At 72.3% G+C, this 57,671-nt stretch carries 48 protein-coding genes, 1 pseudogene and 1 riboswitch (2 of these 50 cut by a window edge); of the genes and pseudogenes, 26 read left to right on the top strand and 23 right to left on the bottom strand.

All coding sequences use genetic code 11. The features are described from left to right. Together arcC and bar are read left to right on the top strand one after the other, a co-directional pair. Nucleotides 1-463, top strand: the final stretch of a protein-coding gene (arcC, locus tag IEY30_RS12950) for a carbamate kinase (RefSeq protein ID WP_030196855.1). The gene continues 485 nt to the left of window position 1, outside the view; the window shows 463 of its 948 coding nt (coding positions 486-948); its start codon lies beyond the left edge, outside the window; the stop codon is at nucleotides 461-463. Between the two features lie 5 nt (nucleotides 464-468). Then, complete coding sequence (gene bar, locus IEY30_RS12945) at nucleotides 469-1,605, top strand: barbiturase (RefSeq protein ID WP_030196850.1); 1,137 nt, start codon at nucleotides 469-471, stop codon at nucleotides 1,603-1,605. A gap of 146 nt (nucleotides 1,606-1,751) precedes the next feature. Here the strand turns inward: bar and IEY30_RS12940 are convergent, their stop codons facing one another. The 3 genes from IEY30_RS12940 to purN form a co-directional block, all read right to left on the bottom strand. Next, nucleotides 1,752-2,180 (bottom strand): OsmC family protein, encoded by a 429-nt coding sequence (locus IEY30_RS12940; RefSeq protein ID WP_052358445.1) that lies wholly within the window; start codon nucleotides 2,178-2,180, stop codon nucleotides 1,752-1,754. Nucleotides 2,181-2,354: 174 nt separating this feature from the next. After that, complete coding sequence (gene purH, locus IEY30_RS12935) at nucleotides 2,355-3,980, bottom strand: bifunctional phosphoribosylaminoimidazolecarboxamide formyltransferase/IMP cyclohydrolase (RefSeq protein ID WP_030196840.1); 1,626 nt, start codon at nucleotides 3,978-3,980, stop codon at nucleotides 2,355-2,357. Between the two features lie 80 nt (nucleotides 3,981-4,060). Next, nucleotides 4,061-4,137, bottom strand: a riboswitch (ZMP/ZTP riboswitch). 8 nt (nucleotides 4,138-4,145) lie between these two features. Next, nucleotides 4,146-4,778, bottom strand: coding sequence for a phosphoribosylglycinamide formyltransferase (purN, locus tag IEY30_RS12930; protein WP_030196834.1), 633 nt, complete (start codon nucleotides 4,776-4,778; stop codon nucleotides 4,146-4,148). 76 nt (nucleotides 4,779-4,854) lie between these two features. Between purN and IEY30_RS12925 the strand changes: the two genes are divergently transcribed. Next, nucleotides 4,855-5,247, top strand: a complete 393-nt coding sequence (locus IEY30_RS12925; RefSeq protein WP_030196831.1) for a hypothetical protein — start codon at nucleotides 4,855-4,857, stop codon at nucleotides 5,245-5,247. 103 nt (nucleotides 5,248-5,350) lie between these two features. Here the strand turns inward: IEY30_RS12925 and IEY30_RS12920 are convergent, their stop codons facing one another. Then, nucleotides 5,351-6,607, bottom strand: a complete 1,257-nt coding sequence (locus tag IEY30_RS12920; protein ID WP_229674979.1) for a cell division protein PerM — start codon at nucleotides 6,605-6,607, stop codon at nucleotides 5,351-5,353. A gap of 244 nt (nucleotides 6,608-6,851) precedes the next feature. On the opposite strand from IEY30_RS12920, the gene IEY30_RS12915 reads away from it, so the two are divergent. After that, entirely contained in the window at nucleotides 6,852-7,565 is a 714-nt protein-coding gene (locus tag IEY30_RS12915; RefSeq protein ID WP_030196824.1) for a polysaccharide deacetylase family protein, read from the top strand. 141 nt (nucleotides 7,566-7,706) lie between these two features. Here IEY30_RS12915 and sucD read toward each other — a convergent pair whose 3' ends face one another. The 3 genes from sucD to IEY30_RS12900 all read right to left on the bottom strand — a co-directional run bounded on the left by sucD (nucleotide 7,707) and on the right by IEY30_RS12900 (nucleotide 10,776). Continuing rightward, nucleotides 7,707-8,600: a succinate--CoA ligase subunit alpha gene (gene sucD / locus IEY30_RS12910; RefSeq protein ID WP_030196821.1), complete on the bottom strand. Its 894-nt coding sequence runs from the start codon at nucleotides 8,598-8,600 to the stop codon at nucleotides 7,707-7,709. A 31-nt stretch (nucleotides 8,601-8,631) separates the two neighbouring features. Beyond that, the gene (sucC, locus tag IEY30_RS12905; RefSeq protein WP_030196818.1) at nucleotides 8,632-9,816 is read right to left on the bottom strand and encodes an ADP-forming succinate--CoA ligase subunit beta; all 1,185 of its coding nucleotides are present in this window, start codon (nucleotides 9,814-9,816) and stop codon (nucleotides 8,632-8,634) included. 489 nt (nucleotides 9,817-10,305) lie between these two features. After that, a complete protein-coding gene (locus IEY30_RS12900) occupies nucleotides 10,306-10,776 on the bottom strand; it encodes a cobalamin B12-binding domain-containing protein (protein ID WP_373286709.1) in 471 nt (156 codons plus the stop codon). Nucleotides 10,777-10,855: 79 nt separating this feature from the next. Here IEY30_RS12900 and IEY30_RS12895 point away from each other — a divergent pair, with 79 nt between their 5' ends. Beyond that, nucleotides 10,856-11,851 carry an esterase/lipase family protein gene (locus IEY30_RS12895; protein WP_229674978.1) on the top strand — a complete coding sequence of 332 codons (996 nt, stop codon included), beginning with the start codon at nucleotides 10,856-10,858 and terminating at the stop codon, nucleotides 11,849-11,851. Between the two features lie 216 nt (nucleotides 11,852-12,067). Further along, nucleotides 12,068-12,904, top strand: a complete 837-nt coding sequence (locus IEY30_RS12890; RefSeq protein ID WP_030196809.1) for a M23 family metallopeptidase — start codon at nucleotides 12,068-12,070, stop codon at nucleotides 12,902-12,904. 203 nt (nucleotides 12,905-13,107) lie between these two features. Here IEY30_RS12890 and pcrA read toward each other — a convergent pair whose 3' ends face one another. Next, complete coding sequence (gene pcrA, locus IEY30_RS12885) at nucleotides 13,108-15,597, bottom strand: DNA helicase PcrA (RefSeq protein WP_030196804.1); 2,490 nt, start codon at nucleotides 15,595-15,597, stop codon at nucleotides 13,108-13,110. Nucleotides 15,598-15,676: 79 nt separating this feature from the next. Here pcrA and IEY30_RS12880 point away from each other — a divergent pair, with 79 nt between their 5' ends. Genes IEY30_RS12880 through IEY30_RS12865 form a run of 4 tightly spaced genes read left to right on the top strand, consistent with a single transcriptional unit; the run spans nucleotide 15,677 to nucleotide 20,191 of the window. Then, the gene (locus IEY30_RS12880; protein ID WP_030196802.1) at nucleotides 15,677-16,165 is read left to right on the top strand and encodes a GNAT family N-acetyltransferase; all 489 of its coding nucleotides are present in this window, start codon (nucleotides 15,677-15,679) and stop codon (nucleotides 16,163-16,165) included. Further along, nucleotides 16,166-17,614: a WS/DGAT domain-containing protein gene (locus IEY30_RS12875; RefSeq protein WP_052358444.1), complete on the top strand. Its 1,449-nt coding sequence runs from the start codon at nucleotides 16,166-16,168 to the stop codon at nucleotides 17,612-17,614. A 10-nt stretch (nucleotides 17,615-17,624) separates the two neighbouring features. Further along, complete coding sequence (locus IEY30_RS12870; RefSeq protein WP_030196796.1) at nucleotides 17,625-18,608, top strand: quinone oxidoreductase family protein; 984 nt, start codon at nucleotides 17,625-17,627, stop codon at nucleotides 18,606-18,608. Next, complete coding sequence (locus IEY30_RS12865) at nucleotides 18,605-20,191, top strand: amidohydrolase (protein WP_030196794.1); 1,587 nt, start codon at nucleotides 18,605-18,607, stop codon at nucleotides 20,189-20,191. Before IEY30_RS12870 ends, IEY30_RS12865 begins: the two co-directional genes overlap by 4 nt. A gap of 100 nt (nucleotides 20,192-20,291) precedes the next feature. Here IEY30_RS12865 and IEY30_RS12860 read toward each other — a convergent pair whose 3' ends face one another. The 5 genes from IEY30_RS12860 to IEY30_RS12840 form a co-directional block, all read right to left on the bottom strand. Then, nucleotides 20,292-21,221, bottom strand: a complete 930-nt coding sequence (locus IEY30_RS12860) for a PDDEXK family nuclease (RefSeq protein ID WP_188960138.1) — start codon at nucleotides 21,219-21,221, stop codon at nucleotides 20,292-20,294. A 171-nt stretch (nucleotides 21,222-21,392) separates the two neighbouring features. Beyond that, nucleotides 21,393-21,602: a hypothetical protein gene (locus IEY30_RS12855; protein ID WP_030196787.1), complete on the bottom strand. Its 210-nt coding sequence runs from the start codon at nucleotides 21,600-21,602 to the stop codon at nucleotides 21,393-21,395. Between the two features lie 30 nt (nucleotides 21,603-21,632). Then, complete coding sequence (locus IEY30_RS12850; protein ID WP_030196785.1) at nucleotides 21,633-21,986, bottom strand: hypothetical protein; 354 nt, start codon at nucleotides 21,984-21,986, stop codon at nucleotides 21,633-21,635. Between the two features lie 52 nt (nucleotides 21,987-22,038). Next, on the bottom strand, nucleotides 22,039-22,749 hold the full coding sequence (locus IEY30_RS12845) for an NUDIX hydrolase (protein WP_030196782.1): 711 nt from the start codon (nucleotides 22,747-22,749) through the stop codon (nucleotides 22,039-22,041). Further along, the gene (locus IEY30_RS12840) at nucleotides 22,746-23,870 is read right to left on the bottom strand and encodes a glycosyltransferase family 4 protein (protein ID WP_030196779.1); all 1,125 of its coding nucleotides are present in this window, start codon (nucleotides 23,868-23,870) and stop codon (nucleotides 22,746-22,748) included. The genes IEY30_RS12845 and IEY30_RS12840 overlap by 4 nt, the downstream gene beginning before the upstream one ends. 35 nt (nucleotides 23,871-23,905) lie before the next feature. Here IEY30_RS12840 and IEY30_RS12835 point away from each other — a divergent pair, with 35 nt between their 5' ends. The 3 genes from IEY30_RS12835 (at nucleotide 23,906) to IEY30_RS12825 (ending at nucleotide 29,034) form a co-directional block, all read left to right on the top strand. After that, nucleotides 23,906-24,727: a PIG-L deacetylase family protein gene (locus tag IEY30_RS12835; RefSeq protein WP_030196777.1), complete on the top strand. Its 822-nt coding sequence runs from the start codon at nucleotides 23,906-23,908 to the stop codon at nucleotides 24,725-24,727. Nucleotides 24,728-24,906: 179 nt separating this feature from the next. Continuing rightward, on the top strand, nucleotides 24,907-27,237 hold the full coding sequence (locus tag IEY30_RS12830) for a heavy metal translocating P-type ATPase (protein WP_030196774.1): 2,331 nt from the start codon (nucleotides 24,907-24,909) through the stop codon (nucleotides 27,235-27,237). A 120-nt stretch (nucleotides 27,238-27,357) separates the two neighbouring features. Further along, nucleotides 27,358-29,034: a long-chain-fatty-acid--CoA ligase gene (locus tag IEY30_RS12825; protein WP_030196771.1), complete on the top strand. Its 1,677-nt coding sequence runs from the start codon at nucleotides 27,358-27,360 to the stop codon at nucleotides 29,032-29,034. A gap of 68 nt (nucleotides 29,035-29,102) precedes the next feature. Here IEY30_RS12825 and IEY30_RS12820 read toward each other — a convergent pair whose 3' ends face one another. Together IEY30_RS12820 and IEY30_RS12815 are read right to left on the bottom strand one after the other, a co-directional pair. Beyond that, nucleotides 29,103-31,817, bottom strand: coding sequence for an asparagine synthase-related protein (locus IEY30_RS12820; protein WP_030196769.1), 2,715 nt, complete (start codon nucleotides 31,815-31,817; stop codon nucleotides 29,103-29,105). A 10-nt stretch (nucleotides 31,818-31,827) separates the two neighbouring features. Beyond that, on the bottom strand, nucleotides 31,828-32,664 hold the full coding sequence (locus IEY30_RS12815; RefSeq protein WP_081920417.1) for a phosphatase PAP2 family protein: 837 nt from the start codon (nucleotides 32,662-32,664) through the stop codon (nucleotides 31,828-31,830). 140 nt (nucleotides 32,665-32,804) lie between these two features. Here IEY30_RS12815 and IEY30_RS12810 point away from each other — a divergent pair, with 140 nt between their 5' ends. Further along, entirely contained in the window at nucleotides 32,805-33,281 is a 477-nt protein-coding gene (locus IEY30_RS12810; RefSeq protein ID WP_030196765.1) for a hypothetical protein, read from the top strand. Between the two features lie 195 nt (nucleotides 33,282-33,476). On the opposite strand, the gene guaA is transcribed toward IEY30_RS12810, so the two are convergent. The 3 genes from guaA to IEY30_RS12795 are packed head-to-tail and all read right to left on the bottom strand — an operon-like array spanning nucleotide 33,477 to nucleotide 36,215. Continuing rightward, nucleotides 33,477-35,066, bottom strand: coding sequence for a glutamine-hydrolyzing GMP synthase (guaA, locus tag IEY30_RS12805; RefSeq protein WP_030196762.1), 1,590 nt, complete (start codon nucleotides 35,064-35,066; stop codon nucleotides 33,477-33,479). 10 nt (nucleotides 35,067-35,076) lie between these two features. Beyond that, entirely contained in the window at nucleotides 35,077-35,472 is a 396-nt protein-coding gene (locus IEY30_RS12800; RefSeq protein ID WP_030196760.1) for a DUF3817 domain-containing protein, read from the bottom strand. Continuing rightward, on the bottom strand, nucleotides 35,469-36,215 hold the full coding sequence (locus IEY30_RS12795; RefSeq protein WP_043416657.1) for an SURF1 family protein: 747 nt from the start codon (nucleotides 36,213-36,215) through the stop codon (nucleotides 35,469-35,471). Before IEY30_RS12795 ends, IEY30_RS12800 begins: the two co-directional genes overlap by 4 nt. A gap of 110 nt (nucleotides 36,216-36,325) precedes the next feature. On the opposite strand from IEY30_RS12795, the gene IEY30_RS12790 reads away from it, so the two are divergent. The 10 genes from IEY30_RS12790 to IEY30_RS12745 all read left to right on the top strand — a co-directional run bounded on the left by IEY30_RS12790 (nucleotide 36,326) and on the right by IEY30_RS12745 (nucleotide 49,824). Then, complete coding sequence (locus IEY30_RS12790) at nucleotides 36,326-36,961, top strand: DUF6636 domain-containing protein (protein ID WP_043416516.1); 636 nt, start codon at nucleotides 36,326-36,328, stop codon at nucleotides 36,959-36,961. A 210-nt stretch (nucleotides 36,962-37,171) separates the two neighbouring features. Then, on the top strand, nucleotides 37,172-39,628 hold the full coding sequence (locus IEY30_RS12785) for an immune inhibitor A domain-containing protein (RefSeq protein WP_030196752.1): 2,457 nt from the start codon (nucleotides 37,172-37,174) through the stop codon (nucleotides 39,626-39,628). 131 nt (nucleotides 39,629-39,759) lie between these two features. Then, nucleotides 39,760-42,678 (top strand): Na+/H+ antiporter subunit A, encoded by a 2,919-nt coding sequence (locus IEY30_RS12780; protein WP_229674977.1) that lies wholly within the window; start codon nucleotides 39,760-39,762, stop codon nucleotides 42,676-42,678. Continuing rightward, on the top strand, nucleotides 42,675-43,160 hold the full coding sequence (locus IEY30_RS12775; protein ID WP_030196747.1) for an NADH-quinone oxidoreductase subunit K: 486 nt from the start codon (nucleotides 42,675-42,677) through the stop codon (nucleotides 43,158-43,160). The genes IEY30_RS12780 and IEY30_RS12775 overlap by 4 nt, the downstream gene beginning before the upstream one ends. After that, the gene (locus IEY30_RS12770; protein WP_030196745.1) at nucleotides 43,157-44,818 is read left to right on the top strand and encodes a Na+/H+ antiporter subunit D; all 1,662 of its coding nucleotides are present in this window, start codon (nucleotides 43,157-43,159) and stop codon (nucleotides 44,816-44,818) included. The genes IEY30_RS12775 and IEY30_RS12770 overlap by 4 nt, the downstream gene beginning before the upstream one ends. After that, nucleotides 44,815-45,462, top strand: coding sequence for a Na+/H+ antiporter subunit E (locus tag IEY30_RS12765; RefSeq protein WP_229674976.1), 648 nt, complete (start codon nucleotides 44,815-44,817; stop codon nucleotides 45,460-45,462). The genes IEY30_RS12770 and IEY30_RS12765 overlap by 4 nt, the downstream gene beginning before the upstream one ends. After that, nucleotides 45,459-45,836 carry an MrpF/PhaF family protein gene (locus tag IEY30_RS12760; RefSeq protein WP_052358441.1) on the top strand — a complete coding sequence of 126 codons (378 nt, stop codon included), beginning with the start codon at nucleotides 45,459-45,461 and terminating at the stop codon, nucleotides 45,834-45,836. The genes IEY30_RS12765 and IEY30_RS12760 overlap by 4 nt, the downstream gene beginning before the upstream one ends. Then, nucleotides 45,833-46,207 (top strand): monovalent cation/H(+) antiporter subunit G, encoded by a 375-nt coding sequence (gene mnhG, locus IEY30_RS12755; protein ID WP_030196730.1) that lies wholly within the window; start codon nucleotides 45,833-45,835, stop codon nucleotides 46,205-46,207. The genes IEY30_RS12760 and mnhG overlap by 4 nt, the downstream gene beginning before the upstream one ends. Before the next feature lie 129 nt (nucleotides 46,208-46,336). Then, nucleotides 46,337-48,049, top strand: a complete 1,713-nt coding sequence (locus IEY30_RS12750; protein ID WP_081920416.1) for an ABC transporter ATP-binding protein — start codon at nucleotides 46,337-46,339, stop codon at nucleotides 48,047-48,049. Then, entirely contained in the window at nucleotides 48,049-49,824 is a 1,776-nt protein-coding gene (locus IEY30_RS12745; protein ID WP_030196721.1) for an ABC transporter ATP-binding protein, read from the top strand. Before IEY30_RS12750 ends, IEY30_RS12745 begins: the two co-directional genes overlap by 1 nt. Nucleotides 49,825-50,265: 441 nt before the next feature. On the opposite strand, the gene IEY30_RS12740 is transcribed toward IEY30_RS12745, so the two are convergent. Both IEY30_RS12740 and IEY30_RS12735 read right to left on the bottom strand, forming a co-directional pair. Continuing rightward, nucleotides 50,266-51,933 carry a GMC oxidoreductase gene (locus IEY30_RS12740; protein WP_030196710.1) on the bottom strand — a complete coding sequence of 556 codons (1,668 nt, stop codon included), beginning with the start codon at nucleotides 51,931-51,933 and terminating at the stop codon, nucleotides 50,266-50,268. A gap of 89 nt (nucleotides 51,934-52,022) precedes the next feature. Further along, the gene (locus IEY30_RS12735) at nucleotides 52,023-53,144 is read right to left on the bottom strand and encodes a GuaB3 family IMP dehydrogenase-related protein (protein WP_030196706.1); all 1,122 of its coding nucleotides are present in this window, start codon (nucleotides 53,142-53,144) and stop codon (nucleotides 52,023-52,025) included. A gap of 66 nt (nucleotides 53,145-53,210) precedes the next feature. Here IEY30_RS12735 and IEY30_RS22260 point away from each other — a divergent pair. Together IEY30_RS22260 and IEY30_RS21920 are read left to right on the top strand one after the other, a co-directional pair. Then, nucleotides 53,211-53,906: pseudogene (locus IEY30_RS22260) on the top strand (peroxidase family protein); the annotation flags it as partial. A 100-nt stretch (nucleotides 53,907-54,006) separates the two neighbouring features. Further along, on the top strand, nucleotides 54,007-54,429 hold the full coding sequence (locus tag IEY30_RS21920) for a peroxidase family protein (RefSeq protein ID WP_229674974.1): 423 nt from the start codon (nucleotides 54,007-54,009) through the stop codon (nucleotides 54,427-54,429). 79 nt (nucleotides 54,430-54,508) lie between these two features. Here the strand turns inward: IEY30_RS21920 and guaB are convergent, their stop codons facing one another. The 3 genes in view from guaB to IEY30_RS12715 are tightly spaced (at most 42 nt apart) and all read right to left on the bottom strand, a layout consistent with a single transcriptional unit that may run on beyond the window. Beyond that, nucleotides 54,509-56,026: an IMP dehydrogenase gene (guaB, locus tag IEY30_RS12725; protein WP_030196703.1), complete on the bottom strand. Its 1,518-nt coding sequence runs from the start codon at nucleotides 56,024-56,026 to the stop codon at nucleotides 54,509-54,511. A 42-nt stretch (nucleotides 56,027-56,068) separates the two neighbouring features. Further along, the gene (locus IEY30_RS12720; RefSeq protein WP_030196699.1) at nucleotides 56,069-57,307 is read right to left on the bottom strand and encodes a hypothetical protein; all 1,239 of its coding nucleotides are present in this window, start codon (nucleotides 57,305-57,307) and stop codon (nucleotides 56,069-56,071) included. A 14-nt stretch (nucleotides 57,308-57,321) separates the two neighbouring features. Next, a protein-coding gene (locus IEY30_RS12715; RefSeq protein ID WP_052358440.1) for a sigma-70 family RNA polymerase sigma factor crosses the window boundary here: on the bottom strand, nucleotides 57,322-57,671 show its 3' portion. The gene runs 220 nt beyond the window's last position; 350 of the gene's 570 nt are visible here — the last part of the coding sequence; the start codon falls outside the window, past its right edge; the stop codon is at nucleotides 57,322-57,324.

The following is a 57,671-nucleotide window of genomic DNA, read 5'->3' as shown; positions in this document are numbered from 1 at the left end:
CCCCGAGCCCGTCGAGGTCCTCGAGACGCACACGCTCCACACACTCCTCGCCGCCGGTTACGTCGTCGTCACGGCCGGCGGCGGGGGCATCCCCGTGGTCCGCGACGGCGACGGCGCCGTCCACGGCGTCGAGGCCGTCATCGACAAGGACCTGACGGCCGCCCTGCTCGCCCGCGCGGTCCACGCCGACGCGCTCGTCATCGCCACCGACGTCGCGCACGCGGTCGCCGGCTGGGGCACGCCCGACGCCCACGACATCGGCCGGGTCACGCTCGACGAGATGGAGGCGTATGCCGCGCAGGGCCACTTCGCGTCGGGCTCCATGGGCCCGAAGGTCGAGGCGGCGATGCGCTTCGTCCGCGCGGGCGGCTCCCGCTCGATCATCACGGCCCTCGACCAGCTCGCCCCGGCCATCGACGGCCACGTCGGGACCGTTATCGAAAACCCTGAAAGAGAAAGGTGATTCACGTGCCCGAAGCCATTGAGGTGCGCAAGGTCCCCATCCACTCGGTCGCCGACGCGTCGGAGCTCGCCAAGCTCATCGACGACGGCGTCATGGAGGCGAGCCGCGTCGTCGCCATCATCGGCAAGACGGAGGGCAACGGCGGCGTCAACGACTACACGCGCATCATCGCAGACCGCGCCTTCCGCGAGGTGCTCGTCGAGAAGGGCGCCCCGGCCGACCGGGTCAAGCAGGTCCCGATCGTGTGGTCCGGCGGCACCGACGGCATCATCAGCCCCCACGCCACGATCTTCGCGACCGTTCCGGCCGACAAGGCCGAGCAGTCCGACGAGCCGCGCCTCACCGTCGGCTTCGCCATGAGCGAGCCGATCAAGCCCGAGGAGATCGGCTACGTCGCGATGGTGAGCAAGGTCGCCGACGCGGTCAAGGTCGCCATGGAGCGCGCCGGCATCACCGACCCCGCCGACGTGCACTACGTCCAGACCAAGACGCCGCTGCTGACGATCCACACGATCCGCGACGCGAAGTCCCGCGGCCACGAGGTCTGGACCGAGCACACGCACGAGTCGATGGACCTCTCCAACGGCACGACCGGCCTCGGCATCGCCGTCGCCCTCGGCGAGATCGAGATGCCGACCGACGCGGACATCATGCACAACCGCTCGCTCTTCTCCTCCGTCGCATCCTGCTCCTCCGGTGTCGAGCTCGACCAGGCGCAGGTCGTCGTCGTCGGCAACGCCAAGGGCGTCGGCGGCCGCTACCGCATCGGCCACTCCGTCATGCAGGACGCGCTCGACGCCGACGGCGTGTGGGGCGCGATCAAGGACGCCGGGCTCGACCTGCCCGAGCGCCCGCACAGCAGCGACATCCAGGGCAGGCTCGTCAACGTCTTCCTCAAGTGCGAGGTGAGCCAGGACGGCACCGTGCACGGGCGGCGCAACGCGATGCTCGACGACTCCGACGTGCACTGGCACCGCCAGATCAAGTCGGCCGTCGGTGGCGTCACGGCGTCGGTGACGGGCGACCCGGCCGTCTTCGTGTCGGTCTCGGCCGCGCACCAGGGCCCCGACGGCGGCGGCCCCGTCGCCGCGATCGTCGACCTCGGCGAGGGCGAGCCCACCGGCTACCGCTGGACCCGCTGACAGCCGGCGAACGTCGAGAGGCCGCGTTCGGCCCACCTGAGCGAGTCGAGAGGCCACGTCCTGTTCACAGGACGTGGCCTCTCGACGTGGCGAGGCGCCCGCCCGACGTCCTCCGAGGTCGAGGGGGCACGTCGTCGGCGCGTCTGTCAGGGGGTGACGAGCTGGATGTCGACGACGGGCTCGTGCTGGAGCGTGCTGTGCACCGTGCAGTGGTCGACCATCGCGAGCAGGGCCGCGTGCCGCTCCTGCGGGACACCTGCGGGCACCAGCACGCGCACGTCGAAGCGGGTGACGCGCGAGGGGCGAGTGCCCATCTCGTAGCTCGTCTCGACCCGCAGCCCCTCGACGGGCAGGTCGTGACGGTAGCGGCGCGCATAGAAGGCGGCGCACGAGGCGAGGCTCGCGACGAACAGCTCCGTCGGGGTGGGAGCGGTGTCCTCGCCTCCCATCGTCTGCGGCTGGTCGACCGTGACGACGTGGTCGCGGACGGCGATCTCGAAGCGGTCACCGCCGAGGTGACTGACCGACACCGTGGCCGGCTGGGTGGGACGGGTGACGACGGAAGCCTGGCTCATGACGTCCTCCTTGCGTGTCGAGGTCTCACCTCCACGCTAATACCCTCCGGGGCATCCTGCCGTGGAGCTGGAGGCGTTCTCCGTCACACGGACCCAGCGTGGCGACGTGGCCTCTCGACGGGGGCGAAGTGCCCACTCGACGTGAACGTCAAGTGGGCACTTGGGCACCAGGAGTCAGTGCGCGAAGTGGCGCGTCCCGGTGAAGTACATCGTCACGCCGGCCGCCTTGGCCGCCTCGATGATCTCCTCGTCGCGGATCGAGCCGCCCGGCGCGACAACGGCACGCACACCGGCGTCGAGCAGGATCTGCAGGCCGTCGGCGAAGGGGAAGAACGCGTCGGACGCGGCGACCGAGCCACGGGCTCGCTCCTCCCCCGCGCGACGCACGGCGAGGTAGCAGGAGTCGACGCGGTTGACCTGGCCCATGCCGACACCGACGGCCGCGCCGTCGTTGGCGAGCAGGATCGCGTTGGACTTCACGGCGCGGATCGCACGCCACGCGAACTGCAGGTCGGCGATGGTCGCCTCGTCGGCGGCCTCGCCCGAGACGAGGCGCCAGTCCGCGGCGTCGTCGCCACCGATCACGGCGTCGCCCTCGCCGTGCACGACGGCGTCGACCTTGTCGACCGTCTGCACGAGGAGGCCACCGCTCACGGCGCGGGTCTCGATGGGGTCGGCCGCCTCGGCCATGCCCGCAGGCAGGCGCAGGACGCGGAGGTTCTTCTTGGCCGTGAGGATCTCGAGGGCCTCGGGCTCGTAGTCGGGCGCGATGATGACCTCGGTGAAGACCGGCTTCGCAGCGGTCGCCATCGCCGCCGTCACCGTACGGTTCGAGGCGATGATGCCGCCGTAGGCGCTCACCGGGTCGGTCGCGTGGGCCCGCTCGTAGGCCTCCTCGATCGTGGCGCCGACGGCGATGCCGCACGGGTTGGCGTGCTTGATGATCGCGACGGTCGGCTGGTCGCCGTGGTCGTGGGCGGCGCGCACGGCGGCGTCGGTGTCGACGTAGTTGTTGTAGGACATCTCCTTGCCGTGCAGCTGCTCGGCGGAGGCCACGCCCGGACGCCAGTGGCGGTAGAGCGCCGCCTGCTGGTGCGGGTTCTCGCCGTAGCGCAGCGCCGCCGCGCGGTCGAAGCTCGCGCCGGTCCAGGCCGGGAAGCCGGTGCCGTCGGCCGTGTCGGCGTAGGCGTTGCCCATCCAGCTCGCGACCGCGACGTCGTAGGAGGCCGTGTGCACGAAGGCCTCGGCCGCGAGCCGCTTGCGCTGCTCGAGCGTGAAGCCGCCGGCCCCCAGGGCCTCGACGACCTGGTCGTATGCCGTGGGGCTCGTGACAATGGCGACGCTCGGGTGGTTCTTGGCCGCGGCACGCACCATCGACGGGCCGCCGATGTCGATCTGCTCGATGCACTCGTCGGGCGTCGCGCCCGAGGCCACGGTCTCGCGGAACGGGTAGAGGTTGACGACGACGAGCTCGAACGGCTCGACCCCGAGGTCGGCGAGCTGCTGGACGTGGTCGTCCTTGCGGGTGTCGGCGAGGATGCCGGCGTGCACCTTGGGGTGCAGCGTCTTGACGCGGCCCTCGAGGCACTCCGGGAAGCCGGTGAGCTCCTCGACCGGGGTCACGTCGATGCCGAGCGCGGCGATCGCCTTCGCGGTGGAGCCGGTCGACACGATGCCGACGCCGGCGGCGTCGAGCGCGCGGGCGAGGTCCTCGAGGCCGGTCTTGTCGTAGACGGAGACGAGGGCCCGCCTGATCGGGCGGCGGCCGTCGGTGCTCGGCGCGGACGGGGCGGCGGTCATGGGTGCACTCCTGGTTCGGTGACATCGGTCGCGGCGTGCCGCGGGTCTGCATCTCAGCGGACCCGCCGGCTTCCGTTCTCGCGAGGCACCCAGGCGGTCGATGCTCCCGACGTCACTCCCCGGTGGTGTCCCACCCGCGCCAGTCGTGTGCGACCAGCGTAGCGGTCAGGCGCCGCCGATCCGAACTCGTCGGCCGTCGACGGCGAAGCCCTCACGGGCCAGGCGCCGCACGACGTCGACGAGCAGCTCGCGCTCCTGGACCTTGATCCGCTCGTGCAGGCTCTCCTCGGTGTCGTCGTCCTCGACCGCGACGACGCGCTGCTCGATGATCGGCCCGGTGTCGACGCCGGCGTCGACGACGTGGCACGTCGTGCCGGTCACCTTGACCCCGTAGGCGAGCGCGTCGCGCACGCCGTGGGCGCCGGGGAAGCTCGGCAGCAGGGCGGGGTGGGTGTTGACGACCGGCTGGGCACCGAGCGTCGCCGGCCCGAGGATCCGCATGAAGCCGGCCGTCACGACGAACCGGGGTCCCGCGGCTGCGACCTGCTCCGCGAGGGCGAGGTCCCAGGCGGCCCGGTCCTCGAAGTCGGTCGGGCGCACGACGAACGTCGGTATGCCGCCCCGCTCGGCCCGCTCGATCCCCGCGCACGGGCGGTCGGCCCCCACCGCGGCGACGCGCACGCCGTAGGCGGGGTCGGCCGACGCGTCGAGCAGGGCCTGCAGCAGGGTGCCCGACCCCGAGACGAGGACGACGACCGGTGTGGGCTCGGAGGTGCCGGAGGCAGCAGGGGGCGTCACGCGCCAGACTCTAGCGGCCCGACCGTGCTACTCCCCCGTGTCATCCGAGCCCCGGCCATGGGCGAGGATGGTCCGCATGACCGAGCCCCAGCTGGAGCAGGAGATCACCTTCGCCCGCGAGAAGGCGAAGCGCACCCTGCCCGTAGCGCTGCTCGTGCTGCTCGGGCTCATCGCCACGTCGCTGCCGCTGCCGAAGCGCTTCGTCGCGGTGCTGCCGCTGGTGCTCGCCGTCGTGCTGACGTTCCGCCTGCTGCGCTTCCTCTCGGCCCGCGCGGGCAAGGAGAAGATCTGGCCGGTCGTCACGCTCGTCATCACCGGCGTGCTGCTGTCGGGTCTCGCCATGCAGGCCGTCTTCTACGACTCGGTCAGCGCCTACGAGGCGTGCCTCGACGGGGCGCAGACCTCCATCGCCGCGGGCAGCTGTGCCCAGCTGCGGGACGCCGGGCTCTTCGGCCTCGTCGTCCGCTGACCACCTGAACCCGCCGGACCCCGCCGGACCCCGCCTGAGGCGACCCCGCGATCCCGCCCAGTGTCGGTCGGTGTCAGTCGGTGTCAGCCGGTGTCAGTCGATGTCAGTCGGTGGCGGACGTCCCGCTGCCGGCACCGGAGTCCGGGTCCGCGGTGGTCGACGGCTCCTCCGTCGTCGCCTCGTTCCGCTCCTGACGCCGCTCCCGCAGGACGAGCGCTCCCGCGACGAGCAGCGCACCGCCGACGACCTCGGCGAGCAGGGCGGCGGCGAACGCCGCGAGCGGCACCCCGACCGCTGAGAGCCGGTCGACGCCGACAGCCCCGTTGCCGAGGGCCGTCACAGCGACGACGACGGCGACGGCGAGCGCGGCCGCCGTGGCCGTGGCCGCGAGGCGGGCCCGGGCGTTGCCGAAGAACTCGAGCTGGGCGTCGACCCGTCGACCGAGCCAGGCGCCGAGGAGCACGGGAGCGAGCAGGACGGCATACATCATCGCCGGGTAGTCGGCCGCCTGCGGGAGGGCACCGAGCACGGGCACGAGCGGGAGCAGCCCGGGCTGCGCGGCGGCCGGCGTGATCGCCGAGCCGATCGCGACCTGGAAACCGGGGCCGGCGAGGAACGACAACGCCCACGTGGCCGTGTTGCCGAGCAGGGCGAGCTGCGTCAGGGCAATGACGACGAGGGCGCCGACGTTGGCGCCGTACTGGTCCTGGATGTCGGCGACCGCCGACCAAGAGGCGACGAGACGCACGAGCGCGACGACGAGCCCGAGCGCGAGCAGCAGGCCGGCGCCGCGCCAGCCGGTGCGCCAGACGGTGGGCAGCCACGTCGGCCCACGACGGAACCACGTGCGCACGAACGCCGGCGCGGCCTCGTCGTCGGGGCGGACGAGGACGAAGCCGAGGGCCGCGACCGGGACGAGGAGCGAACCGATGACCGCGGCCACGCCGGGGGTCGCCGGGCCACCGAGGGTGAAGAGGGCGATGACCGCCGACACGAGGCCGTAGCCGATGACGAAGCCCGGCACGACGCCCCACTGGGCCACCCGGCTCCAGTCGGCCGTGCCGACGCGCAGCCGCTCGGTCGCGGCGAGGCGGCGGGCCCATCGCACCGCGACGTAGACGAAGACGAGCAGGAGGAGCAGCGGCGTCATCGAGATCGAGACGGCGCCGGCACCGACGGACTGGCCGTGCCCGAGGAACCAGATCGCGCTGGCGACCGACACGGCCGAGAACCACCCGACGGAGGTCTCCGGGGCGGCGACCCAGCCGACGAGCGCCGGCAGCACGACGACCGACCACGTGCCGACCGCGGCGAGGGCTCCGGCGCGCAAGGCGGCCGGCATGGCCGTCGAGGGGCTCACCGAGGTGGTCGCCGCGGCGGTCGTGGTGGTCGTGCTCGGCGGGGCCAGTGGTCTCACTCCTGCGCTGCGGGGCGGTCGGGCCGGTGGTGGGTCCGGTGGTTCGTCCCATGGTCACAAGATCCCCGTCGCGGAGCGAGCGCCCACGCCGATGGCGGCCGGTCCCGGTGTGAGGCACGAATCAGCCGCATTCCCCGACGCCTGCGCTCACCGGAGCGCACACTGACAGTGAAAGGGATGAATCATCATGAGCAGCAAGATCCTCCACGTCCTGACGCCCCTGCTCGCAGCACTCGCGCTCGCCGCTCCACTGGCAGCTCCTGCCTCGAGCCCCGTCCCGGCGTCCCCGCCCGGCTCGGCAGCACAGGTGGCCACGGCGCCCGCGGAGATCGCGGCGGGCCCGGTCGCCTATGCCGGGACCGTCTACTTCACCTTCGACGACGGGCCGAGCTACACCTACACGCCGAAGGTCCTCGCCGTCCTGCGCAAGTACGGCGTCAAGGCTGTCTTCTTCGAGGTCGGCCAGAACGTCTCGTGGTACCCGTCGATCACGCGCAGCCTGCGCTACTACGGCAACAAGATCGGCAACCACACGTGGAGCCACCCCGACCTGACCACGCTGTCCACCGCGTCGGTGACCTCGCAGCTGAACCGGATGGAGTCGGCGCTCGGCTACCGGCCGCGCTGCGTCAGGCCGCCCTACGGCGCCACGAACTCGCGCATCGCGACGATCATCGCGAACCGCGGCCAGCGCCAGATCCTCTGGACCGTCGACCCCCGCGACTGGTCGCGACCCGGCACGTGGACCATCGTCAACCGGGTCCTGGGCAACGTCCGGTCGGGCTCGCGGATCCTCATGCACGACGGCGGCGGTGACCGTTCCCAGACCGTCGCAGCGCTCGACATCCTGATCCCGAAGCTGCGGGCGCGCGGCTACGTCATCGGCCTCATGGCCTGCTGACGTCGTCGTCGAACGCAAGCGGGCGTATGCCGTCACGTGCCTCGTCGACCCCGGCCCGGCGGCATACGCCATCGTCTTCAGACACGCGAGCGGGCGGCCACCCGAAGGTGACCGCCCGCTCGTGAACGCTTGTCGCGCAGGTCAGCCCGCGAGACCCTTCATGATCTCGCGCATGAGGTCAGCGGTCTCGGACGGCGTCTTGCCGACCTTGACGCCGGCGGCCTCGAGGGCCTCCTTCTTGGCCTGCGCGGTGCCGGAGCTGCCCGAGACGATCGCGCCGGCGTGGCCCATCGTCTTGCCCTCGGGGGCGGTGAAGCCCGCGACGTAGCCGACGACCGGCTTGGTCACGTGCTCCTTGATGTAGGCCGCGGCGCGCTCCTCGGCGTCGCCACCGATCTCGCCGATCATGACGATCGCGTCGGTGTCGGGGTCGGCCTCGAAGGCCTCGAGGCAGTCGATGTGCGTCGTGCCGATGACGGGGTCGCCACCGATGCCGACGGCCGAGCTGAAGCCGAAGTCACGCAGCTCGTACATCATCTGGTAGGTCAGCGTGCCCGACTTGGAGACGAGGCCGATGCGGCCCGTGCCCGAGATGTCGGCCGGGATGATGCCGGCGTTGGAGACGCCCGGGGTGATGAGGCCGGGGCAGTTCGGGCCGACGATGCGCGTCGTGCCCTTCTCCTTGGCGTAGTTGTAGAACTCGGCGGTGTCCTTGACCGCGACGCCCTCGGTGATGACGACGGCGAGCGGGATCTCGGCGTCGATCGCCTCGACCGCGGCGGCCTTGGTGAACTGCGCGGGCACGAAGATCACGGAGACGTTGGCGCCGGTGGCCTCGATGGCCTCCTTGACCGTGCCGTAGACGGGGACGGACACGCCGCCCTCGAAGTCGACCGTCGTGCCGGCCTTGCGGGGGTTGACGCCACCGACGATGTCGGTGCCGGACTTGAGCATGCGCTGCGTGTGCTTCATGCCCTCGGACCCGGTCATGCCCTGGACGATGACCTTCGAGTCGGCGTTGAGGAAGATAGCCATGGTTAGTCGTTCTCTCTCTGGAGGCTCGGGGTCAGTTGGAGGGCCGGGCGGCGAGCTCGGCGGCGCGACGCGCGGCGCCGTCCATCGTCGGCTCGATCGTCACGAGCGGGTGGTTGCGCTCCTGCAGGATGCGGCGGCCCTCCTCGACGTTGTTGCCGTCGAGGCGCACGACGAGCGGGCGGTCCTCCTCGTCGCCGAGCGCGTCGAGGGCGCCGACGATGCCGTTGGCGACCGCGTCGCAGGAGGTGATGCCACCGAAGACGTTGACGAAGACGCTCTTGACCTGCGGGTCCGACAGGATGATGTGCAGGCCGTTGGCCATGACCTCGGCGCTCGCGCCGCCACCGATGTCGAGGAAGTTCGCGGGCTTCTGGCCGCCGAACTCCTCACCGGCGTAGGCGACGACGTCGAGGGTGCTCATGACGAGACCCGCGCCGTTGCCGATGATGCCGACGGAGCCGTCGAGCTTGACGTAGTTGAGGTCCTTGGCCTTGGCGGCCGCCTCGAGCGGGTCGGCGTGCGCCTTGTCCTCGAGGGCCTCGTGGTCGGCGTGGCGGAAGCCGGCGTTCTCGTCGAGCGTCACCTTGCCGTCGAGGGCGACGATCTCGCCGTCCTCGGTCTTGACGAGCGGGTTGACCTCGACGAGCGTCGCGTCCTCGTCGCGGTAGACGGTCCAGAGCTTCTGGATGGCGTCGGCGATCGCCGGCTTGTCGGCGTCGTCGAAGCCCGCGGCGTCGACGATCTCCTGCGCCTTGGCCGCGTCGATGCCCGCGTTGGGGTCGACGGCGATGCGGGCGAGGGCCTCGGGGCGCTCGACGGCGAGCTCCTCGATCTCCATGCCGCCCTCCTTGGAGCACATGGCGAGGTAGGTGCGGTTGGCCCGGTCGAGCAGGATCGAGAAGTAGTACTCCTCGGCGATGCGGGCGCCCTGGGCGATCATCACGGTGCCGACGGTGTGGCCCTTGATGTCCATGCCGAGGATGGCCTCGGCGGCGGCCTGCGCCTCGTCGGGGCTCTTCGTGACCTTGACGCCGCCGGCTTTGCCGCGGCCGCCGGTCTTCACCTGCGCCTTGACGACGGTGACACCGCCCGACTTCGGCCCGATCTGCTCGGCGGCCGCTCGGGCCTCCTCGGGGGTGGTGGCGATGGCGCCGGCCAGCACGGGCACGCCGTGCTTCTCGAACATGTCGCGGGCTTGGTACTCGAAGAGATCCACGGGTGGGGTCCGTCCTCGTCGTCGATTCGTGTCGTCGTCGATCGCGTCGCTGCGGCGTCCCGGGGCACCCGTGCTCGCGCTCGGACGGGCCCTGCGCCGTGGCGCAACCGAATCAGGCTGTCGCTCGGACTCTAGTGGCTCTGACCTGTGGCGACGGCATCGGGTCGGCCCGACCGGACAAAGATCACACCGGTGGGCGGCCTACCGCCCGGTACGCGGGTTGCGGGGTCGTCCGCCAGGTACGCGGTCCGGTCGGGCCTCGAACGCGCGGAGTGCGCCGAGGCGTTGGGCACGCGGGCTCCCGACGGCCGGGGCAGCGAGGTCAGGTGCACGGTGTCGAGGTCGACGGCATACGTCGGCAGTCAGTGCAGGACGAGCGCGGACAGTCCGCGGTCGGCTGCTTGCCACGCGGGTTGCGGGCCCGAACGGCCGGCGCACCGCGCGTGCGAGCCCCGGCGGCGCGGCGCGGCCTGAACCCCGCGGAGGAGGTCAGGCGGGGTGCACGTGCTCCCGGACCCAGGTGACGATCTCCATCGTCGTCGCACCGGGAGTGAAGACCTTGGCGACCCCGAGCTTCTCGAGCTCGGCGATGTCGTCCTCGGGGATGATGCCCCCGCCGAAGACGACGATGTCGCTCGCGTCGCGCTCGGCGAGCAGCTCGACAACCCGGGCGAAGAGCGTCAGGTGCGCCCCGGAGAGCACGGAGAGCCCGACGACGTCGGCGTCCTCCTGGATGGCCGCCTCGACGATCTGCTCCGGGGTCTGGTGCAGGCCGGTGTAGATGACCTCCATGCCGGCGTCGCGCAGCGCCCGCGCGACGACCTTGGCCCCGCGGTCGTGGCCGTCGAGACCCGGCTTGGCCACGACGACACGGATGACGTCGGTCGACACGGGACCCGCGCCGCCCGCGCTCTCGTCGGCAGTCACGGCAACGGCGTCGGCACCCTGGGACTCGCTCATGCCGGGCACTCTAGCCAGCCGCGTGAGACGCGACCCGCAATAGTGACGCATCGCCCACCGGTCGGGGTACGTTCGGGACGTGGCACTGGCAGCACGTGCGGCGACGACGCCGCAGCAGGCAGGCACCCCGACGGGTGCCGCGAAGGGCCCCCGGGCCTTCCTCGCGGCGGTCGGGGAGGTCGCCGGTGCGCTCCTGACGCCCACCGGGCTCGCCGGCGCAGCGGTGGAGGCCTCCTGGATGGGGCTGCACCTCGGGCTCTACCCGTTGGGCCTGCTGGGAGCCCGCGCGAGCGACCGACGCCAGGGCTACCGACTCGGTCACCTGCCGCCCAGCCAGCGCGGACTCGCCATCCAGAACGTCGAGGCCGCCGAGACCCCGATCCTGCTCGTGCACGGCATGGTCGACAACCGCTCGATCTTCACCGTCCTGCGCCGCGGCCTCGTGCGACGCGGCTTCGGGCGCATCGAGACGATCAACTACTCCATCTTCACGGGCGACGTCCGGGCCGCCGCGGCCGACCTCGGCGCCGAGGTCGAGCGCATCGTCGAGGCGACGGGCTACGAGCGCATCCACGTCATCGGGCACTCGATGGGCGGGCTCATCGCGCGCTACTACGTGACCCGGCTCGGCGGCGACGCCCACGTGCACACCCTCGTCACGCTCGGCACCCCCCACCAGGGCAGCTACCTCGCCTACACGTGGAACAACGGCCTGACCCGGCAGCTGCGCCCGGGCAGCGCGCTCATGAAGGAGCTCGCGGCCCCGGTCGCCGAGTGCCAGACGCGCTTCCTCGTCTACTCCTCCGACCTCGACCAGGTCGTCGTCCCCCAGCACAACGCCGCCCTGCACCACCCGGACCTCAACGTCCACAACGTCGTGCTGCACGGGGTGGGCCACATGAGCCTGCCCATCACGAGCAGCGTCGTGCACGGCATCTCGACCGCGCTCGCCCACCTCGACACCTCAGGTGCGACGGTCACCCCGGGGGTCAGCTCGCTCGGCACGCGGCGCGCCGCACCGGTGAGGAAGCCGCGGACTGCCGGCACGACGAGGCGGGCAGCCCAGCCCCGCTGAAGACCCTCCGGCGCAGCGACGACAGGCCTTCAGGTTTTGCGCAGATTTGCCTGTGCAAAACCTTTTCCGCACCGTTGTGATGCCCTAGTGTCGAGCGCAGTCGCGACCCTCCACCGCGATGCTGGACCGTCCAGAGACGTGGCGTGATTTTGGATAACGAAATGGTCACGTTAGGCTGACGGCTCGCATCACCTGTGACCGATAGGTATTTCTTTCGTGCCCAAAACCAGTTACACCGGCCGGCATCGACCGGCAGCCAAGCCTTCGCGGGGTCGACAGTTCGTCGTCCCCGTCGCGTTGCTCTCCTCGACCGTCGCCGGTGGCCTCGTCATCCGTGACGCCGGAGCGAGCCAGCTGAGCCCCGAGGCCGCTGCCATGAAGAACGTCTCCAACTCGGTCGCCGGGCTCGGCCTCGCGGCAGACCCCGAGGCGGTGTCGGCAGCCGCTGCCAACCGCGCCGGTGCACGCTCCTCCCGCGACATGGCCCGCGACGCCAAGACGCTCATCGTCGGCGCCACGCAGACCGCCACCCAGAGCGCTGCCGAGGCTCAGGCCGCAGCCGTGAAGGCCGCCGCTGACCGCGCCGCCGCCCAGAAGGCCAAGGCTGCAGCCGCCGCCAAGGCCAAGCAGGCCGCCGCCGCGCGGGCCCTGGCCAGGGCACACCGTTGGGTCTCCCCCGTCGCGGGCTACACCCTCACCTCCGGCTTCGGCTTCCGCTGGGGCAAGATGCACCCGGCACAGGACCTCGCCTGTCCCGTCGGCAGCCCGGTCCACTCGCTCTCCAGCGGCACGGTGATCTTCGCCGGCTGGTCCAACGAGGGCTACGGCAACTTCGTCAAGATCCGCTACTGGGACGGCACCGTGTCCTGGATGGCCCACAACAGCCGCCTGCTCGTGTCCGTCGGCGAGACGGTCACGCCCGGCCAGGTCGTGGCCTACAGCGGCAGCACCGGCAACTCCACCGGTCCGCACGTGCACCTCGAGATCCACCCGGACGACGGCGCCGCGGTGGCCCCGATCACCTGGCTCGCCAAGCACGGCGTCATGCTCTGACCGGCACCTCAGCTCGTCACGAGGCCCGTCCCTTCAGGGGACGGGCCTCGTCGCGTTCATGCCCGCCCCCGCGTGCTGTACCACGCGGGCGTATGCCGTTGCCGCGCAACGGAGCCCGCGTGGGCACGTCGACCGACCACCCGGCATACGCGATGGGTTGGTCGACGCTGGGCGCACGGACGGGCTGCCGCCCCTGCGGACCCTCAGAGCTTGACGAGCGGCGCGTAGCGCAGCAGTAGGCGCTTCGTGCCGGTGTCGGCGCCGAAGTCGACGTGCGCCATCGACTTGTCGCCCTCACCCTCGACCCGCACGACGGTGCCGAGGCCGAAGGAGTCGTGCGTGACCCGGTCACCCGACTGGAGCGAGATGACCGGCCGCTTGCCGGCGCTGCGCACGCCGGGGCGGGCGGCGAGCGTCGCCACGGCGGGACGGTCGGAGCCGCGGGCGCCGCTGAACGAGGGACCGAGCCGCTGCCAGTCGAGCAGGTCGCCGGGGATCTCGTCGAGGAAGCGTGACGGCGGGTTGTACTGCGGCGCGCCCCAGGCCGACCGCACGGCTGCGCGCGAGAGGTAGAGCCGCTCGCGGGCACGGGTGATGCCGACGTAGGCGAGGCGCCGCTCCTCCTCGAGCTCCTTCGGGTCACCGAGGGCGCGCATGTGCGGGAACGTGCCGTCCTCCATGCCGGTGAGGAAGACGACGGGGAACTCGAGGCCCTTGGCGGTGTGCAGCGTCATGAGGGTGACGACGCCCTGCGCCTTGGCCTCGGGCTCGTCGGGGATCTCGTCGGCGTCGGCGACGAGCGAGACCTGCTCGAGGAACTCCTCGAGCGCGCCTGCGGGACCGACGTCCTCGGGCTCGACGCCCGGCGCGAGCTCACCACCGGACTCGGCGAGCTCGGCGGCGCGGCGGTCGTCGTACTCCTGCGCGACGGCGACGAGCTCGGCGAGGTTCTCGACGCGGGTCTCGTCCTGCGGGTCGTGGCTCGCGCGCAGCTCGGCGAGGTAGCCGCTCTCCTCGAGCGTCATCTCGAGCAGGGCCGCGACGCTGTCGTCGGCCTCGTAGGAGGTGCGGAGCTTCTCGAGCAGCGCGGTGAAGCCGTTGATGGCGGCGACCGAGCGGGTCGCGATGCCCGGCGCGTCCTCCGCCCGGCCCAGCGCCGCGACGAAGGGGATGCGCTCGCGCTCGGCCAGCGCCGCCACGCACGCCTCGGCGCGGTCGCCGATGCCGCGCTTGGGGGTGTTGAGGATGCGGCGCAGGTTGACGGTGTCGGTGGGGTTGGAGACGACCCGGAGGTAGGCCAGGGCGTCCTTGACCTCGCGCCGCTCGTAGAAGCGCGTGCCGCCGACCACCTTGTAGGGCAGGCCGACCCGCACGAGCACCTCCTCGATGGCGCGGCTCTGGGCGTTGGTGCGGTAGAAGACGGCGACGTCGCCGGGCTTGACGCCCTTGTCGGCGAGGTCGTCGATCTCCTTGGCCACGAAGGCGGCCTCGTCGTGCTCGTTGTCGCCGACGTAGCCGGTGATCATCGCGCCGTCGCCGGAGTCGGTCCAGAGGTTCTTGGCGCGGCGCCCCTCGTTGCGGGCGATGACGGAGTTGGCGGCCCGGAGGATGCGCTGCGTCGAACGGTAGTTCTGCTCGAGCAGGATGGTGCGCGCGTCGGGGTAGTCCTGCTCGAACTCGAGGATGTTGCGGATCGTCGCGCCGCGGAAGGCGTAGATCGACTGGTCGGAGTCGCCGACGACGCACAGCTCGGCCGGCGGCACGGCATAGGCACCCTCGGGGCCCTTGACCTCGCCGACGAGCTCCTTGATGAGCTGGTACTGCGCCTGGTTGGTGTCCTGGTACTCGTCGACGAGGACGTGCCGGAACCGGCGGCGGTAGTACTCCGCGACGTCGGGGAAGGCCTGCAGGATGTTGACGGTCATCATGATGATGTCGTCGAAGTCGAGGGCATTGGCCTGTCGCAGGCGGCGCTGGTACTGGGTGTAGGCGTCGGAGACCGTGCGCTCGTAGTGGTTGCCCTCGGTGACCTGCGCGGCGTAGGTCTCCTCGTCGATGAGGTCGTTCTTGAGGTTGCTGACCTGCGCCGAGAAGCCACGCGGGGGGTAGCGCTTGGGGTCGAGGTCGAGGTCGCGCAGCACGAGGCTCATGAGGCGCTGGCTGTCGGCGGCGTCGTAGATCGAGAAGGTCGACTTCATGCCGACCTTGGCGGCCTCGCGGCGCAGGATGCGCACGCAGGCCGAGTGGAAGGTCATGACCCACATGGCGCGGGCCCGCGGGCCGACGAGGGCCGCGACGCGCTCGCGCATCTCGGCCGCGGCCTTGTTGGTGAAGGTGATGGCGAGGATCTGGCCCGGCTGCGCACCACGCTCGCCGAGCAGCCAGGCGATGCGGTGGGTCAGCACGCGGGTCTTGCCCGAGCCGGCACCGGCCACGATGAGCAGCGGCGTGCCCTCGTGGACGACGGCCTCGCGCTGCTGCGGGTTGAGCCCCTCGAGCAGGACCGCCGGGTCGAGGTCGACGCGGTCCTGCGGCGCCGCGTCGACGCCGCCGCGCGCGGCCGCCTCGGCCCACGTGGGGACGCCCTGCTCGGTGACGTCGGCTCCACGCCCCGGGCGACCGGAGCCGCCCGAGGGCGTGCCCTGGCCGTGCTCGAAACCGGGGATGGGGAGGTCGTCGAAGAGCGTGCTCATGATCGGCCAAGCCTACGTCGAACCGCCCACAGTCCCCGACCACGACGCACAGCCGCGCGGGCCGGGAGAGGATGGGCGCGTGACCGACGTACTGATCCGTGAGGCCGACCCCGCCGACGTGCCCGACCTCATCCGTCTCGTGCAGGAGCTCGCCGCCTACGAGAAGGAGCCCGACTCGGCCACGGCGACACCCGAGCAGTTCCGGGAGGCCCTCTTCCCCGCCCACGGCGACCCCACGGCATACGCCCTCGTGGGGGTGCGGGAGGGCGCCGTCGTGGCGATGGCGATCTGGTTCCGCAGCTTCTCGACGTGGACCGGGCAGGCCGGGATCTGGCTCGAGGACCTCTTCGTCGAGCCAGAGCACCGCGGGCACGGCCTCGGCAAGGCGCTCCTGGCCCGCCTCGCGCAGCTGTGCGTCGAGCGCGGTTGGACCCGGCTCGAGTGGACGGTGCTCGACTGGAACACCCCCTCGATCGACTTCTACCGCGCCCACGACGCCCGCTCGCTCGACGACTGGACGACGTTCCGGCTCGACGGTGACGCGCTCTCGCGACTGGCGGCTCCGTAGGTGCGCGGCACCTCCCGGCGGATGGGCTCCGCCGACATCCTCTGGCTCACCATGGACCGCCCGACCAACCTCATGGTCATCGTGTCGGTGGTGATGCTCGAGTCCGTGCCGGACTGGGACCGCGTGCTCGAGCTGCTGCGGACCCGGATCATCGAGCCCTACCCCGTCTTCAGCCAGCGACCCCGACGGCCCCGGCACGGCGTGGGCGGCTACCGCTGGGAGGACGCCCCGGACTTCGACCTCGAGCACCACCTCCGCCGGGTGACCCTCTCGCGCAAGGGAACCGCGGCCGAGGCCGACGCCGAGCTGCAGGCCTACATCGAGGACCAGCTGCCACGCCCCTTCCACCACACCCAGCCGCTCTGGGAGGCGCACCTCGTCGACGGGCACGGGTCGGGGGCCGCGCTCGTCTTCCGCATCCACCACGCGCTGGCCGACGGGATCGCCCTGACGCGAGTGCTGCTCGGCCTCACCGAGGATGCCGACGGTGTCCCGGGGGACCTCGTCGGACCTCCTGCGACCATGGACCTGGCGACCCTGCCGCTGGGGGCGCCCGAGACCTCAGGGGTGGTCGCCTCGAGCCTGAAGCTCGCGAGGGCCACCACGCGCTCCGCGTGGGATCGCCTGCGCTCCAAGGGCGCTCGGGCCGCAGTCACCGATGCGGCCAGCCTCACGCTGCGCACCGGCAAGGTCGTCTCCGACCTGCTCCTCACGACGAACCCCACCAGCGCCGTCGGCGGCACCCCCGGCCACCGCAAGCGGGTCGTCTGGACCCAACCGCTGCCCCTCGCGGGGCTCAAGCAGGTGGGCCGCCTCGTCGGCGCCACCCTCAACGACGTCCTCACGAGTGCCGTCGCGGGCGCCCTGCACACCTACCAGGACGAGCACGGCCGGGAGCCGGTTGACCTCGTGACGATGGTGCCGGTCAACGTGCGTCCGCTCGACGAGCCGCTGCCGCGCGAGCTCGGCAACCGTTTCGCCCTCGTCTTCCTGCGCTTCCCGAGCCGTGACGCCACTCCTCTCGGTCGTCTCGCCCTGTCCAAGGCGCGGATGGACTGGCTCAAGGCCTCGCCCGAGGCCGCCCTCACCTTCGCCCTGATCTCGGTCATCGGCCGCTTCCCGGCCGCGGTCGAGCGACGGGTCGTGGACTTCTTCGCCAACAAGGCGATCGGGGTCACGACCAACGTCGCCGGCCCCCGCGAGGGCCGGTATCTCGCCGGGGTGCCCGTGACCGGCGTGCTGGGCTGGGTCCCGGGCTCCGGCCGCCACACGCTCGGCTTCTGCATCGTCACCTACGACGACACCGTGCGCATCGGGATCATGGCCGACGAGTCGGTCGTGCCGGACCCCGAGGCGCTGCTCGTGGCGCTCGAGGACGAGGTGGCCGTGCTCGTGCGGATCGGGGCCGCCGGGCCCTCCGCCCGGAGGCGCCGCCGCCACCGGTCGTAGGGTGACAAGCATGATCCGAGCGACCAGCGTCTTCGTCTCCGAGCCCGGCGACCGCAGTGTGCTGCAGGTCCGCGACCACGACCTCCCCGACCCTGCAGCGGGCGAGGTCCAGGTCGAGGTCGCCGCGGCCGGCGTCAACTTCATCGACGTCTACAAGCGCCAGGGCGTCTACCCCGTGCCGACGCCGTTCGTGCTCGGCGAGGAGGGCGCGGGCACGGTCACGGCCGTCGGAGCCGGTGTCACCGACGTCGCCGTGGGCGACCGGGTCGCGTGGTGCCAGTCGGCCGGCAGCGAGTCCACGGTCGTCAACAAGCCGGCGCACCTCGTCGTGCGAGTGCCCGACGGCGTCGACCTCGAGGTGGCCGCTGCGGCCATGCTCCAGGGCCTGACCGCGCACTACCTCGTCACGAGCACGTATGCCGTGGGCCCGGGTGACATCGCGCTCGTGCACGCGGCGGCGGGCGGGGTCGGGCAGCTGTTGGTGCAGCTGGTGACGGCCCGCGGCGGTGTCGTGGTGGCGACGGCCGGATCCGACGAGAAGCTCGAGATCGCAAGGGCGCTCGGTGCGCAGCACCTCATCAACTACTCGACGGTCGACGACCTGGCTGCAGCCGTGCGCGAGGCCGCCGGTCGCGGCGTCGACGTGGCCTACGACGGCGTCGGCAGGTCGACGTTCGACGCCTCCCTGGCGTCGCTGCGGCCCCGGGGGATGATGGTCCTCTTCGGCGGCGCGAGCGGCCAGGTGCCGCCCTTCGACATCCAGCGGCTCAACAGCGGGGGGTCGCTCTTCCTGACGCGACCGACCCTCGCGCACTACGTCGCCGAGCGCGAGGAGTACGAGTGGCGGGCCCGCGAGGTGCTCGACGCCGTCGCCGACGGGTCCCTGAAGATCGACGTGGGCGGGCGCTACCCGCTGTCCGAGGCGGCTGCGGCCTACGAGGCGCTCGAGGGTCGACGCACCACGGGCAAGCTCATCCTGGTGCCCACCGCATGAGCCGCACGCTCTTCCGGCACAACCGCATCTGGACCGGCGACACCGGCCGCTCGGGGAACCCCTGGACCGACGCCCTGCTCGTCGAGGACGGGCGCATCGTCGCCATCGGTGCCGAGGCGGTCGAGACTGCCGAGGCTGCCGGCGACGCCGAGTGCGTCGACCTGCCGGGCGCCGTCGTCATGCCCGGCCTCCACGACGCCCACATCCACACCGAGTGGCTGTCGCGCGACCTGTCGTCCGTCGACCTGCGCGAGGCTCGGTCGCTCGAGGAGGCCCTCGAGCTCGTGCGGGCCCACGCCGAGGGGCTCCCCGACGATGAGTGGCTGCACAGCGGACGCTGGAACCACAACCGCTGGGCCGTTCCCGTGCAGCCCGACCGGCACGCCCTCGACTCGGTCTCCGGTGACCGCGTGGCCGCGCTGTCGAGCGTCGACGGACACACGATCTGGGCCAACTCGCTTGCGCTGCAACGGGCTGGGATCACCCGAGACACGCCCGACCCCGTCGGCGGCGAGATCGTCCGCGACGCGTCCGGCGAGCCGACCGGCATCCTGCGCGAGTCGGCCCAGGAGCTGCTCGACGTCATCCCGCGCGACGAGTCGCCCCTCCGGCCGTGGCTCGAGCGCTGCCAGGACTGGCTGCTGTCGGTCGGCCTGACGAGCATCACCGACATCGACGGCGAGGACGCGCGGGCGGCCTACGCCGAGCTGCACGCCGACGGAGCGTTGCGACTGCGCGTCACCAAGTGCACCCGGGACCCCGACCTCGAGCTCGCGATCGCCGAGGGACGCCGCTCGGGCCAGGGCGACGACGTCTTCCGCGTCGGGCCGGTCAAGTTCTTCAGCGACGGCGCGCTCGGGTCGCACACGGCGCACATGACCGAGCCCTTCATCGGCCACGAGGGCTGCGGCATCGCGGCGATGCCCTACGACGTGCTCCTCGAGCGCACCCTCCTCGCCGCTCGCAACGGCCTTGATGTCGTCACACACGCCATCGGCGACGAGGCCAACCGCCTCGTGCTCGGCACCTTCGAGGCGGTCCGTGCCGAAGGGCTCGACACCCTGCTCCGCATCGAGCACGCACAGCACGTGCTGCCCGTCGACGTCCCCCGCTTCCGCTCACTCGACGTCGTGGCCTCGATGCAGCCCAGCCACTGCACGGCCGACCTCGAGCTGGCCGACGAGATCATCGGGCCGCGCCGGCTCGCGTCCTACGCCTGGCGCACCTTCCTCGACGCCGGCGTGCGCGTGGCGTTCGGCTCCGACGCCCCGGTGGAGGACCCGAACCCGTTCTACGGCCTGCACGCCGCCGTGACGAGGCAGCGGCCCGACGCCCAGCCCCTCGGCGGCTGGCGGCCGGAGGAGAAGGTCACGCTCACCGAGGCCGTGCACGCCTTCACCGTCGCGGCGCACGAGTCGGTCGGGCGCACCGACGTCGGGCGCCTCGTGCCGGGTCAGCTCGCCGACCTCGTGGCCGTCGACCGGGACCTGTGGGCCCTCGAGGAGTCCTCCCCCGCCGACATCCGCGACACGGTGGTGCTCCAGACCTGGGTGGGCGGAGAGCTCGTCCACGAGCGGTCCTGAGCCACCCGGCATACGCCCTCCCGCCGGGAGTCGCCTGCCGACGAACGACCGTTGGTCGCCCGAACCGACGACACGCAGCGACGACACGCGGGCTGGGCGGTCAGCGGTGACCAATGGTCGTCGGGCGGCGGAGGGCGCCGCGACGGCCCAGCAGCTCTCCGCCCAGCCTGAGGTCCTGGCGGGCCGCCGCGCGCATCAGCACGGACGCGACCCACTCCTGCTGGAACATCGCCTGCACCCACGAGAAGCGAATGACGAGCCAGCCGTCGAGGACGAGCTCGTCATAGCGCCAGCAGTCGGCGTCGATGGCTCGCTCGCTCGTGTGGAACTCGTGGCTGTCTGCCTCGACGACGAGGCGCAGCTCGCGGTCGACGAGGTCCGGACGGATCCTCCGGCCTCCGACGCGGAGTCGCACCTGGGGCCGGAGCCGCAGCCCGGGCACGTCGATCGAGATGGCACGGATGACCGACTCGAAGGCGTTGGCCGGTAGGTCGCTGGCGAACCACGCCACCTCCAGCGCGGTGTCCCGACCACGTCCGGGCAGGCGGTCGGCGGCGCGCATCAGGTCCGCCTGCGTGACGAGCCCCGACCTCAGCGCCGAGTCGGCGACAGCCAGCGCCTCGTCGAAGGGGAGCGTCGTCGCGCAGTCCATCACCGTGCGCACGGGGGTCGTGCGCCAGTCATCGACGTCACCGGGCGAGAGCCGCTGCCACCGCACCCGGTTCAGCGCCTGATCATGAGCGGTCACGTTGCGCCCTCGGGGCACGGCGAGCTCCGGCCGGTCCGGAAGGGTCTTGAGGGACCAGCCGTACGAGGCCGCAGCACTTCGAAGACACGCAACTGCTGTGAGCCGATGGGCCTCGACCCGTGCGCCGTCGAGCACCTCAGGGAGCACGTAACGTCCTCGAGCCACCCGGCGGACGACTCCGGCGCGGAGCGCCTGGTCCAACGCCTGCCGTCCTGCGGCTGCCTTGAGCTCGCCGTGGCCGGCGACGCCGCCGAGCCTGCGCATTGCAGTGACGATGTCCATCGTCGGAGCGTGCCCGGGACGCGGCCGTTGCCGTGGGCGTCATCCACAGCCGGACGACGACCATTGGTCGCGATATCCGGCGACATGCAGGGACGACACGCGGGCTGGGCGGTCAGAGGCGACCAACGGTCGTCCGACTACGCGACCGCGGGTCGCTAGCGTCGCCGCGCCCTAGCCGGGGACGACGGCAAGCAGGAGCGTGGCGAACCAGGTGAGTCCGCCGACGACGAGTAGGAAGATGCCGATGACGGCCATGTTGCCCGCGCCGTCGGCACGGGACACCTGCCGGCGACGGCGCCCGACGACGACGAGGGTCAGGCCCACGACGAGCCAGACCAGTCCGATGAGCAGGCCGGCGAGAACGCCTGCGTTCCAACGCATCTCAGCCGCCTGTCACGATACGTGCTGCGATCACCAGATGGCGGCGACGAGGACGTTGACGACGGCCCCGCCGCCGGCGACGTCGAGCAGGTTGCCGGTGTCCTTGCCCTTGCGACCGCGGGAGGACCCGATCTCGGCAGCGGCGAGCACGACGAGCGCGATGACGAGCTTGACCGCGATCTTCGTGTTGTTGACCGTGTGGTCGTCGTCCTTGATCGCCGAGGCGATCCCCACGAGCGCCAGACCGGTGACGAGCTGGGCGCGGGCACCCCACACGATAGGCGCGACGACGGTGCGACCGCTGCGGACGGCGATCCAGCCTCCGACGACCGCGGCCATGCCGAGCAGGTGGAGGGCGACGAGGAGGTTGTAGACGAGGTCCATGGCCGACATCCTACGGAGCGTCGTACTGCTGGCGAGCCGGCCCCTCCCGACGTCAGGGCGTGCCGTGCCCGGCGAGGTCGTGCAGGGCCGCCAGGCGCCGCCACGACGACGACAGCCGGTAGTCGCCGATCCGGTCGGCCGGCACCCATCGCGCGTCGGACGTCGTGCCACCGATGTCGTGGATGACGACCTCGGTCGGTTCGGGACACGTTGCGGCGTACACGATCCGGACGGCGTGGAAGTCCTCGAGGGCTCCCGACGGCGCCCGCCCCACCCAGTGCTGCGACTGGACCGTCACGAGGTCGCCGAGCTCGATGCGCTGCCCCGTCTCCTCCCACACCTCGCGGTGCACGCCGTCGACCGGGGTCTCGCCGTCGTCGAGTCCGCCGCCCGGCAGCCCCCAGTCCCCCGCGACGTGCGTCTGGGAGTTGAACTGCGTGAGCAGCACGCCCCGCTCGCTCGTCACGACGGCATAGGCAGCGACGCGCTGGTAGGGCTCGCCGACCTCGTCGTCGCCGACGCCCGGGTCCCGCGACACCCGCTCGGCCCGAGGACGTATGCCGTCCAGCGGGCGCACACGGTAGCCCACCTCGAGCGTCCCGTCGTCGCGCACGGTCGCGAAGACCGGTGAATCGACGAGCCAGCCGACGGCTGCGAGCACGACGTCCGGGTGTTCGCCGTGACCGAGGCGCGCCTCGGCGAGACGCCGCCCGTCCGCGTCCAGTGCGACGACGACGAGGCCGCCCGGCACGTTGGTCCTCACCGGCGCACCAACGCCCTGGCGCGTTCGTACTCGGCCACGGCCATCGCCGCCACGTGCGACCACTCCTGCTCGGGGGCATGCGTGAGGTTCCAGGCCCGCATCCGAGCCACCTCACCGGGATCCTTGGCCAGTCGAGCAACTGCCTCAGACATCTGCGAGTCGCTCGACACGACAAGACCATTCACGCCGTCGTCCACGAACTCGCCCACACCAGAGCCGGATCGGCCGATCACCGGCAGCCCGACCGTTCGCGCCTCGAGTGCAGCGATCCCGAACGACTCGAGACGCGCGGGCGAGAGGTAGACGTCGGCGGCGGCATACAGCTCGCGCAGCTCGTCACGGGGCACACGTCCCGGTAGCGACACCCAGTCGAGACCTCGTTCGCGCACGAGCGACTCCACCTTGCGGCGATCCGGGCCCTCCCCCAGCACCGTCAGCGACACCGAGCCGGCGCCCGCGACGCGCTCGGCAGCCGCCACGAGCTCGACGAGCGCCGCGGGGCGCTTGCGGGCCGCGAGCCGCATCGCGGTGACGAGACGCAGCGGTCCCGGCTCGCGCACGACGGGGCCGACGCGCCAGCGCGCGACGTCGATGCCGTTGGGCAGCACGCCCACGCGGGCCCCCGGCCCGACGAGGCGGCGAAGTGGCTCAGCGGCGACATCGGAGACGGCCGACATCGCCACGCCGCGCGACGCCCACCGGCGCACGAAACGGGCCGCCCGGAAGACCGGTGCGACGCCGGCGAGCATGCAGTGCCAGGTCATGGCCGTCGGCAGGCCCAGTCCGACCGTGACCCGGGTGCTGTCCCAGGCGAACGGCGAGACCACCCCGGTCTGCACGTGCGCGACGTCGAAGCCGCCTCCGACGAGCCGGCGGCGCAGCTCTGCCGGGGCGAACGGGTTGACGGGCAGCTCCCACGGCATGCGCGCCGCGAGGCGGTGCACCGGCACGCCGTCGACGACGGTCACCTCGCCGTGCATCTCGCCGGACGCGCCGCGCGTGGCGGTGAACACCTCGACCTGGTGGCCGGCCGCCTGCAGGTGCTGCGCGAGGTCGTGCGTCTGGACCTCGATCCCGCCCAGCCGGGGCAGGTAACAGTCAGAGAGCAGCGCCACCTTCACGGGAGACACTGTGCCATGGGCCAAGATGGGTGACTGTGCCGCACACGCTCCTCGCCTTCCACGCACACCCCGACGACGAGGCCCTGCTGACCTCGGGGACGATGGCGCGCGCCGCGGCGGAGGGCCACCGGGTCATCGTCGTCGTCGCGACCGACGGTGAGCTCGGCCTGGCCTCGAGCGACTACACCGGCGAGGGCGCCCTGGCCGCCACCCGGATGGACGAGCTGCGCGCGAGCGCCAAGGCGCTGGGCGTCGCCCGCGTCGAGCACCTCGGCTACGCGGACAGCGGTCTCGGCCCGGAGGTGGCACCCGACCCGCCGGGCTCGACGCGGTTCGTGCGCGCCGACGTCGAGGAGGCGGCCCAGCGGCTCGCCGCGATCCTGCGCGAGGAGGACGTCGACGTGCTCCTGCACTACGAGCCCAACGGCGGCTACGGCCACCCGGACCATCGGCAGGTGCACGTGGTCGGTCGGCGCGCCGCCGAGATCGCCGAGACGCCCAGGGTCCTCGAGGCGACGGTCCCGCGCGACACCATCTGCCGGGCCATCGACCTGGCCGCGAAGGTCTATCGCTTCCCGCCCGAGTTCGACCGGTCCAGCTTCGACCGCGCCTTCTCGGCCCGGAGCGAGATCACCCACCGCATCAGCGTGCGCCGCCACGTCGCCGCCAAGCGAGCGTCGATGCGCGCGCACGCCTCGCAGGCGACCGCCGACGGTGGCGCCGACCGCACCCTGGCGGCCTTCCTGCGCATCCCCCGCCCGCTCTACGACCTCGTCTTCGGTCGGGAGTGGTTCGTCGACCGCTCGCTGCCCGCGGGATCCGCGATCCGCAGGGACGTCTTCGCCGACCTCCCCTGACGGCGCGGTTGGCACTCGACGGTGCAAGACCCGCAAACTCTGGCCGCTCGACGGTGGAGGACCCGCAAACTCTGGCCACTCGACGGTGGAGGACCCGCAAACTCTGGCCACTCGACGGTGGAGTGTGATGCCGGTCCCGACCGGGCTCCGGGTGGTCCGAGACGGCGGATGATGGAGGCGTGACCTGGTGGCGCGGCCGCTCACCCGCGGTCTTCTTCGTCGCGTCGGCCCTCCTGCTCGCCGGCGGCGGGATCGCCGCCGTCACGGGCGCCGGGGCCCTCTCACGGGCGCTGTGGATCACGGCGACGGTGCTCGGCCTCGCGCTCTCGCTGCTGTGGACCATCCGGTCCGTCGCGGAGCGGCGCGCGACGGTGGACGTCATCGCCGTGCTCGCCCTCGCGGGGGCGCTCTGGGTCGGTGAGGAGTTCGCCGGCGCGATGGTGACGCTGATGCTCGCGAGCGGCCGCCTGCTCGAGGCCCGCGCCGCCGCGCGCGCCGACCGGGAGCTGCGACTGCTCGTCGAGCGCACCCCGCGCACGGCCCGGCGGCGCGACGGGGACCGGATCGACGGCATACCCGTCGAGGACGTCGACCCCGGTGACGTGCTCGTCGTCGGCACCGGCGAGGTCGTCCCCGTCGACGGCCGGCTGCTCGCGACCGGCACGTTCGACGAGTCGGCCCTGACGGGCGAGCCCATGCCCGTGGAGCGCCCGAGCGGCGACGACATCCGCAGCGGGGTGGTCAACGCCGGCGCGCCGGTCGACGTCGTGGCCACGTCGTCGGCGTCCGAGTCGACGTATGCCAACGTCGTGCGCCTCGTCGAGCAGGCCCAGGCGACGTCGGCCCCGTTCGTGCGCACGGCAGACCGCTTCGCCGTGCTCTTCGTGCCGCTGACCCTCGCGCTCGCCGGGCTGGCCTGGGCCATTGCGGGGTCGCCCGTCCGTGCCGTCGCCGTGCTCGTCGTCGCGACGCCGTGCCCGCTGCTCCTGGCCGCTCCGGTGGCGATCATGTCCGGGCTGTCGCGGGCCTCGCGCATCGGGGTCGTCGTCAAGGGCGGCGCCGCTCTCGAGGCGCTGGCCGCCGGCGACGTCGTGCTCTTCGACAAGACGGGCACGCTGACCCGCGGGCGGCCGGAGCTGGCCTCCGTCGTCACCGCCCCGGATGCTCCCTCCGCCCTCGATGTGCTGCGCCTCGCGGCCTCCCTCGACCAGGTCTCGCCCCACCCCCTCGCCAGCGCGCTCGTCGGCGCCGCCCGCAGCCGCGGCCTCGACCTCGTGCTGCCGACAGATGTCCGCGAGGTGCACGGCTACGGCCTCGAGGGCGCCGTCGGCGGTGTCGACATCCGGCTCGGCAAGGCGCGCTGGATCGTCGGCGACGCCGACCCGGCCTGGCTCCGCCAGGTGCGGCGCCGGGCTGCGCTCGACGGCTGCCTGACGATCTTCGTCGCGGTCGACGGCCGGCCTGCCGGCGCCTTCCTCCTCGAGGACCCGGTGCGACCCGACGCCCCACGGATGCTGGCGGCCCTGCGCGAGGTCGGCATCCGGCGCACCGTGCTGGTCACCGGCGACCGCGCCGACATCGCCGAGACGGTGGGGCGCATCGTCGGCGTCGACGCCGTCCTCGCCGACCGCGACCCGGCCGACAAGCTCGACGCGATCCGGGACGAGTCGGCCGCCGGGCGCACCATCATGGTCGGCGACGGCGTCAACGACGCCCCGGCCCTCGCCGCCGCCGGTGTCGGGGTCGCGCTCGCCGCGCGCGGGGCGACGGCCAGCTCCGAGGCCGCCGACGTCGTGCTCACCGTCGACCGGGTCGACGCCATCGCCGACGCGATCCTCATTGCGCGCCGGTCGCGCCGGATCGCGCTCGAGGCCGTGCTCGTGGGCATGGGCCTGTCGCTCGTCGCGATGGTCGCCGCAGCGGCCGGCCTGCTCCCGCCTGCCGCCGGCGCCGTGCTGCAGGAGGGCATCGACGTCCTCGCGATCGGGATCGCGCTGCGCGCCCTGTTGCCGACGCGCCTGCACACCGTCCCGATGTCCGAGGAGGACGTCGCCACGGCCCAGCGCCTGCGCAACGGCCACGACGTCGCCATCGCCGCGGTCGAGCAGATCCGCACCGTGGCCGACGGGCTACACACCCGCGACTGCCGACTCGAGCCGGTGCACGCCCTCCTCGACCGACTCGAGCAGGACCTCGTGCCGCACGAGCGGGCCGACGAGGACGAGCTGATGCCCCTCGTGGCCCGGGCGATCGGCGGCGCCGCCACGGCGACCATGCGACGCACGCACGCAGAGATCAAGCACCAGGTCTCGCGGCTGCGCCGGCTGCTCGACGGCATCGAACCCGCCCAGGTGACGCCCGAGGACGTGACGGAGCTGCGCCGCCTGCTCTACGGCCTCTACGCCGTGTGCCGCCTGCACAACAGCCAGGAGGAGGAGGGTGCCTTCGCGCTCGTGCCCTCGACCCCCTCCCCCGCCGGTCGCACGGGACGCCGACGTGCCCACGGCTGACCGCACCGACGGCGTATGCCGTGGGGTCCGACCGCGCGCGCCCGACCCCGCGTCCCGGCCCATCACCGCCATACTGGGCCTGCCGCACGGCGCGGCAGCAGACCGGCGACGGAGGCTGGCATGACCACGGGACTGGAGCACACCTGGGTGGCCCACTACGCCGAGGGGGTGCCCGCCGAGATCGCCCAACCGACAGGCTCGCTCGTCGACCTGCTCACCGAGGCCGTCGCCGCGTACGCGCATCGACCGGCACTCGAGTTCTTCGGCGCGGAGGTGACCTACGCGGAACTGGGACGTCGCGTCGAGCGCGCGGCCGAGGGGCTGCGCCGTCTCGGCGTGCGTGCCGGCGACAGGGTGGGCCTCGTGCTGCCGAACTGTCCCGAGCACATTGTCGCGTTCTATGCCGTGCTCCGGCTCGGGGCGGTCGTCGTCGAGCACAACCCGCTCTACACGCCGACCGAGATGGCCCACCAGTTCGAGGACCACGGGGCCACGGTCGCGGTGGCCTGGGACGTGGTGGCCACGGATGTCGCGCGGCTCCCCCGCGTCGAGCACGTCGTGGCCGTCGACCTGACCGCGTCGATGCCGTGGACGAAGCGACTGGCTCTGCGGCTGCCGCTCCGGCGAGCACGCGAGCTGCGCGCCCGGCTCACCGCCCCGTCGACGGGGACGACCCCGTGGTCCGACCTGCTGGGCCACGGACCCCTCGGCCCCTCCGTGCCGCGCCCGAGCGTCGACGACCTCGCGGCGATCCAGTACACGAGCGGCACCACCGGCGTGCCCAAGGGCGCCATGCTCACCCACCGCAACCTCGTCGCCAACGCCGCCCAGGGCCGGGCCTGGGTGCCGGGGATGAGGCCGGGACAGGAGGTCGTCTACGCCGTCCTGCCGATGTTCCACGCCTACGGGCTGACCCTCTGCCTGACCTTCGCCATGAGCATGGGCGCCCGCCTCGTCCTCTTCCCGCGCTTCGACGTCGACCTCGTGCTCGACGCCGCGAAGAAGCACCCGCCGACGTTCCTGCCGGCCGTGCCGCCCATCTACGAGCGGCTCGCCAAGACTGCCCGTGATCGTGGGATCGACCTGACCGCAACGAGATTCGCGATCTCCGGCGCGATGGCACTCCCCCGCGAGACTCTCGAGCTGTGGGAGGAGGTGACCGGCGGCCTGCTCGTCGAGGGTTACGGCCTGACCGAGACCTCACCCGTCGCGGTCGGCAACCCCATCGGCCGGGAGCGGCGACCGGGTGCCGTGGGCGTCCCCTTCCCGAGCACCGACATCCGCGTCGTCGACCCGGAGGACCCGACCCGCGACCGCCCCGTCGGTGAGCGCGGCGAGCTGCTCATCCGCGGGCCGCAGGTGTTCAGCGGCTACTGGGGCAAGCCCGACGAGACCCGGGCCGCCCTCCTCGACGGCGGCTGGTTCCGCACCGGCGACATCGTCGTCGTCGACGAGGACGGCTTCGTCTCGGTCGTGGACCGCATCAAGGAGGTCATCATCACCGGCGGCTTCAACGTCATGCCGTCGGAGGTCGAGGCCGTGGTGCGCACCGTCTCCGGCGTCACCGACGCCGCTGCCGTCGGCCTGCCGAAGCCCGACGGCAGCGAAGAGGTCGTCGCCGTCGTGACGACCGAGCCCGGCGCCCACGTCGACCTCGAGGCCGTGCAGGCCCGGTGCCGGTCCGACCTCGCCGCCTACAAGGTGCCCCGGCGTGTCGTCGTCGTCGACGAGCTGCCCCGTTCGCAGATCGGCAAGGTGCTGCGCAAGCAGGTGCGCGACTCGCTCATCTCGGGCTGACGAGAGGGCGTATGCCGTGTGGCCACCGGGCATGCTCCGCCCGGCCACACGGCATACGCGAAAAGCCTTCAGGCAGAGGGCGTCTCGAAGACGACGGCCATCGGGGTCTGCTCGGAGCCCTGCCCGAGCGGGTTGTCGGCGAACATCAGCTCGTAGCGCTCCTTGGAGCCGGGCGCGTCCTTGCCGAGCACGTTGCGGCCGATGTCGTTGGCGTCCATGACCACGGTGCCACCGAACGTGTCGCGGTAGGCCTCGGGCACCCGCGCGCGGATCGCCGCCGAGAGCCTCGCGGCGACGTCGTCGGGGTCCTTGGGGCCGAGCTTCGCCGACACGTTGGCCGGGTAGACGGAGTACTCCGTGGGACCGTCGATGGCGCGGATGTCGCCCCCGACGAGGTCGTAGAAGAGGCCACGCTTGCCGAGCACCTTGCCCACGGCGCCGCCGGCCGAGGCGAACAGCACCCGCGGCAGCCCGGCCTCCTCGATGGCCAGCTGCATCGTGAACGGCGAGCCCAGGCCGATGCCGGCGGGGGTGCGCGTGACGTAGCGGCTCAGCAGCCGCGCCGGGCGGCCGACCTTGATGTCCCAGATGAAGAAGGACCGGCCCTGGGTGATGGCGACGATCTTCTCGGAGATGAAGAAGTACCAGCGCCCACCGGTGGCGGCGTCGTGCTCGGGGCCGGCGTCGGTCAGGCCGGCGAAGAAGCGGTCGATGTAGCCGAGCGTCTTGGCCTCGAGGTCGTCCTCGCGGGCGTAGAGGTCGGTGCGCAGCGGGTAGCGGCGCACCGCCGTGCCGTCGGCCGTCACGAGGTCGAGCTGCTTGCGGGCGTTCGGCTCGTAGTCGCTCTTGACGTGCTCGACGACGTCGTCGGCCTCGGGGGCGCGCTCGTCGAAGAACTCCTGCAGCCACAGCTCGACGTTGAGGATGCGCCAGATCGTCATGGAGTCGACGGAGTTGGTGCCCTTGATCCAGCCCTCGAAGGCGTGCAGCACCGCCGTCTGGTCGAAGTAGGGCCGGTTCGCGAACGACTCGGAGAGGAACTCGCCGTAGATGTGGTTCTTGAGGCGCATGAACCAGTCGGCTTGTGGCGTGGTCGAACCCACCTTGTCGCGGCGCTCGACGACCGAGTCGGGCAGCAGGCCGCGCATCGCGTCGCGCAGCACACGCTTGCCGAGTCCGTCCTTGATGAGGGCCGCGTCGTCGAGGCCGAAGACGAAGCGCGCCAGCTCGCGGTCGACGAACGGCAGCCGCACCGACACGCCGAACCGGCGGGCGTTCTTGTCGGTCGAGCGAAGCCGCGACGGCAGCGAGTCGACGAAGAGGTCGTCGACGAGCCGCTTGCGCAGGTCGGTGCGCTCGGCCTCGTGGGCCTCACCGGCGTGCGCACGGGCGAAGTCGGCGCCGAGGAGCGAGGTGACGGCGACGGACTTGCGGCCGCGCAGCCGGTCTCCGACGTGGGGACGACCGCGACGGACGAGCACGTCGAGGGAGCGACCCAGCTCGGAGGCGGCGAGCGCCGCGCTGCGGCCCTTGAGCCCGCGCAGGTGGATGAGGTGATGCGCCCCGAAGCCGCCGAGCAGCTCGTCCCCGCCGAGTCCGTCGAGCACGACGGCGTCGCGCTGCGCGGCCTCCTGCAGCACGCGGTACTGCGTGTAGGAGCCGGTCGAACCGAGCGGCTCCTCCTGGGTGCGCACGAGATCGCGCATGTCCTTCTTGAACTCCGAGGGGGTCGGCTCGAAGCGGTGCGCGTCGACCCGCGACCCGAGCGAGGCCGTGACCGCCTCGACCTGCGCCTGCTCGTCGATGCGCGAGGCCGGGTAGACCGCGGACCACGTGTCCTGCTCGTCCGAGCCGCCCGCCTCCCGCTCGACCACGTCGACGAGCGAGGCGATGGCCGCCGAGTCGAGGCCACCGGACAGCGCGGTGCCGACCCGGCCCGACGAGCTCGAGCGGCGGCGCACGGAGTCGGTCAGCAGCGCGCGGAACTCGGTGGCGGCCGCGGGCGTGTAGGCCCGCGGCGAGCGCGCGAGCGCCGTCAGCTCCTCGCGCAGTCGCGAGTACGGGTGGCGCTCGATGCCGCCGGGCAGGTCGGCGCCGAGGGTGACGACCTCGCCCGCACCGACGCGCTCGATACCGGCGAAGAACGTGGCCGGCCCGTCGTCGTGGACGCGGAAGCGAAGGTAGCGGTAGATGGTGCGGTCGTCGGGGCGGCGCTCGTGCAGGCCACTGCCGAGGATGCCGCCGATCTCGCTCGCGACGAGCCAGCCCTCACCGGCACGGGCGATGTAGAGCGGGCGCACCCCGAACGGGTCGCGCGCCAGCGTCATGCGCCGGGTGTCCCGGTCCCAGACGACGACGGCGAAGGCACCGTCGAGACGGTCGAGGCCGTCGGTGCCCCACTCGGTGAAGGCGGCGAGGGCGACCTCGGCATCGCTGCCGACGCCGAAGTCGTGCCCGAGGGTCTCGAGGTCACCGCGCAGCTCGGCCCGGTTGTAGAGCTCGCCGTCGAGGGCCAGCGTGAACCGGCCGCCGGGGGCGACCGCGAGCCGCGCGACGTCGCCGCCACGGCCGCCATCGGAGCCGGTGGCATCACCGACACCACCGACGCGGTCGGCGTCCTCGGGTGACGCGGACGTCCGCACGGGACGTCCCTCCCGGACGCCGAGCCCGGCGTCTCCGTCGGTCACCGTCGCCGCTGGACCCGCTTCCGGGTGCGTCGCGAGGAGTCGTTCGAGGAGGGCCTCGTCGGCCTCCAACCCTCGATAGGCCGCGATTCCACACATGGCCTCAACCCTAACGGGCCCCGGACCGATCCCCGTCCAGCCACAGCGGGCCGAGACGCCCTGCCTCCCGGCCGCGCCCCGCGCCACCGGCGCCTGGACGGCCGTCGGGCTGCTGCGACGCAGGGGCCTCGAGCCGGGCCCCCAGTCGCGCGGGCCACCGCAGGAGCAGCCACAGCACGAGCGTGGCGAGGAGCACCGACCCGACGACGTCGCTGAGCCAGTGGAAGTGCAGCCACAGCAGGGCACCGGCGACGAGCGTCGTCCACGTCGCCGCTGCTGCCCATGCGAGCCTCCGCCGAGCGGGCTGCAGCCGGGACAGCAGCTCGGCGGCGACCCCGGCACACACGAGCGCGGTGGCGGTGTGCCCCGACGGGTAGGACCCGTCGCCACCGAGCATCCCGGGGACGTCGGGCGCCGAGCGGGTGATGACGGCCTTGCCGAGCAGGACCGACCCGGACACGAGGACGAGGGCCGGGCCGGCCACGACGAGCGGCGTCCACCGGCCCGTGCGCAGGCAGACGGCGAAGGTGACGGCGCACAGCACGGCGACCGAGAGCACCGGGGTCGCGAGGTCGACGATGCCGAGGGTCACGAGCTCGGCAGCCCGAGGCCCGCCGCCCCGGCCCGGCGTCAGCGCCAGGACGCGGTCGTCGAGCCTGAGGAGCGCGCCGCCGCTCACGACGCCCACGGTGATGAGCACGAGTCCGACCGCCAGCAGCAGCGCGACGAGGGGTTCATAGCGCCGATGATCCGGGCTGCCCGACTCCGGCGTGCTCACCGTCCCCCGCGTGCTCCCCGGCCGCCGCTGCTCCTGCGTAGCGGGGCGGGCGGTCGGGCGGGCGGTCATGACGACAACGGTAACGAGGCAGCCTGTGTCGCGGCTCCACGTCCTTCGCCGCTCCCGAGGACCGCCGTGAACCGTGGCGCGCCGCGCCGTCGTCCTCGAGGAGGGGCAACCGTCCCCGGCCACCACGTCAGGAGCACGACATGCACGCGATCTCCCGTACCGCCGCCTTCCTCGCCGGGGCCGTCATCGGCGTCTCCGCGCTCGCCACGACCTCGAGCGCCTCCGCCGACAGCGGCGGCGTGCCGCGCAGGGACGTCCTGCGCGCGCCGTTGCAGGGCAGCCAGCTGAGCGACCCGCCGCTCTTCGGTCTCGTCCGCGGCGGGGCGCCCTGGGTCATCTCCGAGGGCACGGCACGCCTGCGCGCCGACGGCGACCTCCAGGTCGAGGTCGAGGGCCTCATCATCCCGACGCGGGGCGACAACCCGCTCGCCACCCTCTCGGCCACCGTCGTCTGCAACGGCAAGGACGTGATGATGACGGCGCCCGTGCCGTTCAGCGCCGCGGGTGACGCGCGGATCGAGACCCGCGTGAGCCTGCCCACCCGGTGCCTGGCACCCGTCGTCCTGCTCAACCCGCTGAGCAACGCCGGCGCCTACATCGCCGCGACCGGCCGCTGAGCGCTCCCGGGCGTATGCCGGGTGGCCGGCCACCCGGCATACGCCCCCTCCTCGACCGTCGAGAGGCCACGACGTGCCCCTCGGGACACGTCGAGAGGCCACGCCCTGGGTACGGACGTGGCCTCTCGACTGCGCAGAGGGGGCCAGACGTGGCCTCTCGACGGTTTCAGCCCTGGGGTGGCCGGGCGGGCGCGGTCACTCCCACTCGATGGTGCCCGGCGGCTTGCTCGTGACGTCGAGCACGACCCGGTTGACCTCTTCGACCTCGTTGGTGATGCGCGTCGAGATCGTCGCGAGCACGTCGTAGGGCACGCGGGCCCAGTCGGCGGTCATCGCGTCCTCGGAGGCCACCGGACGCAGCACGACCGGGTGACCGTAGGTGCGGCCGTCGCCCTGGACGCCGACCGAGCGGACGTCGGCGAGCAGCACGACCGGGCACTGCCAGATGTCGCGGTCGAGCCCGGCGCGGGTCAGCTCCTCGCGGGCGATGGCATCGGCGCGGCGCAGGATCGCGAGGCGCTCGGCGTCGACCGCACCGATGATGCGGATGCCGAGGCCGGGGCCGGGGAACGGCTGGCGCCACACGATGACCTCGGGGACACCGAGCTCCAGGCCGACCTGGCGCACCTCGTCCTTGAAGAGGGTGCGCAGCGGCTCGATGAGCGAGAACTGGAGGTCGTCGGGCAGGCCGCCGACGTTGTGGTGGCTCTTGATGTTGGCCGCGCCCTCACCGCCGCCGGACTCGACGACGTCGGGGTAGAGCGTGCCCTGGACGAGCCACTTGACGGGGTGCTCCTCGTCGCCGCGGTCGTGGACGACGTCGCGCGCCGCCTGCTCGAAGACGCGGATGAACTGCTCGCCGATGATCTTGTGCTTGGTCTCGGGGTCGGTCACGCCGGCGAGCGCCTCGAGGAAGCGCTCGCGCGCGTCGACGACGACGAGGTCGACGCCGGTCGCCTCGACGAAGTCGGTCTCGACCTGCTCGGCCTCACCTTCGCGCAGCAGGCCGTGGTCGACGAAGACACAGGTCAGCTGGTCGCCGATCGCCTTCTGCACCAAGGCTGCTGCGACGGACGAGTCGACGCCGCCGGAGAGGGCGCAGAGGACGCGGTCCTCGCCCACCTGCTCGCGGATCGACTCGACGAGGTCCTCGACGACGTGCCCGGGCGTCCAGTCGGGCGTGATGCCGGCGCCCTTCCAGAGGAAGTTCTCGAGGACCCGCTGGCCCTGCTCGGAGTGGAGCACCTCGGGGTGCCACTGCACGCCGTAGAGCCGGCGCTCGTCGTCCTCGAAGGCCGCGACCGGCGTGCCCGCGGTCGTCCCGGTGACGGCGAAGCCCTCGGGCGCGGCGCTGACGGAGTCGCCGTGCGACATCCAGACGGTCTGGCTCGGCGGCTGCCCGGCGAAGAGCGTGGACTCGACGTCGCTGATGGCTGCGTCGGTCTTGCCGTACTCGCGGGCGCCGGTGCGGGCCACGGTGCCACCGAGGGCCTGGGCCATGGACTGGAAGCCGTAGCACATGCCGAAGACGGGGACGCCGGCCTCGAGCAGGGCCGGGTCGAGGCGCGGGGCGCCGTCTTCGTAGACCGAGCTCGGCCCACCGGACAGGATGATGGCCGCCGGCTGCTTGGCGAGGATGTCGGCCGCCGCCATCGAGTGCGGCACCACCTCGCTGTAGACCTGGGCCTCACGCACGCGGCGGGCGATCAGCTGGGCGTACTGCGCGCCGAAGTCGACGACGAGGACGGGGTGGCTCTGCAGGTCGGTCGGGTGCGCTTCGCTCACGGGCGCAAGCCTAACGGCCCGACGGGCGCTCCTCGGACGGCGTCCCGTCGCCCGCGACGTAGGCGCGCGAGAGCAGGGCCTCGGTCTCGGCGGTGTTGCGGCGCTCGGCGATCCACGGCACGACGGGCACGAACCCGGCGAGGAGGTTCTTGACGATGCGGACCGGGCCCCACGCGGCCTTGAGGCCCAGGTTGGCGACGGACACGGCATACGCGAAGTAGATGATCCCGTGGATGGGGCTCCAGTACTCCGTCAGCACGTTGGTCTGCTTGAAGCCGTACTTCATGACCATCTCGAGGATGAGCACGAAGAGCGCGATGCCGGCGATGATCGCGAGGACGCGGTAGGTCGACAGGGCCGAGCGGATCTGCTGCGGCTTGGCCAGGGTCTGGGGATACGTGCTCACGTCGTGACGCCTTCTCTCGGTGCGGCGACGGGCTCGCCCGCCTGCTGCTCTGCTCGGAACATCTTCCACCACATCCAGATCGCGAAGATCCCGAAGACCCACCACTGCACGGCGTAGGCGGCGTTGCGCAGGTTGAGCGGGGCGTCGAGGTCCGGAGGGGGCACGCGGGTCAGGCCGGCGGCCGGGCCGGTGGACTCGGCCGACGCCAGCACGACGACGTTGTAGAGGTCGCCCGGCCACTCGTTGACGAGCGAGGCCAGGTCGATGGAGCGCACCTGCGGTGCGGGCAGCGGGGCGCCGTCCCGCGGGGACTCCCCAGGGCCGAGCGTGCCGGTCACGGTGACGACACCCGCCGGTGGCTGGGGCACGGAGGCCGGGGTGCCGTCGACGAAGCCACGCAGCACCGGGACGGTGCCGCCCTGCGTCTCGAGCGGCGTCACCACCCACGACCCGACCCGGCCGTCCAGCCGGCGGTCGACGACGAGCAGGGTGCGCTCGGCGGCATACGTGCCCGTGACGGTGACGGCACGGTTGGAGTAGTCGGCCTGGAAGTCGCTGTGCGGCTTGGTCACCTGCTGCAGCGGCGCGCGCTCGAGCGTGGACGCGGCAGTCACGGCGTCCTGGCGCCCGGAGTCGCGGGCCACGCCGAGCTGCCACAGGCCGAGCAGGACGCACGCGGCGACGACCACGACCAGGCCGGCGAACATGCCGACCCAGCGAGGGGTGAGCAGGCGCCGGAACACGCCCCAAGGGTAGGTCACCTCGCTGGCGCCGACCTGACCCGGGGCGGCCACCCGTGCCAGAATCCTTCGCCATGTCACCGATGCCGCCGCCGCGCCACCGCCGATCAGGTATGCCATGTCGCTCCGTCGTCGTCCTCGCCTCCGTCGCCGTGGCGTGCCTCCTCGCCTCCTGCGGAGCCACCGACATCCCCGCCCCACGACGCACGGTGACGGTCACCGTCGACGCGCCTGCCGCGTCGTCCGGTGGCGCCCCGGCGACGAGCACCCCGGCGCCGACGCCGAGCGCCACCTCCGCAGCCGTGCCGACGGCCCTCGCGGTCGGCAAGCAGCGCGGGGCGCCGAAGTCCTTCGCCGAGGCCAAGGGCCGGATCGACGCGGCGAAGCCGGCGGCGTCCGGCGGCGCCGCCTTCCGCAGCCCGTCGGGCAACATCGTGTGCCGGCGCGGCGCGGGTCCTGCCGTCTCGTGCGAGGTGCGGGAGGGTCGGATCAAGCCGCCTCTGCCCACCATCTGCCCGGAGGGCGGCGCGAAGGACATCGGCCGCATCGAGCTGGGTGCGGCCGGGGCGCGGCCGGTCTGCAACACCGACACCATCCGAACGGGTTCGGAGCCCGCGCTCGGCTACGGCTCGCGCACCCAGCCGTCGGGCACGACGGCCTGCCTGAGCGAGAAGACCGGCATGACGTGCATCGACGAGGCGGGGCGACACGGCTTCTTCATCGCCAGGAACAGCTTCGTCACCTTCTGACGCGCTGAGGCGCATACCAAGGCAAACGCACGAGGACGGGGCGAATCCGCCGAACCCCCGGATCACGAATCGATAACGGTGATGGTACGAAACGGCCACACAGGACCACCGAGGTCTTGACTGCGAAAGTCGCGCCTCGGGGGCGCAGCGCAAGAATCAGCGGCGGGTGCGGCATCCCACAGGAAACTCACACTTCTAGGGACGGTCCTCGTGAGGCAATCACTGCACTCCGGGCGTCGCAGGCTCATCGGCCTGCTCGCCACGGGAGCCCTCGTCACCGGCGCCGTAGCGGCGTCCCCGGTGCAGGCGGCCCCCAGCGTCGGCAAGACCAAGGCCGACAACGCGGCATCGGGCAAGACCCGCAACGACAACCTGCGCTCGCCACTGGCGGTCAAGCAGGACGCCATGCGCCAGAAGGCGCTCGAGAAGCGCCTCAAGGGCGACCCCAGCGCCCAGGGCAAGGTCGCCAAGCTCGGCAAGGGACAGCACGTCCAGCTCGAGCGCGAGGGGACCGACAAGATCTTCGTCGTCATCGTCGAGTTCGGCGACCAGCAGTACCCCAACCCGATCTTCCAGGGGCCTCCGCCGGACGGCAGCGCCACCGACGTGACCGGCCCGCGCCACAACGAGATCCCGGCCCCCAACCGCGCCGTCGACAACTCGACGCTGTGGCAGAAGGACTACAACCGGGCGCACTACCAGGACATGTACTTCAACCGGATGGCGAAGTACTACGAGCGCCAGTCCTCCGGCCGCTACTCGGTCGAGGGCGACGTCACCGAGTGGGTCAAGGTCCCGTTCAACGAGGCGCTCTACGGCCGCAACTACTGCGGCAGCATCGTCTGCAACACCTCGACGGCGCTCGTGCGTGACGCCCTCGCGGTCTGGGTCGACGCGCAGCTGAAGGCCGGCAAGACGATGGCCGAGGTGCAGACGTACCTCAAGACGTTCGACCAGCAGGACCGCTACGACATCGACGGCGACGGCAACTTCAACGAGCCCGACGGCGTCATCGACCACTTCCAGATCGTCCACGCGGGCGGCGACGAGGCGGCCGGCGACCCCAACCAGGGCACCGACGCCATCTGGAGCCACCGCTCGTTCGCAGCCGTGCAGGGTGGCGGTCCCCTGGGGGCCGGCGTCAACGTCGGCAGCAACACGGGTCTGGTCTCGAGCTCGCTCGTGCCCAACAACCCGACGGGCGTCTGGGTCGGTGACTACACGATGCAGCCCGAGAACGGCGGCCTCGGTGTCTTCGCGCACGAGTTCGGCCACGACCTCGGCCTGCCCGACCTCTACGACACCTCCGGCAACACCGGTGGCGCGGAGAACAACACGGCGTTCTGGACGCTCATGAGCTCCGGCGCCAACATCGGCGACGGCGGCCCCGACGGGATCGGCGACGACCCGACCGACCTCGGCGCCTTCGAGCTCTTCCAGCTGGGCTGGCTGCAGCCGCAGGGCAAGCAGGGGCCGTTCTACGACGTCGCGCGCGCCGGCAAGCGCTCGTCGCACACCATCGGCTCCAACGTCCCGGCGACGAAGCAGAGCCAGGCCCTCTTCACCGTCCTGCCGGACAAGATGGTGCCTCTCGAGCTGGGCGACCCGTACGAGGGCTCCAAGATGTACTACAGCGACGCGGCCGACGACCTCGACACGACGATGACGAAGTCCGTGACCCTGCCCGCCGGCACGGTCGGCCTCGCGGCGAAGGCGCGCTACAACATCGAGGAGGACTGGGACTACGCCTACCTGCGCGTCTCGGCCGACGGCGGCGCCACATGGACGCAGGTGCCGACGAACCTGTCGCGCACGACCGACCCGAACGGCAACAACCTCGGCCAGGGCATCACCGGCGTCAAGGCGTCGTGGACCGACCTCACGGCGGACCTCTCGCCGTGGGCGGGCAAGACCGTGCAGGTCCAGTTCCGTTACAAGGCCGACGGCGCCCAGGTGGGGCAGCCCGGGGTGGACACCCCGCCGCCGGGCTTCCAGGTCGACGCCATCGCCATCACCGGCCAGCCACTCGACGGGGCCGAGACCGCGGCCGGCTGGACGTTCAGCCCGGCCGACGGCAGCGGCTTCCGGGCCACGGAGGGATCGGTGGAGCGGGCCTTCTTCAACGCGTACATCGCCGAGAACCGCCAGTACGACGGCTACGACACGTCCCTGAAGACGGCCTACAACTTCGGGTTCCCGACGAAGCCGGACATGGTCGAGAGCTACCCGTACCAGAACGGGCTGCTCATCAGCTACTGGGACAGCTCGCAGAACGACAACAACGTCGGCGACCACCCCGGCTCGGGCCTCGTCCTGCCGGTCGACGCCCACCCGGAGTTCACGCACTGGTCCAACGGCACGCTGATGCGCAACCGGATCCTGTCCTACGACTCGACCTTCGGGCTCGAGCGCACCGACGCGATCACGCTGCACAACCCGGCCGACGGCACCACGGGCACCGTCGCGAGCAAGCCGGCCCAGCCGGTCTTCGACGACACGAGGACGTGGTGGTTCAATGCCGACCAGCACGGCGCGACGGGCTCGCACCCGGGCCGCTACCAGCCCGGCTGGTACTCCGTCGACGTGCCCAAGACGGGCACGACGATCCGCGTCGTCGGCACCTCGAAGCAGGGCAACTCGCTCAACGTCCTCGTCGCCCCGAAGTGACGCGAACGGCCTGACGCACGAGGGGCCCCGTCGACCACTGGTCGGCGGGGCCCTTCGCTGCACCTAGAATCGGGTCACGACCTGAACCGATGTGGACCGAGCTCAACTCACCCGACGACCGAAGGGCCGCCGTGGCGCAACTCCTGCTCCTGCACCTGCTCGCCGCCGCCCTCGCGCCGTGGCTGGCCAAGGTCCTGCGCACGAAGGCCTTTCCGGTCCTGGCCCTCGCACCCGCGGTCTCGTTCGCCTGGCTCGTGTCCGTCTCGAACGACGTGCGCTCGGGCAACCTTCCGACACAACGGATCTCGTGGGTGCCCGGCCTCGGCATCGACCTCGACTTCCGGGTCACGACCCTCTCCTGGGTGCTCGGGCTGCTCGTCACCGGGGTCGGGGCCCTCGTGCTGCTCTACTGCACGTGGTACTTCAGCGACCGTGACCCGACGCTGTGGCGCTTCACGTCGGTCTTCACCGCGTTCGCCGGCGCGATGCTCGGACTCGTCCTGACCGACAACCTCCTCGTGCTCTACGTCTTCTGGGAGCTGACGACGGTCTTCTCCTACCTGCTCATCGGCCACAACCCGGCGAGCTCCACGAACCGGCGCGCAGCGATGCAGGCGCTCATCGTCACGACCTTCGGCGGCCTGGCGATGCTCGTCGGCATCATCGCGCTCGGCGTGCACCACAGCTACTCGATCCCGGTGCTGCTCGCCGACCCGCCTCCGCTCGACGCCGTCACGATGGCCGCGGTCGTCCTGCTCCTCGCCGGCGCCCTGAGCAAGTCGGCGCTCGTGCCCTTCCACTTCTGGCTGCCGGGCGCCATGGCCGCACCGACACCGGTCAGCGCCTACCTGCACGCCGCCGCGATGGTCAAGGCCGGCATCTACCTCGTCGCGCTGCTCGCCCCCGCCTTCGCCGGCGCGCCGGCCTGGCACGCGCTGACGGTCGGGCTCGGCCTCTTCACGATGCTCGTCGGCGGGTGGCGGGCGCTGCGCCAGCACGACATCAAACTGCTCCTCGCCTACGGCACCGTCAGCCAGCTCGGCTTCATCGTCGCCATCGCGGGCCTCGGCACCAAGACGTCGGCGCTGTCGGCGCTCGCCCTCGTCATCGCGCACGCCCTCTTCAAGTCGACGCTCTTCCTCACCGTCGGCGTCGTCGACAAGTGCACCGGCACGCGCGACCTGCGTGAGCTCTCGGGCGTCGGGCGCCGCCTGCTGCCCGTCACGGTGCCGGCGACGCTCGCCGCGCTCTCGATGGCCGGCATCATCCCCCTCGCGGGCTTCGTGTCCAAGGAGAGCGCGCTCGAGTCGCTCTGGCAGGACGTCCAGACCTCCGCACCACTGCCCGCGCCGTGGAGCTGGCTCGCGATCATCGGCGTCGTCGCCGGGTCGGCCCTCACGGTCGCCTACACGGCACGCTTCCTCTGGGGCGCCTTCGCGACGAAGCCGGGCGTGGCCCCGACCCCCGTCAAGGCGGCCCACCCGGGCTTTGTCCTCGCGCCCGTGCTGCTCGGCGTCGCGAGCCTGCTGCTCGGCCTGCTCGCGCCGCTCGAGTCACCGTGGCTCATGCCGTATGCCGTGGGCTTCCCCGTCGGGAGCGAGCCGCAGACGCTCGCGCTGTGGCACGGCGTCACGGTCCCGCTGCTGCTCTCCCTCGTGTCCGTGGCCGTCGGTCTCGTGCTCTTCGCGCAGCGCGACCTCGTCTCGCGGGTGCAGTCCGGCGTGCCCGCCCTCGTCGACGGCGAGCGCGGCTTCGCGCGCACCCTGCGGTGGGTCGACCGCGGCGCCGTCGAGACGACCGCTGTCACCCAGCGCGGCTCGCTGCCCATCTACCTCGCCGCCATCCTCATCGTCTTCGTCGCGCTGCCGGGGGCGGCCGCCGTCACGCGCGGCACGTTCCCCCAGGTGCGGCTCTGGGACAACGCCGGCCAGGCGGTCGTCGGGATCGTCATCGTCGCCGCGGCCGTGCTCGTGCTCGTCACCCGCCGCCGCCTCACCGCCGTCATGCTCGTCGGCGCCACGGGCTACGGCGTCGCGCTGCTCTTCATCCTGCACGGCGCACCGGACCTCGCCATCACGCAGATGCTCGTCGAGACCGTCTCGCTCGTCGTCTTCGTCCTCGCCCTGCGCCGGCTGCCGACGAAGTTCACGCGGCACCCGCACTCACCGTCGCGCACCTGGCGCATCGTGCTCGGTGCGGCCGTCGGGGCGTCGGTGGGGGCCATCGCCCTCGTCGCGTCCGGTGGACGCAACAGCGAGCCCGTGTCGGCCGGGTTCCCCACGGAGGCCTACGCGTTCGGCCACGGCAAGAACATCGTCAACGTCACGCTCGTCGACATCCGCGCGTGGGACACCCTCGGCGAGGTGTCGGTGCTCGTGGCGGCCGCGACCGGCATCGCGAGCCTCATCTTCGTGCGCACCCGCAACACCCGGCTCTCGCGAGCCACGGCCAAGTCGCTCCCGTCGACGAGCCCGGGCCGCGGCACGTGGCTGCACGGCGGCCGCACGATGCGCACCGAGAAGCGCTCGGTCATCTTCGAGGTCGTCACCCGCCTCGTCTTCCACATCATGCTCGCTGCGTCCCTCTTCCTGCTCTTCGCCGGGCACAACCAGCCGGGTGGCGGCTTCGCGGGTGGGCTCGTCGCCGGCCTCGCCCTCGTCGTGCGCTACCTCGCCGGCGGCCGCTACGAGCTCGACGAGGCAGCGCCGTTCGACGCCGGCCTCCTCGTCGGCATCGGGCTGCTCGTCGCCGTCGGGTCGGCGCTCGCACCACTGGCGTTCGGCGGCACCATCCTCGAGACGACGACCGTCGACTTCACCCTGCCGCCCTGGGGCGAGGTGCACGTCGTGACCTCGCTCGCCTTCGACATCGGCGTCTACCTCATCGTCGTCGGCATGATGCTCGACATCGTGCGCAGCCTCGGCACCGGCATCGACCGGCAGATCGCCGAGGAGGCCGAAGCCGCGGACGACGAGGACGACGCGCAGGACGACGCCGGTGTCGATGCCGGTGTCGATGCCGCCGGCGCGCAGGAAGGCGTCCGGTCGTGACCGCCCTCGCCCCCACGCTCATCGAGCCGAGCCTGCAGCCGAACATCACGCTCGTGCTCGTCACCGTCGGACTCGTCGCCACCGGAACGGCGCTCGCGCTCGACCGCAGCCTCGTGCGCGTCCTGCTCGGCATGGTCCTCATCGGCAACGGCATCGCCGTGCTCTACCTCGTCATCAGCGGGCGCGCCGGGCGGGCCCCCTTCGTCGGTGAGGACCCGGCCGCGATCAGCGACCCGCTCCCCCAGGCCATGGTGCTGACCGCGATCGTCATCTCGCTCGCGACCATCGGCTTCCTGCTCGCCCTGTCCTACCGCCTCTGGCAGATCTCCGGGACCGACGACGTCCCCGACGACGCCGAGGACGCCCGCATCCAGCGCCTCGCCCTCGAGGACCAGACCTCGTCCACCTACGACCCGTCCGAGGAGTCGACGACGACGTCCGACGAGCTCGCGGCCGATGACGGGAGCCCCCGAGCGCCATGAGTCCCAACGCCTTCCCCGTGCCCGACCTCGTGCCCCTGCCGGTGCTGCTGCCGCTGCTCGGTGCGGCCCTGACCCTCGCCTTCCGCCGCTCGCCGCGGCTGCAGCGCAGCGTCAGCATCGCCGTGCTCGCCGCGGTCGTCGCCGTCGCCGGGGTGCTCGTGTGGCAGACCGATGTCAACGGCCCGCAGGTGCTGTGGCTCGGCGCGTGGCAGGAGCCTCTCGGCATCTCGCTCGTGGCCGACCGGCTCAGCGCCCTCATGCTGCTCGTCTCGAGCATCGTCACCCTGCTCGTGCTGGTCTTCGCCATCGGCCAGGGTCAGGCCGACAGCGACGACGAGATCGAGAGCGAGACGCCGCTGACGATCTTCCACCCGACCTACCTCGTGCTGGCCGCCGGCGTCTCCAACGCCTTCCTCGCCGGCGACCTCTTCAACCTCTTCGTCGGCTTCGAGATCCTGCTCTTCAGCTCCTACGTCCTCATCACCCTCGGCGGCTCCGCCGCACGCATCCACGCCGGCACGACCTACGTCGTCGTCAGCCTGCTCAGCTCCGCGCTGTTCCTCGTCGGCATCGCCGCGGTGTATGCCGCGACGGGCACCGTCAACCTCGCCCAGCTCGCGATCCGCATCGGCGACCTCCCGTCCGGCGTCGCGCTCGTGCTCCAGCTCTCGTTGCTCACGGCCTTCGCCATCAAGGCCGCCGTCTTCCCCCTGTCGGCGTGGCTGCCGGACAGCTACCCGACGGCTCCCGCGCCGGTGACGGCCGTCTTCGCGGGCCTGCTGACGAAGGTCGGCGTCTACGCGATCATCCGCACCCAGACACTCCTCTTCCCCGACTCCCCCCTGCAGGGCCTGCTCATGTGGGCTGCCCTGCTGACCATGGTCATCGGCATCCTCGGCGCCGTGTCGCAGTCGGGCCTGAAGAGGATCCTGTCGTTCACGCTCGTCAGCCACATCGGCTACATGATCTTCGGCATCGCGCTCGCCACCCCGGAGGGCACCGCCGGCGCCATCTTCTACGTCGCCCACCACATCACGATCCAGACGGCGCTCTTCCTCATCACCGGCCTCGTCGAGCGCCTCGCCGGCACGACCTCGCTCGACCGGCTGGGCGGTCTCGCCGTCGCCTCGCCCGTGCTCGCGACGCTCTTCTTCGTCTCGGCGATGAACCTCTCGGGCATCCCGCCACTGTCGGGCTTCCTCGCCAAGGTCGGGCTGCTCCACGCCGGCATCGAGCTCGGCACGCCGCTCGCGTGGCTGCTCGTCGTCGGCGGCATCGTCACGAGCCTGCTGACGCTCTACGCCCTGACCAAGGTCTGGAGCCAGGCCTTCTGGCGCACCCTCGCCGACGCGCCACGCTCCTCCGAGACGGCTGCCGCCCCACAGGAGGGCGCCCTCGTCGGAGCTCGCGAGACCACACATGGGTCCGGCCCCGGGACCGGACCCGAGACCACGACCGCGAGCGCCGTGCTCGCCGACGCGAACCCCCGGACCCTGCCGCGCACGATGCTCGGTGCGACGGCCGCCATGACCCTCGTCGGCGTGCTCATCACCGTCGTCGCCGGCCCGCTCTTCGCCTACACGCAGCGGGCCGCCTCCGACCTCATGAGCCGCGAGCCCTACGTCACGAGCGTCCTGCCGGTGGAGGTGCGCCGGTGAGCGACGTCCGCATGGCGACCGCCCCGCGCGGGCCGGCGACCCCGCGCCGCCGGCGTCGAGTCCTGCAGCCACGCGCCGTCGTGACGATCGCGCTCGCCTGGCTGCTGCTGTGGGACCGGGTCACGTGGGGGAACGTCGTCAACGGCGTCCTCATCGGGCTGCTCGTCACCTATGCCTTCCCGCTGCCCTCGATCGAGTTCCAGGGTCGACTGCGCCCGCACCGGTTGCTGCTCCTCATCGGTCACTTCCTCGTCGACCTCGTCGGCTCCTCGTGGCAGGTCATGCGTCTCGCGTTCGGCCGGCGCCGCCCCCGCAACGCCGTCATCGAGGTGCAGCTGCGCTCACGCTCGGACTTCTACCTCACCATCACGGCCGAGCTCGTCGCTCTCGTGCCCGGGTCCGTCGTCATCGACGCGCGCCGCTCGACCTCCGTGCTGTACCTCCACCTGCTCGACGTCGAGCGCGAGGGCGCGATCGAGACCCAGCGCGCCCACGTCCTCGCCATCGAGCGACGCGTCGTGCGTGCTCTGGGCTCGCGCGAGGAGATCGCGGCCCTCGAGTCCGGGGGCGCGTGGCCCACCCCGAGCTCCGGTGCGACCCCATCGACTCGCCCCGACACGACCGACGAGGAGGACCTCGCATGACCGTCGTCCTCGGCATCTCGCTCGCCATGCTCGGCGTCGCGGCCGCGCTCGTGCTCGTACGCCTCTACCGGGGCCCGAGCAACCTCGACCGCATCGTCGCCGCCGACATCCTGCTCGTCATCGTCATCGCGGGGGTGGCCCTCGAGTCGGCGCGCCAGCGCACGCCGACCTACCTGCCGCTCCTGATGATCCTCGGGCTCGTTGGGTTCGTCGGCGGCGTGGCCGTCACCCGCTTCCTCTCCCGCGACTCCGACGAGCCGCAGGGCGTCCTGCGCGAGCAGCCCCTCTCCGCAAGGACGCCCGAGCCCGACGGGCCGGAGGGACCGGACGGACCGGACGCCCAGCAGGACCCACGCGCGGAGGACCCGTCATGAGCTGGACCTCGCTGCTCGACGTCGTCGGGGCCGTGTGCCTCCTGCTCGGCTCGTTCCTCTGCCTCGCCGGGGCCACCGGCCTCGTCCGCTTCCCCGACACGCTCTCGCGGCTGCACGCCGCGACCAAGCCACAGACCCTCGGGCTCATCCTCATCCTCACCGGCCTCGCCCTGACACTGCGCACCTGGGCGGCCGTCACGACGCTCGTGCTGCTGGCGGCGACGCAGTTCTTCACCTCCCCCGTCTCGGCGCACCTCGTCGGCCGGGCCGCCTACCGCAACCGCTGCGTCGACGTCGACACCCTGGTCGTCGACGAGCTGTCCGACGCCCTCGAGCGCGCCGAAGCAGCCGACGAGGACCGGGCGCGCTGACGCGACCCGGCCACCCGGCATACCCGAGCGTCGTTTGACCTCAAGGCGACTCGAGCTCCTAGCGTCTGCGACGTGACCCCGACGGAAAATGGCGTGAGGCGCCGTCCTGCCGAACGTACGATGAACCAAGTGATCTCGCTGCCCCTGGCTGACCCAGGCACCCCCGACCTGACCAGCCCGACGGCCTACCTGCGATGGGTCGGCAAGGGTCAGTGGCGCACCCTCGTGATCGCCATCGCCTTCGGCATCGTGTGGCTCGTCAGCCAGGCGCTCTTCCCCGCCGCGATGGGCAAGGCCATCGACGAGGGCATCATCGGCGGCGACGCCGGCTCGCTCCTGCTGTGGTGCGGCATCCTCATCGGGCTCGTCGTCGTCAGCGCGGCGTCCGGCGCCATGCGGCACAAGTACGCCGTGACGAACTGGATGACGGGCGCCTTCCGCTCGGCCCAGCTCATCGGCCACAAGGCCGCCGACACCGGCGAGGCCCTGACGCGCGCCGTCCCGACCGGCGACGTCGTCGCGACCGTCAGCTCGGACGCGATGCGCATCGGCGGGCTCTACGACGTGTCAGCGCGATTCGCGGGCGCCGTCGTGTCCTACGTCGTCGTCGCGCTCATCCTCCTCGGCGCCTCGACGCCCCTCGGTCTCGTCGTGCTCATCGGCGTGCCGGTGCTCGTCGCGTGCCTCACCTTCATCGTCCGACCGCTCCAGGCACGCCAGCTCGCGCAGCGCGAGGAGTCCGGCAAGCTCATCGGCCTCGGGGCCGACACCGTCGCCGGCCTGCGCGTGCTGCGCGGCATCGGCGGTGAGCACACCTTCCTGACGAGGTATGCCGTGCAGTCGCAGTCCGTGCGCCGGGTGGGCAACCGGGTCGCCGGCTACCAGGCGGCGCTCGACGCGGCGCAGGTGCTGCTGCCCGGCCTCTTCGTCCTCGTCGTCGTGTGGCTCGGTGCGCGCTTCGCCATCGCGGGCGAGATCACCGCGGGGCAGCTCGTGGCCTTCTACGGCTACACCGCCTTCCTCGTGATCCCGCTGCGCACCGCGACCGAGATGGTCGACCGCGCGACCCGCGCCCACATCGGCGCCCGCAAGCTGACGACGATCCTGCGCGTCGAGCCCGACCAGGTCGAGACCCCGGACGCGCAGCCGTTGCCGGCGCAGCCCGCGCGCCTGCACGACCCACGCAGCGGCGTCACCGTCGAGCCGGGCCGGTTCACGGTCGTCGTGTCGTCGCGGCCCGAGGAGTCCGCAGCGCTCGCCGACCGGCTCGGCCGCTTCGGCGCTGCCCCGACCGACGTCCGCCTCGACGGCACGCGGCTCGCCGACGCCTCCCTGGCGGAGGTGCGCCGTCGGGTCGTCGTGTCCGAGACCGACCCACGTCTGTTCACCGGCACGCTGCGCGAGGAGCTCGACCCCTGGGGCGAGCACGACGACGCGTCGATCCTCGCGGCGTTGTCGGTCGCGAGCGGCGAGGACGTCCTCGAGGCGCTGCCCGACGGCCTCGACAACGAGGTCGAGGAGCGCGGCCGGGCCTTCTCGGGTGGCCAGCGCCAGCGCCTCGCCCTGACCCGCGCCCTGCTGACCGGGGCCGACACCCTCGTGCTCGTCGAGCCGACGAGCGCCGTCGACGCCCACACCGAGGCCCGCATCGCCGAGCGGCTCACCGCCGCCCGGGCCGGACGCACCACGGTCGTCATGTCCGCGAGCCCGCTCATCCTCGACCAGGCCGACCACGTCGTCTTCCTGCGCGACGGGGCGGTCGCCGCCACCGGCACCCACGCCCGCCTGATGGCCGATGAACCCGACTACCGACGCACCGTCGTCCGAGGAGAGGAGGACTGATGTCGCTGACACCAGCGCCGACCACGCGCACCCTGCCGGTGGCCGACACCGAGTCCGTGCGGGACCACACCCGTGGCCTGCTCCGCCGGCACCGTCGCAGCCTGCTCACCGTCGTCGGCCTGCACGCCGTGGCCGCGTGCGCCGCCCTCGTGGCCCCGCGCGTCATCGGCCTGCTCGTCGACGAGATCAGCCACGGCCGCTCGCTCGACGTCGTCAACCGCCTCGCGCTGTGGATCGCCGGCGCCGTCGTGGTCCAGACCGTCGTCACGTGGTTCGCCCGCCGCGCCTCGTTCGTCATGGGCGAGACGATCTTCGCCGAGCTGCGCGAGGAGTTCATGGGCCGCGTCGTCGAGCTGCCGCTCTCGACCGTCGAGCGTGCCGGCACCGGTGACCTCGTCTCGCGCACGACGAACGACGTCGAGGCCCTCTCGTACGTCATCCGTTTCGGCATCCCGTCGATCTTCGTCGGGGCCGTGACGACGACGATCACCGTCGTGGCCGCCTTCCTCACGGGGTGGCAGGTCGCCCTCGCGATCGTCGTCGGCGTGCCGATCCTCGTCATCACGACGAGGCGCTACCTGAAGGACGCGCCCGACGGCTACCTCCGGGAGCGCGCGACGTACGCCGTCCTCAACGGGGTCGTCACCGAGTCGGCCGACGGGGCCCGCACCGTCGACGCCCTCGGCCTGCGCGGGCGTCGCCGTCGGCGCATGGACGACGCCCTGCGCGACTGCTACGACGCCGAGCTCTACACGCTGGGGCTGCGCCTGCGGTGGTTCCCCTCGGTCGAGTTCGCCTTCTTCGCGCCCGTCGCGGTCACGCTGCTCTGGGGCGGCTTCCTCATCTCGCGCGACGTCGCGACCGCCGGCACCGTCACCGCCGTGGCGCTCTACGTGCAGCAGATGGCCGGCCCGCTCGACGAGCTCATCTCGTGGCTCGACGAGATCCAGGTCGGCGCGACGAGCCTCGCGCGCGTCATCGGCATCGCCGACGTGCCGGCGGACCGGGCGGCAACCGGCGAGGAGCCTGCGGACGACCACCTCGAGGTCGAGGACGTGCACTACTCCTACCGCGCCGGCCGAGACGTGCTGCGCGGCGTCTCGCTCGACCTGCGCCCCGGTGAGCGCCTCGCCATCGTCGGCCCCTCGGGTGCGGGCAAGTCGACGCTCGGCCGGCTCATGGCCGGCATCGACGGACCCCGTGAGGGCCGCGTCGACGTCGGCGGGGTGCGCCTCGTCGACCTCGAGCTCGCCCAGCTGCGCGGGCAGGTCGCGCTCGTGACGCAGGAGCACCACGTCTTCGTCGGCTCGCTCGAGGACAACCTGCTCCTCGCCCGTCCCGGGGCTTCTCGCGAGCAGCTGCTCGACGCGCTGGGCGCCGTCGACGCCCGCGGCTGGGCCCTCGAGCTGCCCGACGGCCTCGACACCGTCGTCGGCTCGGGCGGCCACCGGCTCACCGAACCGCAGGCGCAGCAGCTCGCGCTCGCCCGACTCGTGCTCGCCGACCCGCACACCCTCGTGCTCGACGAGGCGACCTCGCTGCTCGACCCGCGCGCGGCCCGGCACCTCGAGCGCTCGCTGGCGGCCGTCGTCGAGGGACGCACCGTCGTCGCCATCGCGCACCGGCTCATGACGGCCCACGACGCCGACCGGGTCTGCGTCGTCGAGGACGGTCGGATCAGCGAGATCGGCTCGCACGAGGAGCTGCTCGCGTCCGACGGGGCGTATGCCGCCCTGTGGCGCTCCTGGCGCGACGAGCCCCAGCCCGCCCGCTGAGGAGCGCACGGCGTCGTCCCGGACGGCTGTGACGACGGGGCCACTCGACCATCAGGTCGAGTGGCCCCGTCGTCACACGCTCGGGCCACGGGTCTCGACGACTTCGGCAAATAAATGACAGATGCCGTAACCCCCCTCGGGCTGCCTCGTTGTCAGCGCGGTGCCGGGTCGTTTCTCGACCGGTTGCTGGCCCGCACCGCCGGGTGGGGCCGTCTCTGAGGGGTGACGGCCTCACCCTCCCCCACGTGGTCCGGGGTGGGTGCGGACCCCCGCCCGGTCAGCGGTACCAGAGGCTCCCGGTCACGGCGGTGGGTAGCAGGAGCGGCACCGCGGCGGCCAGCAGCAACACGCTCACCCACCGCGGGCACCGCACCGCGGCCGCGACCCCAGCCGCCACGACGAGCAGCCCCGCCCGCGGCGGCGACTGCCGGTCGCGGGAGCTCAGGCGTCGACGAGGCGGTAGGCCTCCCCCTGGGCCGGGCGCCGGTCGGCCTCACCCCGGGCGGGCCACAGCGACACGGCGCGCTCGGCCTGGGCCGTGATGGTCAGGCTCGGGTTGACGCCGAGGTTGGCCGAGACCGCCGACCCGTCGAGGACGTGCAGGCCCGGATAGCCCCACACGCGCTGGTACGGGTCGATGACGCCGCGCTCCGGCGAGTCGGAGATGACCGCGCCACCGAGGAAGTGCGCCGTCATGGGGATGTCGAGGACCTCGCCGACCGACGACCCGGGCCAGGCCCGCTCGCCCGTGCTCTGCTCGAGACGCTCCGCCATGGCCCGCACCGCGACGTTGCCCTCGGGGATGTAGGTCGGGTTGGGCTCGCCGTGGCCCTGCGACGAGGTCAGGTGCCACCCGAAGGGGCCCCGCCGGCGACGCACCTTGATCGAGTTGTCGCTCGTCTGCATGACGAGGGCGATGACGGTGCGCTCGCTCCAGCGCCGGGTCGACAGCGACCGGGCGAACACGAGCGGGTGCCGGGCCGCCGTGCCGGCGAACCGCAACCACCGGGGTATGCCGCCACCCCCGTCGACCTGCATGACCGCGAGCGCTCCCATGAGGTTCGAACCCTTGCCGTAGCGGACGTTCTCGACGTGCGTCGTGTCGGAGACGTGGAAGCTCGACGTGATCGCCACGCCCCTCGTCAGGTCGACCTCGGCCGGCACCTTCGCGGTCATCGCGCCGCCCAGGGCCTCGGAGTTCGTGCGGGTCAGCTCGCCGAGCGTGTCGGACAGGCGCGGCAGCCCCTGCCCCTCGGGCTCGGCCTTCATCGCCTGGAGCAGCTGCGCCGTGCCCCAGGCGCCCGCCGCCACGACGACCTGGGCCGCCGTGACGGTGCGCTCCCCCGCCCGGCGGCGACCCCACGACCCGCTGCGGACGGTCGTCACGGCATACCCCTGCTCCGGCGCAGCCGGATCGAGCGGGCGCACGCGCGTCACGGTGCGCAACGGCTCGATGGTGACCCCGCGTCGCTCCGCGAGCGCGAGGTAGTTCTTCACGAGGGTGTTCTTGGCGCCGACCCGGCAGCCGACCATGCAGTTGCCGCACTCGGTGCAGCCGGTGCGGGCCGGGCCCTCGCCGCCGAAGTAGGGGTCGGGGACGCGCTTGCCGGGCTCGCCGAAGAAGACGCCCACCGGCGTCTTGCGGAAGGTGTCGCCGACGCCGAGGTCGGTCGCGGTGTCGCGCATCAGCTGCTCGACCGGCCCCTCGCACGGGTTGACGGTGACACCGAGCATTCGCTGGGCCGTTGCGTAGTGCGGCGCGAGCTCGGCCTGCCAGTCGGTGATGTGACCCCACTGCCGGTCGCGGAAGAACGGCGCCGGCGGCACGTAGAGGGTGTTGGCGTAGTTGAGCGACCCGCCGCCGACCCCCGCCCCGGCGAGCACCAGGCAGTCCGGGAGGCGGTGGATGCGCTGGACGCCGAAGAGCCCGAGCTTCGGCGCCCAGACGTAGCGGCGCACGTCCCAGCTCGTCCGGGCGAAGTCCTCGTCCTCGAAGCGGCGACCCGCCTCGTAGACGTGGACGCGGTAGCCCTTCTCGGCGAGCCGCAGGGCGGCGACGGACCCGCCGAAGCCGGACCCGATGACGACGACGTCGTGGTCGAACTCCATGTGCTCACCCTAGGGAGCGCCGGCGCATCAGGCTACCGACAGTAACCTTCGCCACACGCTCCCCGAGCGAGCCCGGGAGGGGCCGGGGGTCAGTTGCCGAGGTACGGCGACACGACGACCTCGACGCGCTGGAACTCCTTGACGTCGGAGTAGCCGGTCGTGGCCATCGCGCGCTTCAGGGCACCGATGACGTTGGTCGCGCCGTCGGCCTGGCGTCCCGGCCCGAAGAGGACCTCCTCGAGCGTGGCCTGGCCACCCAGGGCGATGCGCTCGCCGCGCGGGAGCTGCTGGTGGTGGGCCTCGGGCCCCCAGTGGTAGCCGCCGCCGGGCGCGTCGGTGGCACGCGCCAGGGCCGCACCGAGCATGACCGCGTCGGCGCCGCACGCGACGGCCTTGACGATGTCGCCGGACGTGCCGACGCCGCCGTCGGCGATGACGTGGACGTAGCGACCGCCCGACTCGTCGAGGTAGTCGCGGCGGGCAGCCGCGACGTCGGCGACGGCCGAGGCCATCGGCGCGTGGATGCCCAGGGCCGTCCGGGTCGTGTGCGCGGCGCCACCGCCGAAGCCGACGAGCACGCCCGCGGCGCCGGTGCGCATGAGGTGCAGGGCGGCCGTGTAGGTGGCCGCGCCGCCGACGATGACCGGCACGTCGAGCTCGTAGATGAAGCGCTTGAGGTTGAGCGGCTCTGCCCGGCCCGACACGTGCTCGGCCGAGACGGTCGTGCCACGGATGACGAAGAGGTCGACGCCGGCCTCGACGACGGTCTTCCAGTGCTGCTGGGTGCGCTGCGGAGACAGCGCGCCGGCCACGGTCACCCCGGCCTCACGCAGCTGGCGCAGGCGCTCGGTGATGAGCTCGGGCTTGATCGGCTCGGCGTAGATCTGCTGCATGCGCGCCGTCGCGGCGCCGTCCTCGAGGGCCGCGATCTCGGCCAACTGCCTGGTCGGGTCCTCGTAGCGCGTCCAGAGGCCCTCGAGGTCGAGGACGGGCAGCGCGCCGAGCTTGCCGAGGGCGATGGCGGTCTCGGGCGAGACGACCGAGTCCATCGGGGCCGCCATGACCGGGATGTCGAAGTGGTAGGCGTCGATCTGCCACGACACCGAGACCTCCTCGGGGTCGCGCGTGCGCCGTGAGGGCACGACGGCGATGTCGTCGAAGGAGTAGGCGCGCCGTCCACGCTTGCCTCGGCCAATCTCGATCTCGGTCACCGACCGATCCTATCGACAGCCGGGCGCCGGACGTATCAGCCCATACGGGCACGGGCACTGACCCCCATGGCACACGGATCAGCAGATGCCGGCGTCTTCACGCCGCAGTCGACGTTCTACGAGCAGGGCCGGTTCGGCCGTCTGTTCCCCACCCTGGCGCCCTTCTCCGCCGACACCCCCACCGTCCGCCGCGCCCTCATGGAGCTCGGCAAGCCCGGCGGGATCATGGACGCGCAGGACGGCACCGACCCCGTCGCGCTCATCGTCGACCCGACGCAGAGCGCGCACAACCCCAACAACCCCGACCTGACCGCGGGCATGACCTTCCTCGGCCAGTTCCTCGACCACGACATGACGTTCGACCCGACGAGCTCGCTCGCCCGGCGCCAGGACCCGGAGTCGATCCGCAACTTCCGCATCCCGGCGCTCGACCTCGACAGCGTCTACGGCGGCGGCCCCGGGGTCAGCCCCTTCCTCTACGACCACGCGGTCGACGGCGGCGCCACGAGCTTCCTCGTCGAGTCCATCCCCGGGTCCGATGCCGTGTCTCTCGGAGGGACCCGGACCGACCTGCCGCGCAACGCCCAGAACGTCGCCCTCATCGGCGACCCCCGCAACGACGAGAACCTCATCGTCAGCCAGCTGCACCTCGCGATGCTCCGCTTCCACAACCGGGTCGTCGCCGACGTCAAGGCCGACCTCGGCACCGTCCTCACCGTCGAGGAGGTCTTCGCCGAGGCCCAGCGGATCGTGCGCTGGCACTACCAGTGGATGGTCCTGCACGAGTTCCTGCCCAAGACCGTCGGCGCAGACGTTCTTCGACTTCGGCGACGGGCGCGCCCGGCCCAACAAGCGCATCGACGTGACGCTCTCGTCGCCGCTCTTCGCGCTGATGGGCCAGGCGACCGGCACCCCGGTGTCGCTGGCGCAGCGCAACCTGTTGCGGGCACTGACGATGAAGCTGCCCTCGGGCCAGGCCGTCGCCAAGGCCATGTCGCTGCCGGTGCTCGCGCCGGGCGACCTCGCCGACCTCGCGCCGCTGCACCTCGACCTGCGCACGCCGCTGTGGTTCTACATCCTGCGCGAGGCCGAGGTCGTCGCGCAGGGCCGTCACCTCGGACCGGTGGGCGGCCGGATCGTCGCGGAGGTCTTCCTCGGCCTCGTCGAGGGCGACGCCGACTCCTACCTCGCCCAGGACCCGGGCTGGACCCCGACCTACGGCACCGGGGCCGACTTCACCGTCGTCGACCTGCTCACCGCCGCGGGCGTCGTCGCCACCTTCTGAGCGGCGCGGACGCCACCACGAGATGACGTATGCCGTCCCGCCGAGTCGGCGGGACGGTATACGTCATCGTGGGGTGGGCTCAGCCCACGGTGTAGTTGGGGGCCTCGACGATGCCCTGGATGTCGTGCGGGTGGCTCTCCTTGAGCGAGGCCGAGGTGATGCGTACGAACTGACCCTTGTCCTGCAGCTCGGGGATGGTGCGCGCGCCGACGTAGAACATCGACTGGCGCAGACCGCCGAGCATCTGGTGGGCGACCTGCGACAGCGGACCGCGGTAGGCGACGCGGCCCTCGATGCCCTCGGGCACGATCTTGTCGTCGGAGTCGACCTCGGCCTGGAAGTAGCGGTCCTTGGAGTAGGACTTCTTGCCCCGGCTGCTCATGGCCCCGAGCGAGCCCATGCCGCGGTAGGCCTTGAACTGCTTGCCGTTGACGAAGATCAGCTCTCCCGGGCTCTCCTCGCAGCCGGCGAGCAGCGACCCGATCATCACCGAGTCGGCACCCGCGACGATCGCCTTGGCGATGTCACCGGAGTACTGCAGGCCGCCGTCGGCGATGACCGGCACGCCGGCCGGCTTGCACGCCTGGGCGGCGGCGTGGACCGCGGTGATCTGCGGGGCCCCCACGCCGGTGACGATGCGCGTCGTGCAGATCGAGCCGGGACCCACGCCGACCTTGACGGCGTCGGCGCCGGCGTCGACGAACGCCTGGGCGCCCTCGCGGGTCGCGACGTTGCCGCCGATGACCTGCACGTGACGGGTGGCGGGGTCGCTCTTGAGGCGGGCGACCATCTCGATGAGCAGGCGCACGTGGCCGTGGGCGGTGTCGGCGACGAGCACGTCGACGCCCGCCTCGATGAGGGTCGTGGCCCGCTCCCACGCGTCGCCGAAGTAGCCGATGGCCGCGCCGACCATGAGGCGGCCGTCGGCGTCGTTGCTCGCGTCGGGGAACTGCTCGCCCTTGACGAAGTCCTTGACCGTGATGAGCCCGGCGAGGTGGCCCTCGGAGTCGACGATTGGCAGGCGCTCACGCTTGTGCTGGCGCAGCAGCGAGGTCGCCTCGTCGCGGCTGATGCCGACCGGGCCGGTGATGAGCGGCATCGGCGTCATGACGTCACGCACGAGCGTCGTGGCCCACTCGGCGACCGGCGTGAAGCGCAGGTCGCGGTTGGTCACCATGCCGATGAGCTTCTTGTCGTCGCCGATGACCGGAAGGCCCGAGACGCGGTACTCGCCGCAGATCGCGTCGAGCTCCTCGAGGGTGCGGTCGGGGCCGATGGTGATCGGGTTGGAGATCATCCCGGTCTGGGTCCGCTTGACGAGGTCGACCTGGTAGGCCTGGTCCTGGATCGAGAGGTTGCGGTGCAGCACGCCGAGACCGCCCTGGCGGGCCATCGCGATCGCCATCCGCGCCTCGGTGACGGTGTCCATGGCGGCGGAGATCAGCGGGGAGCGGATCGACAGCTCACGCGTGAGACGCGTCGTCGTGTCGATGTCGTTGGGGGCGAGGTCGCTGTAGCCGGGCAGGAGCAGGACGTCGTCGTACGTCAGCCCCATCGAGGCGAAAGCAGCGGGCACGTCAGACGATCCGAGGCTCATTGCCCGATTCTACGGGCTCCCGGCAGCGCCTCCGAACGCGCGTCAGGGGCTGGTACGGCCGGCGGCGCGAGGCGTGGCAGAGTCGGCAGGGTCGGCGGGGACGACGCCCGGGAGGATGTCGGAGACGACACCGTCGACGAGCGAGCCGACCGCACCGGTGCCGCTGCCGCCGCCTGCGGCGCTGCTCGAGCCCTTGCCCGAACCGTTGCCCGAACCGTTGCCCGAGGCCTTGCCGGGGTCCGAGGCAGCGCTGCCCGAGCCACCGGTCCCGGCCGAGGACCCGGGGGCCGTCTGGTCCTGCGGCGCGCTCGACCCGTTCGGGTCCGTCGAGACCGAGTCGCTCGTCGACCCGGACGCTCCGGTCGACCCGGGGGCGGTCCCGCGCACCTTGGCCTTGGGGGTCGCCTTGGGGGCGGCCGTGGGGGTGGCCTTGGACGTCGTGTTCGTGCTGGTCCTGGCCGTGGTCGAGGGGGCGAGCGTCGTCTGGGGCGCCACGAGCTGGTTCGTCGAGGAGGGCGGCTCCGTCGGGGTCGGTGTGACCGACGGCGTGGGCTTCTTGCCGCCCTTGGTCCCGCCCGCCGGCTTCTTGCCGTTGTTGGTGCCCGGCGGGGTGCCGGTCTGGGTGGCGCCCTGGTCACCCTGGTCGGTCGTCGTGCCCTCGGTGCCGGTCTGGCCGTTGCCGCCCTGGCCGTTGCCCGCCTGGCCGTTGCCGCCCTGGGCCAGGCCGTTGGTGCCGCTGCCGGGCTGACCGGGGTCGCCCGGCCGGCCACCCGCGGCCTGCTCGGTGCCGGGCACGCCCGGGACGGCACCGGGGACGAGGGTGGCGCCGGCCGCGACCGCCTGGCGCTGCGCGGCCGCCACGGCGGCCGGGACGAGCACGATGGAGCCGTCCGCGCGACGGACGAGGACGAGCCCCTGGGCCTGCGCGCTGCGGGAGGTCTGCGGCAGGCCGAGGCGGCTCAGCAGCGCGCTCGGGGCGTCGCTGCGGGCGCTGTCGTCCATCAGCTTGACGATGCGTGCTCGGTCGGCCTGGCTCGGGCCGTTGGCCGGCAGGGTGACGGCCGCTGCGACCCCTGCGCCGGAGGCCGCGACCGCGAGGACCGCGAAGGCGCCGAGGTAGCGGTGCTTGTTGGAGATGCGCCGGCGCCCGGTGCGGGACGGCAGCGGGGTGTCCGCCTGCGTCGCGAGGGCGCCGAGCAGGCCGGCGAGGGGCTCGGAGCCGGCGTCGACCCGACCAGCCAGCCGGTCGAGGAAGAGGTCGTCGGCGATGAGGTCGCTCATGGGAGACAGGTCGTTCATGCCACGTCACCCGCACCGGTGCTGGCGGCGATCATGGCCCGCAGCTTGGTCAGGGCCCGGTGCTGGGCCACGCGCACGGCGCCGGCGGACATGCCGAGGGCAGCCGCGGTCTCGTCGGTGCTCATCCCGACGGCCACGCGCAGGGTGAGGATCTCGCGCTGCTGGGCGGGGAGCTGCTGCATGAGCGCCATCGCGGTGGCGGCGTCGTCGCGCATCACGGCCACGGACTCGGGCGAGGGCCCGTCGTCGGGGCCGTCGGGCAGGTCCGCGACAGGTGCCGGGCCACGCATCGCGGCCCGCTGCGCGTCAGCGAGCTTGCGTGAGGTGATGGTGTAGACGAAGGCCT

This window comes from Terrabacter tumescens (assembly GCF_014646815.1).
GTDB classification, from domain to species: Bacteria; Actinomycetota; Actinomycetes; order Actinomycetales; family Dermatophilaceae; genus Terrabacter; species Terrabacter tumescens.
This window is presented reverse-complemented; position numbering and strand designations above follow the sequence as displayed.

What these genes read in the sequence shown, in the direction of transcription:
- IEY30_RS12940 (WP_052358445.1), bottom strand. Translation starts at nt 2,180, where the DNA reads ATGAGCCAGGCTTCCGTCGTCACCCGTCCCACCCAGCCGGCCACGGTG.
- purH (WP_030196840.1), bottom strand. Translation starts at nt 3,980, where the DNA reads ATGACCGCCGCCCCGTCCGCGCCGAGCACCGACGGCCGCCGCCCGATC.
- IEY30_RS12925 (WP_030196831.1), top strand. Translation starts at nt 4,855, where the DNA reads ATGACCGAGCCCCAGCTGGAGCAGGAGATCACCTTCGCCCGCGAGAAG.
- IEY30_RS12915 (WP_030196824.1), top strand. Translation starts at nt 6,852, where the DNA reads ATGAGCAGCAAGATCCTCCACGTCCTGACGCCCCTGCTCGCAGCACTC.
- sucD (WP_030196821.1), bottom strand. Translation starts at nt 8,600, where the DNA reads ATGGCTATCTTCCTCAACGCCGACTCGAAGGTCATCGTCCAGGGCATG.
- IEY30_RS12900 (WP_373286709.1), bottom strand. Translation starts at nt 10,776, where the DNA reads ATGAGCGAGTCCCAGGGTGCCGACGCCGTTGCCGTGACTGCCGACGAG.
- pcrA (WP_030196804.1), bottom strand. Translation starts at nt 15,597, where the DNA reads ATGAGCACGCTCTTCGACGACCTCCCCATCCCCGGTTTCGAGCACGGC.
- IEY30_RS12870 (WP_030196796.1), top strand. Translation starts at nt 17,625, where the DNA reads ATGATCCGAGCGACCAGCGTCTTCGTCTCCGAGCCCGGCGACCGCAGT.
- IEY30_RS12865 (WP_030196794.1), top strand. Translation starts at nt 18,605, where the DNA reads ATGAGCCGCACGCTCTTCCGGCACAACCGCATCTGGACCGGCGACACC.
- IEY30_RS12860 (WP_188960138.1), bottom strand. Translation starts at nt 21,221, where the DNA reads ATGGACATCGTCACTGCAATGCGCAGGCTCGGCGGCGTCGCCGGCCAC.
- IEY30_RS12855 (WP_030196787.1), bottom strand. Translation starts at nt 21,602, where the DNA reads ATGCGTTGGAACGCAGGCGTTCTCGCCGGCCTGCTCATCGGACTGGTC.
- IEY30_RS12850 (WP_030196785.1), bottom strand. Translation starts at nt 21,986, where the DNA reads ATGGACCTCGTCTACAACCTCCTCGTCGCCCTCCACCTGCTCGGCATG.
- IEY30_RS12825 (WP_030196771.1), top strand. Translation starts at nt 27,358, where the DNA reads ATGACCACGGGACTGGAGCACACCTGGGTGGCCCACTACGCCGAGGGG.
- IEY30_RS12820 (WP_030196769.1), bottom strand. Translation starts at nt 31,817, where the DNA reads ATGTGTGGAATCGCGGCCTATCGAGGGTTGGAGGCCGACGAGGCCCTC.
- IEY30_RS12815 (WP_081920417.1), bottom strand. Translation starts at nt 32,664, where the DNA reads ATGACCGCCCGCCCGACCGCCCGCCCCGCTACGCAGGAGCAGCGGCGG.
- IEY30_RS12810 (WP_030196765.1), top strand. Translation starts at nt 32,805, where the DNA reads ATGCACGCGATCTCCCGTACCGCCGCCTTCCTCGCCGGGGCCGTCATC.
- IEY30_RS12790 (WP_043416516.1), top strand. Translation starts at nt 36,326, where the DNA reads ATGCCATGTCGCTCCGTCGTCGTCCTCGCCTCCGTCGCCGTGGCGTGC.
- IEY30_RS12770 (WP_030196745.1), top strand. Translation starts at nt 43,157, where the DNA reads ATGAGTCCCAACGCCTTCCCCGTGCCCGACCTCGTGCCCCTGCCGGTG.
- IEY30_RS12760 (WP_052358441.1), top strand. Translation starts at nt 45,459, where the DNA reads ATGACCGTCGTCCTCGGCATCTCGCTCGCCATGCTCGGCGTCGCGGCC.
- mnhG (WP_030196730.1), top strand. Translation starts at nt 45,833, where the DNA reads ATGAGCTGGACCTCGCTGCTCGACGTCGTCGGGGCCGTGTGCCTCCTG.
- IEY30_RS12745 (WP_030196721.1), top strand. Translation starts at nt 48,049, where the DNA reads ATGTCGCTGACACCAGCGCCGACCACGCGCACCCTGCCGGTGGCCGAC.
- IEY30_RS12740 (WP_030196710.1), bottom strand. Translation starts at nt 51,933, where the DNA reads ATGGAGTTCGACCACGACGTCGTCGTCATCGGGTCCGGCTTCGGCGGG.
- guaB (WP_030196703.1), bottom strand. Translation starts at nt 56,026, where the DNA reads ATGAGCCTCGGATCGTCTGACGTGCCCGCTGCTTTCGCCTCGATGGGG.
- IEY30_RS12720 (WP_030196699.1), bottom strand. Translation starts at nt 57,307, where the DNA reads ATGAGCGACCTCATCGCCGACGACCTCTTCCTCGACCGGCTGGCTGGT.